The organism is Bradyrhizobium sp. CW1, from assembly GCF_023100665.1.
Classification (GTDB): Bacteria; Pseudomonadota; Alphaproteobacteria; order Rhizobiales; family Xanthobacteraceae; genus Bradyrhizobium; species Bradyrhizobium canariense_D.
Window position 1 is genome coordinate 7,283,182 of sequence record NZ_CP064684.1, and the last position, 57,671, is coordinate 7,340,852.

The following is a 57,671-nucleotide window of genomic DNA, read 5'->3' on the forward strand; positions in this document are numbered from 1 at the left end:
CGGGAGCGGCACGCGTCGCGCTGGGGCCGGATTTACCGCCCTTTTACACCAATGATGAGACGCTTGCCGCTGACGTCGCACGATGCGCGGCGAGGGAGAACGATCCGTTGTGGCGCATGCCACTGTGGCCGCCTTACGATGCGTGGCTGGATTCCAAGACCGCCACTATCACCAACGCACCATCAGGCGGCTTTGCCGGCTCGATCATTTGCGCGCTGTTCCTGCAACGCTTCGTCGAGCATGCCAGGAGCTGGCTGCATGTCGACATCTACGGCTGGACGCCGTCGGCGAAGCCCGCACGCCCCGAGGGCGGCGAGTGCCAGGCCGCGCGCGCGATCTACACATTGCTGAGCGAGCGCTATGCGTGATCCAGAACACGATCTAAGCCACGATCCAAGTCACGATCCAAGATACGATCCAAGGCTGACACCGTCGCGCGGCGACATCGCCGCGAAATACCTCGAAAGCAAGGTGCAGGCGGATCGTTTCGTCACGGGCGAGGAATTCGAGATCATCGCGGCGATCGCGCCCGTGCGCGAGCAGCCGTCGTCGAACGCGATGCTAATGACACAAGCGTTGCGCGGCGAGGGCGTCACGGTTTACGACCGCAACGGCGAAGGCTGGGCATGGGGTCAACTTTCAGGTGACGGCTATGTCGGCTGGCTGCCGGACGCAGCGCTCATGAAGCCCGCGGCCGCGCCGACCCATATGGTCAGTGCTTTACGAACCTTTGCCTTCCCCGGTCCCTCGATCAAGCTGCGGCCAGCAGACACGCTGGTGATGGGATCGAAGATCGCGGTTGCACGCGAGGACGGCAGCTTCGCCGTGACACGCGACGGACACTATCTGCCGAAGGCCCATCTCGCCCCGCTTGGTCATTGCGAGCCGGATTTCGTCGCAGTCGCCGAGCGTTTCGTCGGCACGCCCTATCTCTGGGGTGGCAAGAGCAGCCTTGGCGTCGATTGCTCCGGCCTGGTCCAGATGTCGCTGACATCGGCGGGCATCGGCTGCCCGCGCGACAGCGACATGCAGCAGGCCGGCCTCGGCCGCGCGCTGGAGCCCCATGAGCAAAGCAGCTTGCTGCGCGGCGATCTCATTTTCTGGAAAGGTCATGTCGCCATCGTCCGCGATGGCAGCACCATGGTTCACGCCAATGCGCATCACATGGCAACGGTGATCGAGCCGATCGAGCCGGCAATCGCAAGGATCAAGCAAGCCGGCAGCGAGGTCGCCGCGATCAAGCGGCTCTGACGGAGGCTACGTCGCCGCGGACCCGTTCTCCGCCGTCTCCAGCCGGAACGCCGCCGCAAACAGCGCGCGCGTGTAATCCGTCTTCGGGTTCTTGAAGAGCTCGGCGGCCTGACCTTCCTCGACCACCTTGCCGCCACGCATCACGATCAGATGGCTGGCGAGCGAGGCGACGACGCGCAGATCGTGCGAGATGAACATGTAAGTGAGATCGCGCCGGCGCTGCAATTCACGCAGCAGATCGACCATCTGCGCCTGAATCAGCATGTCGAGCGCACTGGTCGGCTCGTCCAGGACGACGAAATCCGGCTCCAGCACCACCGCCCGCGCGATGCTGATGCGCTGGCGCTGGCCGCCGGAGAATTCATGCGGATAACGGTGGCGAGTATCCGGTTTCAGTCCGACGTCCTCGAGCGCCTTCACGACGCGCTCCTCCCGCTCGCCTCGCGAGAGCTGCGGCTGATGCACGGTGAGGCCTTCGGCGACGATGTCGGCGACCGACATGCGCGGGCTGAGCGAGCCGAACGGATCCTGGAACACGATCTGCATGTCGCGCCGGAACGGCCGCATCTCCTTGAAGCGCAGGCCCTGGATATCTTTTCCCAGGAACACAATGCGTCCGTTCGAGGAGATCAGCCGCAGCAATGCGAGCCCCAGCGTGGTCTTGCCCGAGCCGGACTCGCCGACAACGCCGAGCGTCTCGCCCTTGCGCACGGCGATGCTGACGCCGTCGACCGCCTTGATGTGGCCGACCGTCTTACGCATCAGCCCCCGCTTGATCGGGAACCAGACCTTTAGGTCGTCGGCGGACATCACCACCGGGGCATCCGGCTGCGGCGGCGCCGGATCTGGCTTCGGCTCCGCGGCGAGCAGGTCGCGCGTATAGGGATGCTTCGGGGTCTTGAAGACGTGCTCGACCGGCCCCTGCTCGACGATCTCGCCCCCCTTCATGACGCAGACCTGGTCGGCGATGCGGCGCACGATGCCGAGATCGTGGGTGATGAAGAGCAGGCTCATGCCGAGCCGGCCGCGGATCTCTGCGAGCAGCGTCAGGATCTGCGCCTGCACGGTAACGTCGAGCGCCGTGGTCGGCTCGTCCGCGATCAGGAGGTCCGGCTCGTTGGCGAGCGCCATCGCGATCATCACGCGCTGGCGCTGGCCGCCGGAGAGCTGGTGCGGATAGCTCTTCAGCCGCGTTTCAGGCTCGGGAATGCCGACCTGCGTGAGCAATTCCAGCGTCCGCCTGCGCGCCTCGGCATTGCTGGTCGGATTGTGCAGCTGAATGATCTCGCCGATCTGCGCCTCGATCGTATGCAGCGGGTTGAGCGAGGTCATCGGCTCCTGGAAGATGATCGAGATGTCGCTGCCGCGAATCTCCCGCATCTCCTGCTCCGACCGGTCGATCAGTTCCTGGCCCTTGAAGTGGATGCTCCCCGAGGGATGCGAGGCATTTGGATAGGGCAAGAGCTTGAGAATCGAGAGCGCGCTGACCGACTTGCCGGAGCCGGACTCGCCGACCAGCGCCAGGCACTCGCCGCGCTTGATCTGGAACGAGACCTTGTCGACCGCGAGCGTGGTGGCGCCCCCCTGGTGGAAGGCCACCGAGAGGTCGCGCACGCTGAGCAAAGGCTGGTTGATCGCGTCCATTGGCTTACCTGAACGTCTTGCGCGGATCGAATGCGTCGCGCACGGCCTCGCCGATGAAGATCAAAAGCGACAGCATGATCGCGACCGAGAAGAAGCCGGAAAAACCGAGCCACGGCGCCTGCACGTTGGACTTGCCCTGCGACAGCAACTCGCCGAGCGACGGCGAGCCGGGCGGCAGTCCGAACCCCAGGAAATCGAGCGCCGTCAGCGTCATCACCGAACTCGACACGATGAACGGCAGGAACGTCATGGTCGCGACCATCGCGTTCGGCAACAGATGCCGGAACATGATGACCTTGTTCGACACGCCGAGCGCCCGCGCCGCCTGGATATACTCGAAATTGCGCCCGCGCAGGAATTCCGCGCGCACGAGTCCGACCAGCGACACCCAGGAAAATAACAACAGGATGCCGAGAAGCACGAAGAAGCCGGGCACCAGCACCGACGACAAGATCAGCAGCAGATAGAGCGAAGGGATCGCAGTCCATATCTCGATGAAACGCTGGAACAACAGGTCGATCCAGCCGCCGAAATAGCCCTGCACCGCGCCGGCCGCGATGCCGACGATGGAGGAGACGATGGTCAGGCAGAGGCCGAACAGCACTGAGATGCGGAAGCCGTAGATCAGCCGCGCCACCACGTCGCGGCCCTGATCGTCGGTGCCGAGCCAGTTGTATTCGAGATCGCGGCAGCTCTTGAGGCCTTTCTTCTCGACGACGGGCTTGCACTGCGCTTCCGTCAACATCCAGGTCGGCCGCGACGGCGCCGGCGTCGGCAGATCGAGATTGTGGGTGTCGTAGGAATAGCGGATCAGCGGCCAGACGATGCTGCCGCCCTTGTCCCTGATCAGCTTCTGCAAATAGGGATCGCGATAGTCGGCCGCGGTTTCGAAGTCGCCGCCGAAAGTGGTTTCCGAATAGGTGACGACGGACGGCCAATAAAGGTGGCCGTCATATTTGATCAGGAACGGCCGATCATTGGCGATCAGCTCGGCGAACAGCGACACCACAAATAGGATCAGGAAGATCCAGAACGACCAATAGCCGCGCCGGTTCGCCTTGAAATTCTGCCAGCGGCGCCTGTTGAGCGGCGACGGCACGAACGGTTTGCGAGTGATCGGCACGGCACTGCCGAGCGGCGACTTCGCAGTGGTTTCGATCGGCGTGGTGGGGGCGGCCAGCGTCATCAGACCTCCCGCGCCTCGAAATCGATTCGTGGATCGATCCACATATAGGTCAGGTCAGAGATCAGGTTGATCACGAGGCCGACGAGCGAAAAGATGAAGAGCGTGCCGAACACCACGGGGTAGTCGCGATTGAGAACGCTCTCGAAACTGAGCAGTCCCAGTCCGTCCAGCGAGAAGATGGTCTCGATCAGAAGCGAGCCCGAGAAGAAGGCGTGAATGAAGGTCGAGGGAAAGCCGGCGATGACGATCAGCATCGCGTTGCGGAAAACGTGACCGTAAAGCACCCGATTCTCGCTGCAGCCCTTCGCGCGCGCGGTCATCACGTATTGCTTGCGGATCTCGTCCAGAAACGAGTTCTTGGTCAGGAACGTCATGGTGGTGAACGCACCGAGCCCCATGGCGATCAGCGGCAGCGTCAAATGCCAGAAGTAATCGATGATCTTCCAATACCACGGAAACTGCGACCAGCCGTCTGACGTCAGTCCGCGCAGCGGGAACCAGTTGAAGAACGAACCGCCGGCAAACAGGATGATCAGGAGGATCGCGAATAGAAAGCCCGGAATCGCGTAGCCAAGTACGAGCACGCTCGACGTCCAGGTGTCGAAGCGCGTCCCGTCCCTGACCGCCTTGCGGATGCCGAGCGGAATCGAGATCAGGTAGGTCAGCAGCGTCAGCCAGATGCCGAGCGAGATCGAGACCGGCAACTTCTCCTTGACGAGCTGCAGGACGCTGACGTCGCGAAAATAGCTCTTGCCGAAATCGAAGCGGGCGAAATTCCAGACCATCAGCGCGAAGCGCTCCGGCGCCGGCTTGTCGAAGCCGAACTGCACTTCCAGCTTCTTGATGAAATCGGGATCGAGGCCTTGCGCGCCGCGATACTTCGAGTTGATGGCGTCGCCGCCGGCTCCCAACTGCCCCGGGGCGCGCTGCGCAAAGTCGCCGCCGCCCGAAATGCGCGAGGTCCCGCCGGTGTCCGCGCCCGAGAGCTGCGCGATCACGCGCTCGACCGGGCCGCCCGGCGCGAACTGCACGACGATGAAGGAGACGAAGAGGATCCCGAGCAAGGTCGGGATCATCAGCAGGATGCGGCGGGCGATGTAGGCGCTCATGGCTGCTTCGCCTGCTCGAGCCTGGCGGCCTTGCCGCCATCGTACCACCAGATGTCGGGAGCGCCGACGCCGTTGGCATAACGCGGCGGCTTCTGCGGATGACCGAATTGGTCCCAATAAGCAAGCCGGTGCGTCTTGTTGAACCAGTGCGGCACCCAATAACGGCCGGCGCGGAACAGGCGATCGAAGGCGCGGCAGGCGACGGTCAATTCCTCGCGGCTGTCGGCCGCCATGATCTTCTCGATCATGGCATCGATGGCCGGATTGGCGACGCCCGCAAGATTGTACGAGCCCTTCGTTGCCGCGACCTGCGACGAGAAGAACGAGCGCATGGCGTCGCCCGGCGTTGCCGACATGCTGAAGCGCTGGGTCGTCATATCGAAGTCGAAATCTTCCTGGCGTACCTTGTATTGCACGGCGTCGACGAGGCGCACGCTCGCTTCGATGCCAAGCGTCGCGAGATTCTTGATGTAGGGCCCATGGTGCGGCTGGAACGAAGGCTCGTCCAACAGAAATTCGATCCTGAAGATCTCGCCGTTCGGCAGCATCCTCTTGCCGTCCTTGATCGGCAGGCCGGCCTCGCTCAGCAATCGCTGCGCCCTGCGCAACAGGCTGCGATCCTGCCCGGAGCCGTCGGAGACGGGCGGCGTGAACGGTGCGGCGAACACCTCGTCCGGAACCTGGCCGCGAAACGGCTCCAGCAGCTTCAGCTCTTCCGGCGGCGGAGGCCCATCGCTCGCCATGAGGTCCGAGTTCTGAAATGGCGATACCGTGCGGGCATAAGCACCGTACATGATGGTCTTGTTGGTCCACTCGAAGTCGAAGGCGTCGATCAGTGCCTCACGCACGCGAGGATCCCTGAATTTTTCGCGCCGCGTGTTGATGAACCATCCTTGCGCGCCGGACGGCGTGTCGTCGGGCACGACCTCCATCTTGACGCGACCCTCCTTGACCGCGGGGAAGTCATAGCGGGTCGCCCAGATACGAGCGGTGAACTCTTCGCGGTAGAGATAGTTCTTGCCGGTGAAACCTTCAAAAGCGACATCGCGGTCGCGGTAGAATTCGTAGCGCACGACGTCGAAATTGTAGCTGCCACGACAGGGGGGCAGGTCGGCAGCCCACCAATCCTTGACGCGTTCGTATTCGATGTAGCGGTTGACCTCGAACTTGCCGACCTTGTACGGGCCCGAGCCCAACGGGATATCGAGCGATGTTTCGTCGAAAGCGCGAGAGGCATAATATGCTTTCGAGAAGATCGGCAGACTCGCCACATAGAGCGGCACGTCACGCGCGCGTCCCTTGGCAAAGGTGACGACCAGCGTCGCATCGTCAACGGCTTCCCCGCTGACCATGTCGCGCATCTGCACGATGATCAGCGGATGCCCCTTGGCCTTCAGCGACGTCAGCGAAAACGCCGCGTCGTGAGCGGTAAGCTTGGTGCCGTCATGGAATTTCGCCTCTGGCCGCATGGTGAAGCGATAGACCAGCCTGTCTGCCGATATATTTACAGACTTGGCGGCAAGCCCGTACATCCCGTCCGGTTCGTCATTGGCTCGCACCATCAGCGGCGCAAAAGTCATGTCCATGCCCTGCGCGCCATCGCCTTTGAGGATGAAGGCATTGAGCGAGTTGAAGGTCTGGTAGGACTGGTTGTACGCGCGCACCGACGGGATAAGCGAGAAGGTGCCGCCCTTCGGCGCGTCGACATTGACGTAGTCGAAGTGATGGAAGTCGGCGGGATATTTGAGGTCGCCGAAGGCCGACATGCCGTGGGCCTCTGCAGGCATCTCGGACGCTGTCGCGCCCCGGAGCCAGGCGGCGCTGAACGCGCCACCGGCACCCAAGGCCAGCACATGCCGGCGTGAAAGCTGCGCCATGCGAGAAATGCCCTTCACGGCTTCTTTGCGATCCGCGCCGCCTTGTCCGCGTCGTACCACCAAATGAACGGGAAGCCGGACTGACCGTATTTGGGTAATTCCGCCGGCCGGCCGAACCGATCCCAGCGCGCGGTGCGCACCTTCGTATAAGTCCACTGCGGTACGACGTAGTGATTCCACAGCAGCACGCGGTCGAGTGCCTTGGTTGCCGCGACGAGATCGTCGCGACCCTTGGCGTAGATCACCCGCTCGATCAGCTTGTCGACCGCCGGATTCTTGATGCCGGTGATGTTGCGTGAACCGGCGATGTCAGCCGTCTTCGAGGACCAGAATTCGCGCTGCTCGTTACCCGGCGACTGCGACTCGCCCCAGGAGTTAGTGACGATGTCGAAATCCCACTCGCGCGTCCTGTTCTCGTACTGAGTGGGATCCACCGTCCGCACGCTGACAGCAATGCCGAGCCGTTCCAGCGACGGCTTGTAGAACAGCGTGATCCGCTCGAAGCTTGGATCCGAGTTCAGCAATTCAAGGGAGAACTGGGCGCCCGTCTTGACGTCGATCAGCTTGCGCTCGCGCACCTCGTAGCCAGCTTCCTTGAACAGGCGCAGCGCCTCGCGCAGATTGTCGCGAACGGCTTCCGGACTGCCGCCGACCGGGTTGGTGTAGGCCGTGGTGAAGACTTCGGGCGGGACCTCGGCGCGGACTGTCTCGAGGATCTCGAGCTCCTTGCCCTGCGGCAACCCGGTCGCCATCAGCTCATCGATGCCGTCGAAATAACTGCTGATGCGCTTGTACTGGCCGTAGAAGATCTGCTTGTTCATCTCCTCAAAGTCGAACGCGTAATTGAGCGCGCGTCGCACGCGCGGATCCTTAAACTTGGCGCGGCGCAGGTTCGGCACGAAGGCCTGCATGACGCCCGAGCTGCGATTGGCGAACTCCTCGAGGATCACGCGTTTTTCGGTGACGGCCGGGAAATCGTAGGCTGTCGCCCAGTTCTTCGCGCTGTTCTCGGTGCGCCAATCGACCTGATCGGCCTTGAATGCCTCAATCGCCACGGTGGCGTCGCGGAAATACTCATAGCGCAGCTCGTCGAAATTATTGCGGCCCACATTGGCGGCGAGGTCGCGCCCCCAATAATCCTTGACGCGCTCCAGCGCGATCGACCGCCCGGCAACGAATTCCTTGACCCGATAGGGGCCGGAACCTAGAGGCACTTCAAGCGTGGTGGCGGAGACATCGCGCTTGCGGCCCTGCGCATCCGTGCCCTCCCACCAATGCTTCGGCAGGACCGTGAGCTGCCCGACGATCTGCGGCAGTTCGCGGTTGCCCGGCGCGTCGAACACGAATTTTACCTCGCGCTCGCCGACCTTCTCGGCTTTCGTCACATGGCTGTAATAGGCCGAGTACTGCGGGTGGTGCTTCTTGAAGGAATCGAGCGAGAAGATCACGTCATCCGCGGTTACCGGCTTGCCGTCGTGCCATTTGGCTTGCGGCCGCAAGCGGTAAGTCACGAAGGAGAAATCATCCGGATGGCTGACGGCCTCGGCCAGCGCGCCGTACTCGGTCGAGACTTCGTCAAGCGAGGCCGTCGTGAGGGATTCGTAGATGAACGCCACGGCACCGGCGACTTGCCCCTTCACACCGGAGACGACGATGTTGAAATTGTCGAATGTGCCGACGGCGATCTGGCGCGCGACGCCGCCCTTGGGCGCTTCCGGATTGACGTAGTCGAAGCGCTTGAAATCCGCCGGGTATTTGATCTGTCCGAACAGCGACAGCGCGTGCCGCCAGGTGGGCTCGTTGGCGGATTGCGCGTGTGCCACGCCGACGCCGGAAAGGCCCCCTACGGAACCAAGGGCGGGGAGCGTTGCGGCAGCAGTGCCGGTGAGCAGGAGATCGCGTCGGGTAAGGGCCAAATCAACATTCCTGTCTTGAAGGAGGCTACTCCTTTAAGTTCCCAATATAGGCGAGGTTTCGACGGAATATGTTGCTTTTTCCTCATCTTGGAGGGCCAGCTGGCCGATCGCTGCGGCCAAACGCCCCGATAACAACGCCGCGAGGCCCGGATAAGCAAACGGCCAGGCTTTTCAGCCTGGCCGCGTACTAAGATCGAAGTCGATAGGCCTTACTTCGCCGCGGTCGGCAGCGGCTTCGGGCTGTCGGAGAGACTGTTCAGGTAAGCGATCACGTCGGCACGCTCGCTATCCTTCGGGATGCCAGCAAAGCCCATCGCGGTGCCCGGGACAGCTGCCTTGGGATTGGCGATGAACTTGTTGAGCGCATCGAAGTCCCAGGTGCCGCCCTTGGCCTTCATCGCGGCCGAGAAGTTGAAGCCGCCGCGGCCCTCGCCAACATGGTCGCCGACGACGCCATAGAGGTTCGGACCGACACGGTTCGGGCCGCCCTTCTCGAAGGTGTGGCAAGCGCCGCACTTCTTGGCAGCGGCGGCGCCCTTCTCGACCGAGGCGGTCTGGAGCAGCTTTTCGATCGGCTCGGCAGCCGCGGCGGCAGCGCCGCCTTCCTTGCCGTGGCCGGCGTCTTCCTTCACGGCGATCTCGAAGCCCGGCTTCTCCGGCATCTTGGGCGAGAACAGCGCACTGGCGGTGAAGCTCGTCACCAGCAGAAGGAGACAGGTGCCGAGCACGGCACCGAGAATCTTGTTCAGTTCGAAAGAGTCCATTTCCGGCCAGGCCCCACACCGCAAGAAGGATCGAGCGGCCCAGTGCGGCCGCCAGGACGAGCCTCGGAGAATCAACGTTCCTTACTGTTTCCCCGAGTTTTGCCATTGAGATATCGGTTTGCCCGGGGTCTGGCAACCCGTATAAGCGAGCGGGCTTCACCCCCGTCCCCACCCCATTTCCCGGCGCGGAAAACGCCCCGTTTCCAGGCCTTTGAACCGATGATCGATCCCCGCATCCTGGTGCTGATTCCGGCCCGCATGGCCGCCACCCGCCTGCCCGGCAAGCCGCTAGCCGATATCGCGGGGCAGCCGATGATCGTGCACGTGATGCGCCGTGCCGAAGCGGCCGGGATAGGCCGGGTCGCGGTCGCAACCGACACCGCGGAGATCGCATCCGTCGTGACCGCCCATGGTGGCGAGGCCGTGATGACCCGCCCGGAGCATCCGTCCGGCTCCGACCGCATCCACGAGGCCATGCAGAAGCTCGATCCGGACGGCAAAGCCGAGATCGTGGTCAATCTGCAGGGCGATTTCCCGACCATCACGATCGACAACATCCGCGAGGTGTTGCCGCCGCTGCAAGACCCCGCCGTGGATATCGCAACGCTGGCGTCGCAGATCCACACCGAGGAGGAGGACCTCGCGCCGAGCGTCGTGAAGGCGATCGGAACCTCGCTCGGCGGCAGACGCATGCGCGCACTTTATTTCACCCGCGCAACCGCGCCGACCGGCGACGGACCGCGCTACCACCATATCGGTCTCTATGCCTATCGCCGTGCCGCGCTGGAGCGCTACGTCCGGCTTCCGCCGTCGCCGCTGGAATTGCAGGAGAAGCTCGAGCAGCTCCGGGCGCTCGAGGCCGGAATGCGCATCGACTTCACCATTGTCGATACCGTGCCCCGCGGGGTCGACACGCCGGCGGACCTGGAAACCGCCCGCAGCATCCTTTCCAAATCCTGAGCCGCTGTTACAAGGCCGAGCATGAGCAAGCTGAAAATCGCATTCCAGGGCGAGCCTGGGGCCAATTCGCACATCGCCATCGTCGAGGCCTATCCCGACGCCGAGCCGATGCCCTGCGCCACCTTCGAGGACGCCTTGTCGGCGATCTCGTCGGGCGAAGCCGATCTCGGCATGATTCCGATCGAGAATTCGGTCGCAGGCCGCGTCGCCGACATCCATCATTTGCTGCCGGCCTCCGGCCTCTTCATCATCGGCGAATGGTTTCTGCCGGTCCGGCATCAGCTGATGGCGGTGAAGGGGACCAGGCTCGAGGACATCAAGAGCGTCGAGAGCCACGTGCACGCGCTCGGCCAATGCCGGCGCATCATTCGCAAGCTTGGCATCAAGCCAATCGTGCACGCCGACACCGCCGGCAGCGCCCGCGACATTTCCGAGCGTAACGACAAGTCCGTCGCCGCGATCGCCTCGCGCCTCGCCGCGCAGATCTACGGCCTCGACATCCTCGCGGAGGACATCGAGGACGAGGCCCACAACACCACGCGCTTCGTGGTGCTCGCGCGCGAACCGAAATGGGCCGCACAGGGCTCCGGTCCGTTGGTCACGACTTTTGTGTTCCGGGTGCGCAATTTGCCCGCCGCGCTCTACAAGGCGCTCGGTGGCTTTGCCACCAACGGCGTCAACATGACCAAGCTCGAGAGCTATATGGTCGACGGCAATTTCTTCGCCACGCAGTTTTATGCCGACGTCGACGGCCACCCCGCGGACAAGGGCCTCGCTTTCGCGATCGAGGAGCTGAAATTCTTCTCACGCGAATTCCGCATCGTTGGCGTGTATCCGGGGCACCCGTTCCGCGCGACGATGGAATAGATTCGTGTCCCGGACGCGCGAAGCGCGAGCCGGAGCACCAGAGCCTTATCCGACCGCCTTAAGCCCGAACGCCTCCGCCAGCAGCGAATATGATTTCTTTCGTGCCTCGTGATCGTACACGGCGGTAATCACCATCAACTCGTCCGGCTTGCTCGCATCGATCAACGGCTGCAGCGTCTTCTGCACGGTTGCCCGGCTGCCGACGAACAGACGGGAACGGTTGCGCCGCATCGAGGCGCGCTCCGAGTCGGTATAGGGATAGGCCAGCGCCTCTTCGACGCTCGGCAACGGAAGATACTGGCCGCGGTCCCGGCGCAGGCGGTTGAGGTCGAAAGACGCGGCGAGCTTTTCGGCTTCGTCATCCGTGTCGGCCGCAATGACGGCGACCGCGAGGATCGCGCGCGGGCTCGCACTCCAGGCCGAGGGCTGAAAACGATTGCGATAATGCACCATCGCATCGATCGCATCGTGGGACGCAAAATGATGGGCGAATGCGAACCCCATGCCGATTTGCGCGGCGAGCTCCGACGAATAATCGCTGGAGCCGAGCAGCCAGATCGGCGGCAACGGCGTATCGTCGGGCATCGCAACGACGTTGTGATAGGGATGGCCCGAGGGGAATTCCCGGGTCTGCCACAGGATCAATTCGTGCAGCCGCTCGAGGAAATCGTCGCCTTCGCGACGGTCGAGCCGGCTGCGCAGCGCATAGGCCGTGGCGCCGTCGGTGCCAGGGGCGCGGCCGAGGCCGAGATCGATGCGGCCCGGAAACAGCGCCTCCAGCATCTTGAAGCGCTCGGCCACGACCAGCGGCGCGTGATTGGGCAGCATCACGCCACCGGAGCCGACGCGGATGTGCTTGGTCACCGCCGCGATCTGCCCGATCATCACGTCGGGCGCCGGGCTCGCGACGGAGGCGAGGTTGTGATGCTCGGCGAGCCAATAGCGGACATAGCCGAGCCCATCGACATGGCGCGCCAGGTCGATGCTGTTGCGCAGCGCCGCGGCGGGCTTTGTGCCGGTGGTGACGACGGAGAGGTCGAGGACTGAGAGCGGGATCATGGCGCGCTAACGTAGTGGAGGGCAGCGCGGCGGCAATGGGAGGGCGCGCAGATCTGACGTGCAGGCCAGGGCCCGCGCGCTCCGGACCCGCGCCGCGGCGTTGGGACAATGATCAATCTGGCAACATGACTTTCATATTGCCCACTCAATATATTGCGCCAGTTAATCCGCAAGTTCTCCCTACTTGGCTGGTATATTTATCTTTTTATACCAAACCGAGCTTCCCACTTCGATTCTAGATCACCGAATATTTTATGCCAACACCGCCAAAGTGGGCCACTTCCCATTACCGATGGGCTGTCGGATGCGGCCGCTTTGGCTTATCTTGGCCTTTCGCAATCTAGACCTGACCGCCGGCCGCCAACGACCCGGCGCGCCCTTGGAGAGTGAGTGGTGCCCATGACTGACGCGACAATGCCTGCCCACACCGGCGGGCAAGACGGGTACCTGAAGCGGCCTGCGATTTCCTTCGAGTTCTTTCCGCCCAAGACCGAAGATATGGAGCGCAATCTCTGGGACACCATCAACCGGCTGGCCCCGCTCGACCCGAAATTCGTCTCGGTGACCTATGGCGCCGGCGGCTCGACCCGTGAGCGGACCCACGCGACCATCTCGCGCATCCTGAAAGAAACCGCGCTGCTGCCGGCCGCGCATCTGACCTGCGTCGGCGCCTCCCGCGGGGAGATCGACGAGATCGTCGACCGCTATCACGAGGTCGGCGTCCGCCACATCGTCGGCCTGCGCGGCGATCCCCCGGGCGGCATTGGCACGGCCTATTCTAGCCATCCCGATGGCTACCAGAGCTCCGCCGACCTCGTCGCCGGCATCAAGAAGCGGCACGGCGATATCGAGGTGTCGGTCTCGGCGTACCCTGAGAAGCATCCCGAGGCGCGCGACTTCGACGATGACATCGACACGCTGCAGGCCAAGGTCGATGCAGGTGCGACCCGCGCGATCACGCAGGTGTTCTTCGATAACGACCTCTATTTCCGCTATCTCGACCGCGTGCGCGCGCGCGGGATCAACATCCCGATCGTGCCGGGCATCATGCCCATGCATAATTTCAAGCAGGCTCGCAATTTCGTCACCCGCGCCGGCACCTCCGTGCCGGACTGGTTCGCCGCGAAATTCGAGGGGCTCGACGAAGACGCCGAGACCCGCAAGCTGGTGGCGGCGACCGTCGCGGCCGGCCAGGTGCAGAAGCTGGCCAAGCACGGCGTCGACACCTTCCATTTCTACACCATGAACCGCGCCGATCTCGTGTTCGCGATCAGCCATTTGCTCGGCATCCGCGCCAAGAGCGCGCAGAAGGCGGCTTAAGACACCATGACCGTATCCACCTCTCCCAAGCGAACCGCCCTGCTCAACGCCGCGCGCGAGCGCATTCTCGTGCTCGACGGCGCCATGGGCACGATGATCCAGAATCTCCAGTTCGACGAGGCCGCCTTCCGCGGCGAGCGATTCAAGAACTTCCATCGCGATTTGCGCGGCAACAACGACCTCTTGATCCTGACCCAACCGCAGGCGATCGAGGACATCCACGCCGCTTACTTGCGCGCCGGCGCCGACATCGTCGCGACCAACACCTTCTCCACGACCTCGATTGCCCAAGCCGATTACGATCTCGCCGACATCGTCTACGAGATGGCGCGAGAAGGCGCCCGCCTCGCCGGCAACGCCGCACGCCGCGTCGAGGCCGAGGACGGCAAGCCGCGCTTCGTCGCCGGCGCCATCGGACCGACCAACCGCACCGCCTCGATCTCGCCCGACGTGTCCAATCCCGGCTACCGCGCCGTCACGTTCGACGACCTGCGCAAATCCTATGGCGAGCAGATCAACGGCATGCTCGACGGCGGCGTCGATCTGCTGCTGGTCGAGACCATCTTCGACACGCTGAACGCCAAGGCGGCGCTGTACGCGATCGCCGAGATCACGGAAGAACGTGGCATCGACATGCCCGTGATGGTGTCGGGCACCATCACCGACAAGTCCGGCCGCCTGCTGTCCGGCCAGTTGCCGGAAGCGTTCTGGCATTCGGTCCAGCACGCCAAGCCCGTCACCATCGGCTTCAACTGCGCGCTCGGCGCGGAAGATCTGCGCGCGCATATCGCCGATATCGGCCGCGTCGCCGACACGCTTGTTTGCGCCTATCCCAATGCCGGCCTGCCCAACGAGTTCGGCCAGTATGACGAGACCCCGGAATACATGGCCCGCCTGGTCGGCGAGTTCGCGCGCGATGGCCTCGTCAACATCGTCGGCGGTTGCTGCGGCACCACGCCGGACCATATCGCGGCGATTGCGGCTGCGGTCGCGCCGCACAAGCCGCGCATCGTGCCGGAGATCGAACCTCGCTTGCGGCTCTCCGGCCTCGAGCCGTTCATCCTGACCGACGCCATTCCCTTCGTGAACGTCGGCGAGCGCACCAACGTCACCGGCTCCGCCCGCTTCCGCAAGCTGGTCACCGCCGGCGACTACACCGCCGCGCTGCAGGTCGCGCGCGACCAGGTCGAGAACGGCGCGCAGATCATCGACGTCAACATGGACGAGGGTCTTCTGGACTCGGAAGCCGCGATGGTGACCTTCCTCAACCTTGTCGCCGCCGAGCCCGACATTGCCCGCGTCCCCGTAATGGTCGACAGCTCGAAATTCTCCGTGATCGAGGCCGGCCTGAAATGCGTGCAGGGCAAGCCGGTCGTCAACTCGATCTCGATGAAGGAAGGCGAGGACAAATTCATTCACGAGGCCAAGATCGCCCGCCGTCACGGCGCGGCCGTCGTGGTGATGGCGTTCGACGAGGTCGGCCAGGCCGACACGTTCGCCCGCAAGACCGAGATCTGCAAGCGCGCCTACGACATCCTGGTGAACCGCGTCGGCTTCCCGCCGGAAGACATCATCTTCGATCCCAATATTTTCGCGATCGCAACCGGCATCGAGGAGCACAACAATTACGGCGTCGACTTCATCGAGGCGACGCGCTGGATCCGCAAGAATCTGCCGGGCGCGCACATTTCTGGTGGTGTGTCCAATTTGTCGTTCTCGTTCCGCGGCAACGAGCCGGTGCGCGAGGCCATGCACTCGGTGTTCCTGTATCACGCCATCAAGGCCGGCATGGACATGGGCATCGTCAATGCCGGGCAGATGATCGTCTATGACGATATCGATCCCGAATTGCGCCAGGTGTGCGAGGACGTCATCCTCAACCGCGACCCCGGTGCGTCCGAGCGTCTGCTGGCGCTTGCGGAAAGATTCCGCGGCAACAAGACTCAGACCAAGGAAGCCGATCTCGCCTGGCGCGAATGGCCGGTGGCGAAGCGGCTGTCACATTCGCTGGTGCACGGCATCACCGAATTCATCGAGCAGGATACCGAAGAGGCCCGCAAGGCCTCGACGCGGCCACTCGACGTGATCGAGGGACCGCTGATGGCCGGCATGAACGTGGTCGGCGATCTCTTCGGCGACGGCAAGATGTTCCTGCCGCAGGTGGTGAAGTCGGCCCGCGTGATGAAGCAGGCTGTCGCCTGGCTGATGCCGTTCATGGAGGAGGAGAAGGCGCGCAATCTCGCCAACGGCATCGGCACGGAAGGCTCCTCGTCCGCCGGCAAGATCGTGCTCGCGACCGTCAAGGGCGACGTCCACGACATCGGCAAGAACATCGTTGGCATCGTGCTCCAGTGCAACAATTACGAGGTCATCGACCTCGGCGTGATGGTGCCCGCGGCCAAGATCGTCGATACGGTGAAGGCGGAGAAGGCCGACATCGTCGGGCTGTCCGGCCTGATCACACCCTCGCTCGACGAGATGGCGTTCTTCGCCGCAGAATTGCAGCGCGAAGGCCTCAAGCTGCCGCTCTTGATCGGCGGCGCCACCACGAGCCGCGTGCATACGGCGGTGAAGATCGACCCAAGCTATCGCGCAGGCCCCGTGGTGCATGTCAACGACGCCAGCCGCGCCGTCGGTGTTGCGTCGGCGCTGCTGTCGCCCGAGAGGCGCGAGGCCTATGCCGCGGAGGTGCGCGCCGAATACGCAAAGATCTCGGACGCCCATATGCGCGCCCAGGCCGACAAGAAGCGGCTGAAGCTGGCGACCGCCCGCGCCAACCGCGTGCCGGTCGACTTCACCGCGAACAAGCCGGTGAAGCCGACCTTCCTCGGCACCCGAAGCTTTGACGACTACGATCTCGCCGAGCTGGTGCCCTATATCGACTGGACCCCGTTCTTCCAGACCTGGGAGCTCGCCGGACGCTTCCCCGCCATCCTCGACGACGCCAAGGTCGGCGAAGTTGCGCGCTCGCTCTACGGCGACGCGCGCAAGATGCTCGACCTGATCGTCAAGGAGAAATGGTTCCGCGCGCGCGCCACCGTCGGCTTCTGGCCGGCCAATGCGCAGGGCGACGACATCGTGCTCTATGCCGACGAGAGCCGGACCAGGACGATCGCGACGCTGCACACGCTGCGCCAGCAGCTCGAGAAGCGCGAGGGCCGTTTCAACGCCGCGCTGTCCGACTTCGTCGCGCCCGCCACAACCGGCGTGCCCGACTATGTCGGCGGCTTCGTCGTCACCGCCGGCATCGGCGAGGATGTGGTCGCTGACCGTTTCAAGATGGCCAATGACGACTATTCCTCGATCCTGTGCAAGGCGCTGGCCGACCGCCTGGCCGAAGCGTTCGCCGAGCGCATGCATGCCCGCGTCCGCCGCGAATTCTGGGCCTATGCGCCGGACGAGACGCTCTCCCCCGACGAGTTGATCCTCGAAAAGTATCAGGGCATCCGTCCCGCCCCCGGCTATCCCGCGCAACCCGATCACACCGAGAAGGCCACGCTGTTCGAGCTGCTCGATGCCGAGAACACCGCCGGCGTGAAGCTGACCGAGAGCTATGCGATGTGGCCGGGCTCCTCCGTGTCGGGGCTCTATCTCGCCAATCCAGAGAGCTATTATTTCGGAGTCGGCAAGATCGAGCGCGATCAGGTCGAGGATTATGCTGCGCGCAAGGGCATGAGCGTCGCCGAGACCGAGCGCTGGCTCGCGCCGATTCTGAACTACATCCCGACGCGAGAGGGTGGGAGCGACAAGGCGGCGTTCACGGCAACGCCGGCGAACGACGAGACGTCGAAGGAGCTTGCGTCGCATCCGCCGGGCTGCACCTGCGCGGTGCACCTGGTCTGGCAGAAGAAGCGCGCGGGCGCGGGTTAGGCGCCCTCCAAACAGAAAACGAGAAATCAACCCCATGCACAGTAGGCATGGGGTTGAAAAAGCTCGATAATTTTTGCGGTGTCACCGAATAATTTTTCGATATTACCGAAATTGCTTGCGGCGTCGGGCAAAACACCTGTAACATTCCATCATCGCCGACCGTGCCCGTTTGATACTCCCTCGCCAGTCGCCATCACGGCGCGTGCCACACGTTCGCTGTCGTCCTGGCGAAAGCCATCCATACCGGGTGATCCATTGGTGGCCATCGCAGGCAATACCGAACGACCAATCTTCGCCAAATGACCCGCTGGGGCAATGGGTCGTGGCTTTCGCCAGGACGACATTGGTGAAGCAATGCCTGGCATGTGCTGGGGCAACGCACAGCATCGAACGCAAAGCGCGTTTGCCGCGACCAATGGCGGTCGTCGCCGAAGCGCAGGGGAATCGGATGCTGAACGCCCAACAATTGATGTGGACACAGATTGCCGCCGGCATCGCCGTGCTGCTGTTTGGATTGACGCTGTTCAATCTGATCCGCATGCGGGGCCGGATGGTGGCGGCGCGGAGCTGGGACAAGGTGGAGGGCATCATCACGGTCTCCCGGGTCGACCAGCCGACGGCGCATTCCTCGGACGATCGGAACGACGCCAAGCCCATCATCCGCTATCGATATCAGGCCGGCGGCCAGGAGCTGGAAGGCGACAAGATCTTTGTCGGCGGCACCGTCATCACGACGAGGGTCCTGGCCGCAAAACTGACCGGACGCTATCCGGTCGGCGCCCATGTCGAGGTCCATGTCGATCCGAAGCAACCGACAGAGGCGCTGCTGGAGCCTGCCGCCGCGCAGAACGTCGCGGCCCTGGTGGCGTTCACAATGGTGTTCGGCGTCATCGCCGCCACCCTGACCGCGCATTCGTTCGCGGGCCACGTGCTCTACGCCGACAAGGGCGTCCCGCTGTTCGCGTTCGCGGTGCCGATCATCGTGCTCGTGGGCGGGGTGTTCCTCGCCGCCGATTATGTCCGGACGCGCCGGCTGGCGAGCGCCAGCCTGCGCTGGCCGACCGCGTCGGGCAGGGTCACCCATTGCGACGTGATCGAGGAAATCATCGAAGAGAAGACCGAGCACGACAATCGACCGACGACTTCAAAGCTCGTCCACCGCTATCAGATCGACCTGCGCTACGCCTACAGGGTCGGCAAGCGCGACTTCATCGGCACCGAAGTCGATTGGAACGGCACCATGATCTCCGGCCTGCGCGAGGTCGCCGAAGAGGCCGCGGCGAAATATCGGCCTGGGAAGAGCGTCCAGGTCTATTACGATCCGGACCAGCCCGGACAAGCCGTGCTGGAGCCTGCAAGCCGGGGAGGCGCGCTGGGGCCGCTGATCGGTGCCGCGGTCTGCGCGGTTGTCGGCGGCCTCTTCCTGACGATCCTGATCAAGGTCGGGTTCGCATAGCGGCGATCACCCCTTCGGCGGTGCCAGGGGCTGCACAATCTCCTTGAACGGCGCCAGCGCCTCGCACGCGTCGGCATGCGCCGACAGCGCCGGATAGCGCGATGGCTCGAACAACTGCGGATGGGCCTCGCGGGTGAAGCGGACGACGCAGGCGACCACAATATCGGCGTGGCCGATGCGCTCGCCCAGCCAGTACGGCGTGGTCACCTTGGCGCGCTCGGCCTCCAGCGCTTTCAGCACGTCCGCGATCTGCGCCTGGCAGCGCTCGACCCATAGCGTAAGCTGCTCCTTCCGCAGCACGCGTTCGTAGAGCAGGCTCACGGCCTTGTCGCCGAGGCCGGACGCGAGCGCGCAGATGCGCAAGTGATGCCGGCGCTCGGCGCCGGAGCGCGGCAGCATCGCCTTCTCCGGCCCGGCGAGCTCGTCGAGATAATCGAGGATGAACGTGCTCTCGATCAGCGCCTCGCCGTTGTCGAGCACCAGCGTCGGCACGCGGCGCAGCGGATTATAGGGCGCGATCTTGTCGGCGTCGCCGAAGGTCGACCACGGCCTGTGCTCGAAGGCGAGGCCGTAAAGCCGCAGCGCAATCGCGACGCGGCGGACGAAGGGGGAATCATATTGGCCGATCAGGAACATGGTTTTGCGCTCTTCTCTGGCTTTTGGACGAGGCAGGGCCGATCAGTTTCCACGGCAAGGCCGCAGTGGCGCAAGCAAAATCATGGAAGTGGAGCATTGCGCTGCATGCAACGGCGCCGCGACAGCGGCTGCCGGATGCGTTATCAAGGACGGCATCATGACAGCAACAATGGACATCAATCGGGAGCGGATCGCGGCGACCGAGGCCGTCATCCGTCCGCACATACGGCGCACGCCGCTCGTTGAGGCCGATCTCGCCGATTTTGGCCTGCCGGCTTCTCCCGTCACGTTCAAGCTCGAGATGCTGCAGCATTCCGGATCGTTCAAGGCGCGGGGTGCCTTCGCCAATCTGCTGTTGCGCCGGCTGCCGGAAGCCGGTGTCGTCGCCGCATCGGGCGGCAATCACGGCGCGGCGGTGGCGTATGCGGCGCAGCGGCTCGGCATCCCGGCCACGATTTTCGTGCCCGACATCACCTCGCCGGCCAAAGCCGAGCGTATCAGAGGCTATGGCGCGAAACTCGTGATTGCGGGCAGCCGCTATGCCGACGCGCTCGCCGCAAGCGAAACCCATGTCGCGCAGACCGGCGCCATGGCGGTGCATGCCTACGACCAGGTCGAGACCTTGCTCGGTCAGGGCAGTGTCGGAATGGAGCTGGAGCAGGATGCACCGGGCATTGACACGGTGCTGGTTGCAGTCGGCGGCGGCGGCCTGATCGGTGGCATGGCAGCCTGGAGCGCCGGCAGGACGCGCATCGTGGCGGTCGAGCCCGAGCAATCGCCGACGCTTCACGCCGCCTTCGCGGCAGGCGCGCCGATCGATGCGCCGGCGGGCGGCATCGCCGCCGATAGTCTCGCCCCGCGACGTGTCGGACAATTGATGTTTCCGATTGCGCGGGCCCATGTCGAGCGGGTCGTCCTGGTCGCCGACGACGCGATCAAGCAGGCGCAGTCGGCCTTGTGGTCGAGCCTGCGCCTGGTGGCCGAGCCCGGCGGCGCCGCCGCATTTGCCGCCTTGCTCTCCGGTCGCTATCGCCCCTCACCCGGCGAGCGGGGCGCGGTGCTGCTTTGCGGTGCAAACACCACGGCGGTGAATTTCAACAGCTAGCGAGCTTCGCATGATCGGGTATCGCGGACTCATCGCCGCACGGAGCAGAGCGATTTGACTGCTGACCAGCCTCCCTCACTCACTCTCCTAGGCGCCTACTCCTTCAGCGCTGATAATGCTGCCTATGCCCGTTTCATCCGGGAATTGATCGACTCACACGATCCCCCCAATTTCAGCGAAGAGGTGAACGCTCTGCTGCGGAAAGCCGGCAGGGGCGATGAAATAGTGCCTCTGACTGGTGAGGACCGGCGGAAATTGGAAGACAATCTACGAGGTTACATGGATGACGCTGTAATTCTCGAGGTGCTCGTGGCGAATCCGGACGCGCGGTTCAATCCTCATGATTTTACCCAAATCGATCCGTCCAACCCGGAAGGCCACGCAGAGATGGCGTGGAACGAAACGTTCCTGACCGCGGATGGCGAGACGGTGATCGAGACCGACTACAAGCAAAGACTGCCCGCGGCGAAACAGTATCGCGTGGTGTTCGTCATCCATCGTTGGGAGCCTAGCCTCCCACTGCTCTCCAGCTACGGAGAGCTGTATGCTCCGCCCGTGCAGCCATTGACCGAGCGATTACGGCGTCTCGCTCCCTATGATCTTCCGGAACCGAGTGTTGGCGTGATCCGGTGATCCCGCCACGCGTAGCCCCAATGAAACGCGACGACAGCGCCACACTCCGTCATTGCGAGCGCAGCGAAGCAACCAGTATCTCCCACGGAACCAGACTGGATTGCTTCGTCGCAAGGGCTCCTCGCAATGACGGCGGAGAGGCAGCTGCTACCTATTCGATGATCGGCACATGCTTTGCCGCGGACCGCGGCGCCGTGCCATCGAGCCGCGGGTCGTCGGCGATCTCGATCTGGCGGCGGAACGGACGGAAGCCCGAGCGCTGGTAGAATGCGACGGCGGACGGATGGTCGAACGTGCAGGTGTGCACCCAGACGCGGGACAGGTCGCGTGACCATGCGAGCTCAAGCGCGCGGTTCATCATAAAGCGGGCGGCACCGCTGCCGATCAGTTTTGCGGTGACACCGAAATACACCAGCTCGCATTGGCCGGCCTCGCGAAAGTCCAGCTCCAGCAGGCCCTCATCGTGGCCGTCCACGACAAGCGCATATACCTCGACGCCCGGTGCATGGATGATTGCGGCGAGCTCGCCGTCGTTCATGCGCGCCCGCGAAAACCACAGCCACTCCTCGCCGACGCGGCGATGGAGGTCGCGATACCAATGAAGCGCGGGAGTATCGACCTTGCGCAGGGTCCATGCGCCAAGAGGATTGTCACGCAGCGGCGGACGCGCTGTCATCTCGAGATGCGTGACGACGGCAGCGATCTTGCTGGCGGGAATGTCGGAATAGCCGTCGGGGAGGATCATGGGATGCGTCCCTTAGAAGCTGAACGCCGGCAACACATTCCGGGTCGTCCTGGCGAAAGCCTGGACGACGGCGGGATTTCTGGATACGCCTCATTCACCGCGGCGTCAGCGTGATCGCCTCCGCCGTTGCAGCCTCGACCGCGGCGCGGCTGTAGAGCAGCGGCACATACTGGCCGGTCGCCCAGAGCGGCGCGAGGTCGCGATAATGGCCGCTGAAGGGATCGCCCGACTGGCCCGGTGTGTTGATGGTGCGGCTCGCATCCCAATTGCCGACGTCGAGCACCATGCGGAACGATGCGCCAGCGAACAGCTGATAATCGGTGCGGCGATAGGTGGCCGCGCGCGGCACGTTGGCGGCGCCGCCGTAGGCCAGCGGACCGACCGAGAGCTGAGCGGCCGTCGCCTTGTCGGCCAGCGGCATCAGAGCATGGTCGAATTTTGCGACGTGCAGGCGGCCCCAGCGCCAGGTTGAGGAATCGGCCCCGAGCTTGGCTGTGACATCGGCCACCGCGCGCCGAGGCTGTCGCGCAGGATCTGGTCGCGCGCGGTGGCGGGATCGGAGCCAAACGACGCGTCCGGAGATTCCAGAAAGGCGACAAGCGCCGAAATGCTGGACGCCTCCGGCGCGATCAGGTCGGCAGCCTTGGGCGCCGTGGTCTTCAGCAGTACCGGTCCAAGATGATTGGAGATCCAGACCTCGAACACCGCAGCAGCGGCATTGTCGGCGGCATCACGGGCGTCCCAAGGCTTGAGCAGTTCGAGGCCCTTCTTCACGTTGGCATCGTCCGAAGTGAGCGGCTGCAACAGCTTGACCAGCCGCCGGCCCAGCATCGTGGTGTCGTCGTTCTGCAGATCCATGGCATCGGCCAGCGTCACCTTGCTGTTGGCCTTCAGGACCTCGGTGATGCGCTGCCAGCGCGCACTGTCCGCCCATTCGAAGCCGACCTTGCGCTCGCTGACGGGATAATCCGCCGGCAGGTTCATCTGGTTGGCGGTGGCGAGAAAGCCCTGCTTGGGCTGATAGGTCTTGGGCAGTTCGTCGAGCGAGAGAAAACCCTGCCATTCGTAGCGGCCGTCGCCGGGCACCGGCATCAGGCCATCATAGTTGGCGCGCCGCGGCGTCTTGCCGGCGGCGACCCAGCCGATATTGCCCTTGGTGTCCGCATAGACCTGATTCTCCGACGGCGCGCCCCAGCGCCGCATGGCGCCGAGGAATCCGTTCCAGTCCTTCGCGGTCATGTAGTCGGAGGAGCCGAAATAGGCCGAGGTGCCGGGCTCGAACCAGATCGAGCGGACGGCGAAGGCCCGCTTGTTGGCGTCGTCGACGTAGATCACCGGACCATGCCGGGTGAATTTCAGCTCGAGATCGCGATCGCTCTCGCCTTTCACCTGCTCTTTCTCGTGGACGATGCGCATGTCCTCCCAGCCAGCGCCATAGCGGTACTGGTTGGGATTCTGCGGATTGAGCTCGTAGATGTAGAGGTCTTCCTGGTCGACGTTGAAGATGGTGAGACCGAAGGCGATGGTGCCGTTGTGGCCGATGGAGATGCCGGGCAGCGCGGGCTCGCCCGCGCCGATCACGGAGAGGCCGGGCGCATTGAGGCCGACGATGTAGCGCAGCGAGGGCACGCTGTGCTCGCGATGCGGATCGTTGGCGAGGATCGGACGCCCAGTCGCGGTCCGTGACGCCGCGATCACCCAATTGTTGGAGCCGATGGTGTCGCGTTGCAGGTCGGCCTCGGTGAGGTACTTGTCGGGATCGTGCGCGAGTGCGGCCTGGCGATCTTTCGGCGCGGCAAAGGCGACCGGGCGCGTCGCCAGATCGTAGGGCGCCAGCACCGCCTTCGGCACGCTGCAGGGATCGAGACCATCTGGAATTTTCGTCGTCCACGCCGGCTCGAGCTTGACGCGAAACCGATCGGCATCGAGGCCTGCCGCGCAGGCGACCAAGGAGCGCTTGACCTCGGAGGCGACATTGCGCGTCAGGCCGTGGCTGCGGATGCGGACGATGTCATCCGCCGTCCACGCATCCGGCATCGTGCCGGCGATCCTGAACTCGATCGGCAGCGGGCGCTTGCCCGCGCGCACATCGGCGACGTAGGCGTTGACCCCGGCGACGAATGCCTCCGCATAGGTCTTCCCCTTGGGGCCGTAAGCCGCCCATTCCGCATTCATATCGCCGCGATAAAGAAAGAGACGCAGCGCCTTGTCCTGTTCGGCATAGGCCGGGCCGAAATCCTTGGCCAGCAGACCAAGCCCTCGCTTGCGCCAAAGATCGATCTGCCAGAGCCGGTCGCGCGCGGCGTTAAAGCCTTGCAGGAAGAACAGGTCGTGCTCATTGCCGGCATAGATGTGGGGGATACCCCAGACATCGACCAGAATCTGCGCGGGAGCATCGAGACCGGCGACGTCGGTCTTGACCTGCCGCGCGCTGCCGAGCGGGTCCGGCTTCTCACGCGCGAGGGAGGTCGAGGTGAGCAGCGCGGCGCAGATCGCGGCGCCGCAGAGCTTTTGGACGACCCGGTTGAAATCCGTGTTCATTGTCGTTTCTCCCGTTTGTTGTTGTTGGGCGCGTCGTGCGCGCCCGTTATTCGCCCTCGTCGCTCGCGAGCACGCCCTTCACCGCCCTCGTCCATCCCGCAAGCTTCCGCTCGCGCGTCGCCTGGCTCATGTTGGGCTTGAAGCGGTGCTCCAGCCGCCAGTTATCGGCGAATTTGGTCGGCTCGGGATAGACGCCGGCCTCGAGGCCGGCAAGATAGGCGGCGCCAAGTGCCGTCGTCTCCTGGATCACGGGGCGATCGACCGGCGCATCGAGCAGGTCGGCGAGGCGCTGCATGGTCCAGTCGGATGCGGTCATGCCGCCATCGACGCGGAGCACGACGCTTGCCACCTCCGAGCTCGGCCAGTCGGCGCGCATTGCGGCCCAGAGATCAAAGGTCTGGTAGCAGACGCTTTCCAGGGCGGCGTGGGCAAGCTCGGCCGGGCCGGTGTTGCGGGTGAGGCCGAACAGGGCGCCGCGCACGCGCGGATTCCAGTACGGCGCGCCCATGCCGACGAAGGCCGGGACGAGATAGACGCTCTGCATGGAGTCCGACTGATCGGCGAGAGGTCCGGTCTCGGCGGCATGCTTGATGATGCCGAGGCCGTCGCGCAGCCACTGCACTGCCGAACCTGCGACGAAGATCGAGCCTTCGAGCGCATAGGTGCGCTTGCCCCCGAGCTGGTAGGCGATGGTGGTGAGCAGCTTGTTCTTCGAGGCCACGGGCGTGGTGCCGGTGTTGAGCAGGGCGAAGCAGCCGGTGCCGTAAGTCGATTTCATCATCCCCGGACGGAAGCAGGCCTGGCCGATGGTCGCGGCCTGCTGGTCGCCGGCGATGCCGCAGATCGCAATGGCGCCGCCGAACAAATCCGGCGTGCTCTCGCCGAAACGGGCGGAGGAATCCTTCACCTCGGGCAGCATCGAGCGCGGCACGCCGATGATCTCCAAGAGCTCGTCGTCCCACTGGCCGGTGTGGATGTTGAACAGCAGCGTGCGCGAGGCGTTGGTGGCGTCGGTGGCGTGGACCTTGCCGCCGGTGAGACGCCAAAGCAGATAGCAATCGACGGTGCCGAACATCAATTCGCCGCGCGCGGCGCGCGCCCGTGCGCCGGGGACGTGGTCGAGAATCCAGGCGACCTTGGTGCCGGAGAAATAGGGGTCGATGATCAGGCCGGTCTTCTGCGAGATCACGGGCTCGCGGCCGTCGGCTTTCAGCTTGGCGCAGATGTCGGCGGTGCGGCGGTCCTGCCAGACGATGGCGCGGTGCACGGCCTGCCCGGTGGCGCGGTCCCACACCACGGTGGTCTCGCGCTGGTTGGTGATGCCGATCGCGGCGATGTCCTTTGCGCCGATGCCGGCCTGCGCGATCGCGTCGCGGCAGACCGTCACGGTCGAGGTCCAGATGTCCTCGGGCTCGTGCTCGACCCAACCCGAGGCAGGGAAATGCTGCGGAAACTCGGCCTGCGCCTTCGCCGCAATGGAAATGTCGCCGCGAAACACGATCGCGCGCGAGGAGGTGGTGCCCTGGTCGATGGCGAGGACGAAAGACATGGAAGCAAACCTTGGGGTTTCTTTGGCGTTTTCCCGGCGTTGTCCGGTGAGGGGCTATTGTGTTTCGCCAAAGGGAGCGGATTAGGGCGGGAAGGTCAAGACGGCTGTCCTCCCACCCTCCCCTGGAGGGCAGGGTGGGCTCGCATGCAGCGAAGCGGAACGCGAACCGGGGCGGGGTGACAGACTATCCGCGAACTTGATGAGCAGCAGCCGTCTCGTCGACGCAAGCGATACCGCCTTTGCGGCTTCACCCCACCCCGCCTCGCGTTGCGCTCTGGGCAACACGAAGCGACCCTCCCCCTCTAGCGGAGGAAAAGTGAAGCGCGCCCGGCGTACAATTGCAAGTAGAGCAGAAGTTACGGCGCCGCCGTGGTCACGCCGCCGTCGATGACGATCGTTTGTCCCGTCATGAAGCTCGACGCGTCGGAGGCGAGGTAGGCCACTGCGCCTGCGATTTCGTCGGGTTCGCCGATACGGCGGAGCGGCGTGGTGGCCGTGCGGCGTTTCAGATTCGCTTCGTCTTCCCACAGCGCGCGGGCGAAGTCGGTCTTGACGAGGCCGGGCGCGATGCAGTTGACGCGGACGCCTTTCGGGCCCCATTCGCCGGCGAGCGAACGACACAGCGCGAAGTCGGCGGCTTTCGAGATGCCGTAGGCGCCGATCACGGTCGAACCGCGCAAGCCCCCGATCGAGGAGATGATGACGACTGAGCCGTTGCCGCGGTCGGCCATCTGCGGGATCGCAAGCGCGGAGAGCCAGATGTTGCTCTTGACGTTGCTGCCCATGATCTTGTCGAAGGCCTCGTCGGTGATGTCGAGCAGCGGGCCGTAATACGGGTTGACCGCGGCGTTGCAGACGAGGATGTCGATCTTGCCGTAATGCTTGATCGTGCCCGCGATCAGCGCCTCGACCTCCTGCTTGCGCGCGATGTTGCAGGGGATGACGGTGGCCTCGCCGCCGGCCGCCTTGATGCCGTCGGCGACTGCCTTGCAGGCATCGGCCTTGCGCGAGGAGACCACCACTTTGGCGCCGAGCTTTGCGAGCAGCTCGGCGGAGGAGCGGCCGATGCCGCGGCTGGAGCCGGTGACCACGGCGACCTTGCCGGTGAGATCGAACGAGGGTGTTCTTCATTGTTGTTGGGCTCCGTTGAGGCCACTTGTTCAGACGTCATCGCCCGGCTTACCCGGGCGATCCAGTATTCCAGAGACGGCGCGGCTAGAACCGAGAAGCCGCAGCGTACTGGATCCCCCGCCTGCGCGGGGGATGACAGCGACCTTGTAGCTAGATCAACCCGCCACCGTCCGCCACGCGGCGCTGGTGGTAGTCGGTGTCGCCGAACGAGTTCTCGATCATGGTCAGGCGCTTGAAGTAATGGCCGATCTTCGCCTCCATGGTCATGCCGATGCCGCCGTGGAGCTGGATCGCCTGCTGTCCCACGAACTTCAGCGACTTGCCGATCTGCACCTTGGCCGCGGCAATAGCGTTGCTGCGCTCCTTGGCGTCCTGGAAATCGCCCGCCATGGTCGCGAACATCGACATCGATCGCGCCTGCTCGGTGGCGACGAACATGTCAGAGGCGCGGTGCTGCAGCGACTGGAACGAGCCGATCGGCACCCCGAACTGCTTGCGCGTCTTGATGTACTCGACCGTGGTCTTGAGCGATTCGTCCATCAGGCCGACCGCTTCGGCGCAGAGCGCGATGCGAGCTTCGTCGACCACACGCTCGATCAGCGTGAGCGAATCGTCGGGATTGCCGAGCACGGCATCGGCACCGATTTCGACGCCGGTGAAGGTGATGTCGGCGGCGTGCAGGCCGTCCTGGGTCGGGTACGACTTCTTGGCGACGCCCTTGGCGTCGGCCGGCACCAGGAACACGCCGATGCCGCTCTTGTCGCGGCGCTCGCCCCTAGTGCGCGCGGTCACGATGAGGGTATCTGCATTCTCGCCGTTGAGCACGACGAACTTCTCGCCGTCGATGACCCAACCGTCGCCCTTCTTCTTCGCCGTCGTGGTGACGTCGAAGAGATCGTAGCGCGAGTTCTTCTCGAGCTGGGCAAAGGCGAGCGTCTTGCTGCCGTCTACGATGCCGGGTACATGCGCGGCCTTCTGCGCATCGCTGCCCGCATGGCGCAGGAAGCCGCCGCCGATCACGACGGTTGCGAGGTAAGGCTCGAGCACCAGTGCCTTGCCGAGCGCCTCCATCACGATCATGGTCTCGACGCCGCCGCCGCCGAAGCCGCCATCGGCCTCCGCGAAGGGCAGACCGAGCAGGCCCTGCTCGGCGAGCTTGCCCCAGACCGCTTTGCTCCAGCCGCCCTTCTCCTTCATGTACTTCTTGCGGCTCTCGAAATCGTAGGAATCGGTCAAGAGGCCGTCGATGCTTTCCTTGAGAAGCCGCTGCTCCTCGTTCAGATCAAAATCCATGTTCTTTGCTCTCCGGTATCGATTTCGTCATGCCCGGCCTTATGCCGGGCATCCACGTTCTTTCGTGGCGCTAGGCGTGGATGGCCGGGTCAGGCCCGGCCGTGACGGTGAGTGCGTGTTGATGGTGTACGATCAAAGCCCCAGCACCGCCTTGGCGATGATGTTGCGCTGGATCTCGTTGGAGCCGCCGTAGATCGAGACCTTGCGGTTGTTGAAATAGCTCGGCGCGATCTGGGCGGTCCAGTCCATGGCTTCGTTCGAGCCGTCGTCGCCGTGCACGTCATAGGGTGCCGCGAACGGGCCGATCACCTCCATCAGCAGCTCGGTGGTGGTCTGCTGGATCTCGGAGCCCTTGATCTTCAGCACCGAGGAAGCCGGATTGGGCTTGCCTTTGCCGTGCTTGCCTTCGTCGGCGACGACGCGGAGCTGGGTGAGTTCGAGCGCCTTGAGCTCGATCTCGCAGGCCGCGAGCTTGTCGCGGAAGGCCGCGTCCTGAATGATCGGCTTGCCGCCGGATTCGACCTTGGAGGCGAGATCGCGGATGCGGCGGAGCCGCTCCTTGGAGACGCCGACCCGCGCGATGCCGGTGCGCTCATTGCCGAGCAGGAATTTCGCGTAATCCCAGCCCTTGTTCTCCTCGCCGATCAGGTTCTCGATGGGCACTTCGACGTCGTCGAAGAACACCTCGTTGACCTCGGCGCCGCCGTCGATGGTCTGGATCGGGCGCACCGTGACGCCCTTCGACTTCATCGAGAACACGATGAAGGAGATGCCCATCTGCTTCTTGGCGGACGGGTCGGTGCGGCAGAGGCAGAAGATCATGTCGGCGTGCTGGGCGAGCGTGGTCCAGGTCTTCTGGCCGTTGATGATCCACTTGTCGCCCTTGCGCTCGGCCTTCGTCTTCAGCGAGGCGAGGTCGGAGCCGGAGCCGGGCTCGGAGAAGCCCTGGCACCACCAGTCGTCGACATTGGCGATGCGCGGCAGATACTGCTTCTTCTGCTCTTCATTGCCGAAGGTGTAGATGACGGGACCCACCATGCTGACGCCGAAGGCGAGCGGCTGCGGCGCCGGATAGGACTGCAGCTCCTCGTTGAAGATATAGTGCTGCACGGAGGTCCAGCCGGTGCCGCCATATTGCTTGGGCCAGTGGCTGACGCCCCAGCCCTTCTTGTTGAGGATGCGCCACCACGTCACCATCTCGTCCTTCGAGAGGTGGCGGCCCTCGACCAGCTTGCGCCGCGTATCCGGCGGCACGTTGTCGCGGAAGAATGACCGCACTTCCTCGCGAAACGCCTGCTCTTCTTTCGTGAATGCGAGATCCATCGGATCCTCCTGTGAATGTGTCGTCCCGGCGAAGGCCGGGACCCATAACCACCGGCCTTCGTTGGTTTGCGAAGGCCATTGTTGTTCGCGTGCCACACTCCTGCTGCGGAGTATGGGTCCCGGCTTTCGCCGGGACGACGGTTACTGGACGACGGCTACTGCAACACCTCGAAAAGCCCCGCCGCGCCCATGCCGCCGCCGACGCACATGGTGACGACCGCGTACTTCGCCTTGCGGCGGCGGCCTTCAATCAGAGCGTGGCCGGTGAGGCGCGCGCCCGACATGCCGTAGGGATGGCCCACCGCGATCGCGCCGCCGTCGACATTGATCTTGTCGGGGTCGATGCCGAGCTTGTCGCGGCAATACAGCACCTGCACCGCGAAAGCTTCGTTCAGCTCCCACAGGCCGATGTCGTCGACGGTCAGGCCATGACGCTTGAGCAGGCGCGGCACGGCGAATACCGGGCCGATGCCCATCTCGTCCGGCTCGCAGCCGGCGGAGACGAAGCCGCGGAAGATGCCGAGCGGGTTCAGCCCGCGCTTTGCCGCTTCCTTGTCGCTCATGATCACGCTCGCGCTGGCGCCGTCCGAAAGCTGGCTGGCATTGCCGGCGGTGACCGAAAATCCCTCGCCACGGACGGCCTTGAGGCCGGCGAGGCCTTCTGCGGTGGTCTCGGGGCGCGGGCCCTCGTCCTGCGACAGCGTGACGTCCTTGAACGAGACTGCACCGGTGGCCTTGTCGGTCACCGCCATCCTGGTGGTGATCGGCGCGAGCTCATCCTTGAACTTTCCGCCCTGCTGCGCCGCGGCGGTGCGGCGCTGGCTCTCCAGCGAATATTCGTCCTGCTTTTCGCGCGAGATGCCGTAGCGCTTGGCGACGATCTCGGCGGTGTCGATCATGGGCATGTAGACCTCGCCCTTGATCTCGAGCAGCGCCGGGTCCTGCGCGTGGAAGCCGTTCATCTTGTCGTTCTGCACCAGCGAGATGGACTCGCCGCCACCGCCGACCGCGATCTCGACACCGTCGAAGATCACCGAACGCGCGGCGAGCGCGATCGCCTGCAGGCCCGAGGCGCATTGCCGGTCGATAGTGGTGCCGGCGACGGTGACGGGGAGACCGGCACGGAGCAGCGCCTTGCGCGCGATGTTGCCGCCGGTCGCGCCCTGCTGGAGTGCTGCGCCCATCACGACGTCCTCGACCTCCTTGGGGTCGATCTTGGCGCGCGCGACGGCCTCGCCGATGGCGTGGCCGAGCAGCGTTGCGCCCTCGGTGGCGTTGAGCGCGCCGCGATAGGCCTTCCCGATCGGGGTGCGGGCGGTGGAAACGATGACGGCGTCGGTCAAGCGCGATCTCCTGATGCAAGTCGGGTGGCAAGTTGGGCGGATTGTGACGGTTTCTGCCGCTGGCGCAATTCGTGGCGCGACAGCTTTCCGACCGGCGTGCGCGGCAGATCGTGGACGAATTCGACCTCCGCCGGCAATTCGTGCTTGCCGAGCTTGCCGGCGAGCTGAGCGCGCAGCTCGTCGAGCGAGAACGGCTTTGCATCCGTCTTCAGCTTGATGAAGGCTTTGGCGGCCTCGCCGCGGTACTGGTCGGGAATACCGAGCACGATCACCTCGTGCACGCCTGGTATGGTATAGATCGCCTGCTCGATCATCTGCGGATAGACGTTGAAGCCGCCAGAGATGATCATGTCCTTCTTGCGGTCGACCAGGAAGAAATAGCCGTCGGTATCGACATAGCCGATGTCGCCGGTGAGGAAGCGGCCGTCGACGAAGGCCTCCGCGGATCCTTCGGGCTTATTCCAGTAGCCTTTGGTGACGTTCGGGCCCTTGATGCGAATCTCGCCGACTTCGCCCGGCGGCAGCACCTTCGAGGGATCGTCCAGGGAAACGACGTCGAGCTCGATGCCGGGCAGCATCAGGCCGATCGAGCCGGGCTTATCGGGACCTGTAGGCGGATGGCCGGTGCCGGGCGAGCAGGTCTCGGTCATGCCCCAGCCGCTGCGGAGCTTCTTGCCGACTTTGCGCTCGAAGAAACTCGCGATCTCCACCGGCAGCGGCGCGCCCCCGGAGCCGATCGTCGCCAGCGAGGAGAAATCGCGCTTGTCGAGATCGGGAAGGGCTGCGATCGCGATCCACATCGTCGGCACGCCGGGAAAGTAGGTTGCGCGCTTGATTTCGATGTCGCGCATCACCGCTTCGACGTCAAAACGCTGATGCAGCGAGATCAGATTGCCGCGCCTGAGCGAGGACAGCAGCACGACGGTGAGCGCATAGATGTGGAACAGCGGCAGCACGCAGATCACGCGCTCGACGACGTCGCCACGCGTCGCGCGCGACGGCTTGCCCCAGACGTCGTAGATCGACACGGCCGAGGTGAGATTGCCGTGGGTCAGCATCGCGCCTTTGGGCAAGCCGGTGGTGCCACCGGTATATTGCAGCAGCGCGACATCGTCGGCGCTCACTTGCGGCCACTCTGCCGGCGCGGTGGCGCCCTCGACAAAGGCCTTGAAGGTGACGATGCGGGGATCGCTGGGGATCGCAGCCTGCGGCGTGCCGACCTTACCCCAATTATCGTCCTCGCAGACCACCAGGCGGTCGATCAGGCCCTTCTCCAGGAATTTCAGCGCGGTCGGCAGCAACGCCGCCAGGTTAGAGGTGACGAGCAGGCGCGAACCGGAATCGGAGACCTTGTGCGTCAGCGCGATCTCGCCGTCGAGCGGTGAGAGATGCGCGACGCGGGCGCCGGCCTTCAGCGCGCCGAAGAAATTGACGGGATGGTCCGGCGTATTGCCGAGGAACAGCGCGACCGAACTGTTCTTGCCGTAGCCGGCGCGCAGGAAGGCGGCGGCTGCGCGCTCAGCCATCGCGGCGAGTTCGCTGTAGGTAATCGGATGGTCGCGGAATTCCAGCGCGGTGCGCGGGCCGTACTCGGCGGCGGCTTTTGCCAGCAGATCAGGCAGCGTGCCCTGGACGATGGTGTCGTCCCAGCGCACGCCCTCGGGATAAAACTGTTCGCCGGGATGGGTCATTAGGGGTCGTTACTCTGCAAGGCGGCCGCGACGATACCGTGTGAGGTGGGCACAAGCGGACCGGCTCCCTTCCCCCTTGTGGGGAAAGGTTGGGGAAGGAGGTGGCCACAAACGCCGGCGCCCGGGCCTGCCCCCGTCCCTGACCCTCCCCCACAACGGGGGAGGGAACGGAGAGAGCGTTGCCCGGGACGAGACATCACAGCCACCGCCAATCCAATCACGCCGCTTTCGAGCCCGCCGCGAGCGAGGCGAAGGTCTTGCCTTCGGCCGCGAGCTTCTTCAGCAGCGGCGCGGGCTCGAGGCTCGGATCGTTGGTCTCCTTGGCGTAGAAGGAGAGCCGATCGGCGATGTGCTTGAGGCCGACGGTGTCGGCCCAGAACATCGGGCCGCCGCGGTAGATCGGCCAGCCATAGCCATAGAGCCAGACCACGTCGATATCGGACGGGCGCGCGGCAATGCCCTCTTCCAGGATCTTCGCGCCCTCGTTGATCATCGGGTACATCATGCGCTCGAGGATCTCATCGTCGCTGACGACGCGCTTCTTGCGGCCCAAACGAAGCAGCGTCTCGTCGATCAGCTTCTCGACTTCGGGATCGGGCAGCGCCGAACGGGAGCCGGCTTCGTATTTGTAATAGCCCTTGCCGGTCTTCTGGCCGAAGCGTCCGGCTTCGCAGAGCGCATCCGCGATCTCCGACTTGATGCCGCGGTCCTTGCGCGAGCGCCAGCCGATGTCGAGGCCGGCGAGGTCACCCATCGCGAACGGCCCCATCGGCATGCCGAACTTCGTCACGACGGCGTCGACCTGCTGCGGAAGCGCGCCTTCGAACAGCAGTTTCTCGGACTGCTTGCCGCGCTGGGCCAGCATGCGGTTGCCGACAAAGCCGTCGCAGACGCCGACCACGGCCGGCACTTTTGCGATTTTGCGCGCGATCGAGACCGCCGTCACAAGGGCATCCGGCGCGGTCTTGTCGGCGCGCACGATCTCGCACAATTTCATGACGTTGGCGGGAGAGAAGAAGTGCATGCCGAGCACGTCCTGCGGACGCTTGGTCGACTTCGCGATCTCGTCGATGTTCAGGTAGGAGGTGTTGGAGGCGAGCACGGCGCCCGGCTTGACGTACTGGTCGAGCTTGCCGAACACTTCCTTTTTCACTGCCATGGTCTCGAACACGGCTTCGATGACGAGGTCGGCGTCGCCGACGTTCTCGATGCCCACGACGCCGTTGATCAGCGCCATGCGCTTCGCGGGCGCATCCGCCGGGATGCCGCCCCGTGCCGCGGTCGCTTCCCAGTTCTTCTGCATGATGCCCATGCCGCGCTTGAGCTGCTCCTCGCCTGTCTCGATCAGGGTGACGGGAATGCCGGCATTGGCAAAGGACATCGCGATGCCACCGCCCATCGTGCCGGCGCCGAGGATGGCGACGCGGTTCACGGGCCGCGGCTTGGTCCCTTCAGGAACGCCGGCGATCTTGCTGGCCTCGCGCTCCGCGAAGAAGGCATAACGCTGCGCCTTGGACTGATCGCTGGCGACGAGCTTCAGGAAGCCCTCGCGCTCCTTCTTCAGACCTTCGTCGAACGGCAGGTCGATGGCGTAGCCGACGGCGTCGGCCGCCGCGAACGGCGCTTCCAGGCCGCGCGACTTCTTGGTCATGGCGGCGACCGCATTGGTGAAGATCGAGCGGTCGGCCTTGGCCGCCGCGATCTTGGAGTCGTCGTCACGCAGGCGGCGCAGCGGACGCTTTTCAGCCAGCAGCTTTCGTACGAAGGCTTCGCCACCGGCGGCCGGACCCTCGACGATCTCCTCGATCAGACCGTTCTTCAGCGCTTCCGCCGCTCCGATCGGATCACCGCCGACGATCATCTTGACCGCGAGCTCCGGTCCAACCGCGCGCGGCAGGCGCTGGGTGCCGCCGGCGCCCGGCAGCAGGCCGAGCTTCACCTCGGGGAGGCCGAGCTTGGCTTCCTTCACCGCGACGCGGAAATGACAGGCGAGCGCGACCTCGAGGCCACCGCCGAGCGCGGTGCCGTGGATCGCGGCCACGACCGGCTTCGGTGAATTCTCGATCTCGGAAAGCACGTCGTTAAGGGCGGGCGGCTTCGGCGGCTTGCCGAATTCGGTGATGTCGGCGCCCGCGATGAAGGTGCGGCCGGCACAGGTCAGCACGATGCCCTTGATGGCGGGATCGGCGACCGCGGCCTTGATGCACTCCAGAATTCCGCCACGAACCGCGGCGCTCAGCGCGTTGACCGGAGGGCTGTCGACCGTGACGATCCCGACTTCGTCATGACGCTCAAGCTTGACCACTTCGCTCACGGTGTCCCTCCTTGGTGGGGTAACTTTGTTCAATTTCGCACTGCAGAATTTAATTCCGCATCTTGACGGCAGGGTTATTTTGAAGCACGTGGCTTGTCAACGACTCCGCGCAAGAAGCAGATCAGGGATGAAGCGTACAGGAAAGAAGACAGCGACCGATCGGAATTTCGTCGTCGCGCTTTCCCGCGGACTTGACGTATTGCGCGCATTCCAGCCCAGCGACGGACTTCTTGGCAATCAGGAAATCGCGGCCCGCACCAATTTGCCCAAGCCGACCGTTTCGCGGCTGACCTATACCTTGACCAAGCTCGGCTATCTGACGCCGGTTCCCCGCTTCGAGAAATATCAGCTTGCGCCGGCCGCGATGGCGCTCGGCTACGCCGCGTTGTCCAATCTCGGCGTTCGGCATTTGTCCGAGCCGTTTCGCGAGGAAATGATGCGTGCGACCGGCGGCGCCGTCGCCATCGGCGGCCGCGACCGGCACAGCATGATCTATTTCGGACAGAGCCGTGGCAGCGAGACGGTTGGCGTTCAACTGGACGTCGGCTCCCGCGTGCCGATTGCAACCAGCGCGATGGGCCGCGCCTATTTCTGGGCACTCGACGAAGACAATCGCGCTGAACTGTCTCGTGTCTTGCGCGAACATTACGGCAGCCGCTGGCCCAAGATGCGCGACGGGTTGGAACGCTCCGGCGAGACGGTCGCGAAATATGGATTTGCGATTTCGGTCGGCGACTGGCACGACGACATCGGCGCCGCCGGCGTCGCGCTCAGACTCAACGACGGAACCGGTCCTTACGCATTCAATTGCGGCGCGCCCGCATTCCGCTTCACGGAAGAGCGTTTGATCAACGACATTGGACCGCGTCTGCTTGCGATGGTAAGGAACATCGAAGCGGCACTCGGGGGTCTGATGCCGCATTCCAAAAAAGACGTCAGCAAAAAGCTGAAATCAGGAGGGAAAGTTGCGCGTGTGGCCGAGGGGATCAGATAGCCTTTGTCATCATCGGGAGCGGTTCACATCGCCCCTTCGCTCACTGAACACAGTGGGCGAGACGAGATGACGCAGGCACAGCTCGCGCAGGGGACATCGCCCCTGCTCGCGGTTCGCGACGTCAGCGTCGTGTTCGGCGGCATCGTCGCGCTCAATGGTGTGTCCTTTGACATGCACAAGGGCCAGATCCTCGGCTTGATCGGCCCTAACGGCGCCGGCAAGACCACGCTCTTCAACTGCCTCTCGCGGCTCTACCAGCCGTCGTCCGGCGACATCCTGATGGAGGGCGCGAGCATCCTGACGCGCCCGCCGCACCGGATCGCGGAGATCGGCATCGGCCGCACCTTCCAGAACGTGGCGCTGTTTCCGAATTTGTCGGTGATGGACAATGTCCGCGTCGGCACCCATGCCCGCACCTCCAGCGACATCATCAGCGACTCGCTGCGGCTGGCCTGGGTTCGCCGCAGCGAGAGCGACGTCAACAAGAAGGTGCACGAGATCCTCGCCTATCTCGACCTCGAGGACGTCGCCCACACCGTCGTGTCGGGCCTGCCGTTCGGCACGCAGAAGCGCGTCGAGCTGGCGCGCGCGCTCGCTGCCGATCCGAAGATCCTGCTGCTCGACGAGCCCGCCGGCGGCCTCAACCACGAGGAAGTCTACGTGCTCGGCGACCTCATCCGCCGCATCCGCGACGAACGCCACATGACCGTGCTGCTGGTCGAGCATCACATGGGCCTCGTGATGTCGATCGCCGACCACGTCGTCGCGCTGAATTTCGGCAAGAAGCTCGCGGAAGGCACGCCCGCCCAGGTGCAGGCGGATCCCGACGTCATCAAGGCCTATCTCGGGAGCAAGGACCAATGACGACGCTGCTCAACGTCAAGGACCTGCGCGCTTATTACGGCCAGGTCCAGGCCCTCCACGGTCTGTCCTTCTCGCTCAGCGAGGGATCGCTGACCACGTTGCTGGGGGCCAACGGCGCCGGCAAGACCACCACGCTGCGCGCGATCTGCAACATGGTGCGCTCAACCGGCGGCATCGAGTTCGACGGCAAGCCGCTGAACAACCGCTCCACCGAGAGCATCGTGCGGTTCGGCATCGCCCATGTGCCGCAGGGCCGCGGCACCTTCACCACCATGACGGTGGAGGAAAACCTCCAGCTCGGCGCGATCACCCGCAAGGACAGCGCCGGCATCGTCTCCGACATCGAGCGCATGTATGCGCATTTCCCGGTGCTGAAGCAGCGGCATACCCAACAGGCCGGCACGCTCTCGGGCGGCGAGCAGCAGATGCTGGCGGTCGCCCGCGCCCTGATGCTGCGGCCGCGGCTGATGCTGCTGGACGAGCCTTCGTTCGGCCTGGCGCCGCTGGTGGTGCGCGACCTGTTCGGCATCCTCGGCAAGATCAACCGCGAGGACAAGGTGTCGATCCTGGTGGTCGAGCAGAACGCCCAGCTCGCGCTGGAGCTCGCCGACCAGGCCTATGTGATCGAGACCGGGCGCATCGTGATGTCGGGCAACGCCAAGGACATCGCGAACAACGAAGAAATCCGCAAATCCTACCTGGGTTACTGAGGAGCCGGCACGATGGAGCTGTTCACCAACCAAGTGCTGGCCGGCATCGCCACGGGCGCGATCTACGCCTGCATGGCGCTCGCCGTGGTCATGATCTATCAGGCGATCGACCATCTCAACTTCGCCCAGGGTGAGATGGCGATGTTCTCGACCTTCATCTCCTGGCAGCTGATGCAATGGGGCATCCCATATTGGGCTGCCTTCGTGATCACGCTGGCATTGTCCTTTGTCGGCGGCATCGCGATCGAGCGCATCCTGTTCAAGCCGCTCGCCAAGGCGCCGGTGCTGACCAACGTCGCCGGCTTTATCGCGCTGTTCGCGATCATCAACTCCTCGGCCGGCCTGATCTGGGACTTCACCATTAAGCAGTATCCGACCCCGTTCGGCTCCTCGCCCTTCCTCGGCAGCCAGCTGATCTCGACCCACCAGGCCGGCATGATCGGCGTCACCGTGCTGCTGCTGCTCGGCCTCTACTTCTTCTTCCAGTACACCAAGATCGGCCTCGCCATGCGCGCGGCCGCCTCCGTGCCTGAATCGGCCCGACTGGTCGGCATCAACACGAGCTGGATGATCGCGCTCGGCTGGGGCATGGCGTCCGCGATCGGTGCGATCGCCGGCATGCTGATCGCACCGGTCGTGTTCCTCGAGCCCAATATGATGGGCGGCGTGCTGATCTACGGCTTCGCCGCGGCGGTGCTCGGCGGACTGACCAGCCCGTTCGGCGCCGTGGTCGGCGGCTTCCTGGTCGGCGTCTTCGAGAACCTCGCCGGCACCTACATTCCCGGCGTCGGCAACGAGCTGAAGCTTCCGATCGCGCTCGCGCTGATCATTTCCGTCCTGGTCGTCAAACCCGCTGGCCTGTTCGGCCGGCAAATCGTCAAGCGAGTTTGATCATGAGCGCTGCAGAAGACGTCGTCACGGAAGCCCCGGCCGTCGAGGCGGTTCCGAAGCGGGCGATGACGCTGGGCACGGGCACCTCTCTGTTGGTGCTGGCGGTGCTGTTGATCGTGCCGGTGTTCGTCAAGAACTTCATCATCTTCCAGATGACGATGCTCCTGATCTACGGGCTCGCGGTGCTGGCCTTGAACATCCTGACGGGCGGCTCCGGCCAGTTCTCGCTCGGCCAGAGCGCCTTCTACGCCGTGGGCGCTTATACGTCGGCGGTGCTGATGGAGTACTTCAACGTCAACTATGCGCTGACAATTCCGATTTCCGCCGCGGTCTGCTTCGCATTCGGCTACCTGTTCGGCAAGCCGGCGCTGCGGCTGTCGGGCGTCTATCTCGCGCTCGCGACCTTTGCGCTTGCCACCGCGATGCCGCAGCTGCTGAAGCTGAACTTCCTCGAGCACTGGACCGGCGGCGTGCAGGGCCTCGTCGTCACCAAGCCCGACGCGCCGTTCGGGCTGCCTATGTCGCAGGACACCTGGCTCTACTACTTCTCGCTCGCCGTCGTGCTCGCGATCTACATCTTCTCGGTCAACCTGCTGCGCTCCCGGTCGGGCCGCGCCTTCATGGCGATCCGCGACAACGAGATCGCGGCCTCCTCGATGGGCGTCAACGTCGCACTGTACAAGACGCTGGCCTTCGGCGTGTCCGCCGGCATCACCGGCGTTGCCGGCTCGCTTGGCGCCATCGCCGTGCAGTTCGTCGCGCCCGACAGCTACACGATCACGCTGGCGATCTCGCTGTTCCTCGGCATGGTCGTCGGTGGCGTCGGCTGGCTGCCCGGCTCGTTCGTCGGCGCCGCCTTCATCATTTTCGTGCCGAACATGGCGGAGGGCATCTCCAAGGGCCTCTCCGGCGCGGTGTTCGGCGTACTCCTGTTCGCCGTCATCTACCTCGTGCCGCACGGCGCGAGGCAGATTGCGATCATGGGCCAGCAACTCGTCGGCCGGCTCAGAAAGAACTGACAACCCGTTGATTAAGCTAAGGAGACCCGAATTGTTTTTTGAAAGAACACTGCGAACCGCTGCGCTGGTGACGGCAACGGCGGTCATCACTCTCACCTCCGGCGCCGCATTCGCCCAGAAAAAATATGACACCGGCGCGTCCGATACCGAGATCAAGATCGGCAACATCATGCCGTATAGCGGTCCGGCCTCGGCCTATGGCATCATCGGCAAGACCGAAGAAGCCTACTTCAAGATGATCAACGACAAGGGCGGCATCAACGGCCGCAAGATCAACTTCGTCACCTATGACGACGGCTATTCGCCGCCGAAGGCCGTCGAGCAGGTCCGCAAGCTGGTCGAGAGCGACGAGGTGATCGTCGTGTTCAACCCGCTCGGCACGCCCTCGAACAGCGCGATCCAGAAATACCTCAACGCCAAGAAGATCCCGCAGCTGTTCGTCGCCACCGGCGCCACCAAGTGGAATGACCCGAAGAACTTCCCCTGGACCATGGGCTGGCAGCCGTCCTACCAGAGCGAAGCGCAGATCTACGCGAAATGGCTGTTGAAGGAAAAGCCGGACGCCAAGATCGCGATCCTCTATCAGAACGACGATTTCGGCAAAGACTACCTCAAGGGCACCAAGGACGGCCTGGGCGCCAAGGGCGCGTCCATGATCATCATGGAAGAAAGCTACGAGGTGTCCGAACCCTCGATCGACGGTCACATCGTCAAGATCAAGGCGGCCAATCCCGACGTCCTGCTGATCTACGCGACGCCGAAGTTCGCGGCCCAGACCATCAAGAAGACCGCCGAGCTGAGCTGGAAGCCGCTGCAGATCCTCACCAACGTGTCGATCTCGGTCGGCAGCGTGATGAAGCCGGCCGGCTTCGAGGCCTCGCAGGGCGTGCTGTCGGCGGCCTATGCCAAGGACTCCACGGACCCGCAGTGGGCCAACGACCCCGGCATGAAGAAGTGGAACGAGTTCGTCGACAAGTACATGCCGGGTGCCGACAAGTCCGACACCAGCATGGTCTACGGCTACGGCGCGGCGTCGACGCTGGCCAAGGTCCTGGAGATGTGCGGCGACGATCTGACCCGGGCCAACATCATGAAGCAGGCGGCCTCGTTGAAGGATTTCGCACCGGATACCCTGCTGCCCGGCGTCAAGATCAACACCAGCCCAACCGACTTCGCCCCGATCGCCCAGCTCCAGATGCAGCGTTTCAAGGGCGAGAAGTGGGAACTCTTCGGCGAGATCATCAGCGGCGACATCGCCACGGAGTGACGCTCTGACGCTATAGTCCGACACATCGAGAAGCCCCCGCGAACGAATCGCGGGGGCTTTTTGTTGACGTCCCGCATCAATCTTGTTCAATGCGGCGGCGATCCGTTCCGGGTGGAGAAAGATGACTGCCGTTCGATTTCAGGTTGCGGGCGTTCTGGCCGCATTCGCGTTGTGCACTGCGATGAGCGGCCCGGTCCTGGCGCAGAAGAAATACGACAGCGGCGCTTCCGATACCGAGATCAAAATCGGCAACATCATGCCCTATAGCGGCCCGGCCTCCGCCTATGCGGCGATCGGCAAGGCCGAGGAAGCCTATTTCAACAAGATCAATGCCGAGGGCGGCATCGGCGGCCGCAAGATCAAGTTCATCTCCTACGACGACGGCTATTCGCCGCCGAAGACGGTGGAGCAGGCCCGCAAGCTGGTCGAGAGCGACGGGGTGCTGCTGATCTTCGGCTCGCTCGGCACCTCCACCAACGGCGCCATCCGCAAATACATGAACGAGAAGAAGGTGCCGCAATTGTTCGTGGCGAGCGGCGCTTCGAAGTGGAACGATCCGAAGCAATATCCCTGGACCATGGGCTGGCAGCCGAGCTACGCCAGCGAGGCGCGCATCTACGCCAAATACATCATGAAGGAGAAGCCGGACGGCAAGATCGGCGTGCTCTATCAGAACGACGATTTCGGCAAGGACTACCTGAAAGGGCTGAAGGATGGCCTTGGACCCAAGGCCTCGATGATCGTGCTGGAAGACGGTTACGACACGTCGGAGCCGGCAATCGACGAGCACGTTGTGAAATTGAAGGCCTCCGGCGCCGACATTTTCGTCAGCATCACCACCCCGAAATTTGCAGCGCAGGCGATCAAGAAGGCGGCCGAGATCGGCTGGCATCCGGTCCACATCATCTCCAACGTCTCGGCCTCGGTCGGCGGCGTACTCGAGCCGGCGGGGCTCGAGATCTCGCAAGGGATCCTGTCGGCGAGCTACACCAAGGACGCCTCCGACCCGCAATGGAATGCCGATGACGGCATGAAGAAATTCTACAACTTCCTCGCCAAATACGATCCCAAGGCCAACAAGCTCGATGCCGGCGTGGTGTTCGGCTATGCCGCCGCGCAGACCATGGTGAAGGTGCTGCAAATGTGCGGTGACGACCTCACCCGCGACAACGTCATGAAGCAGGCCGCCTCCTTGAAGGATTTCCAGCCCGACACGCTGTTGCCAGGCATCAAGATCAACACCGCAGCCGACGATTTCGCCCCGATCGAGCAGCTCCAGATGATGCGCTTCAAGGGCAAGAAGTGGGAGCTGTTCGGGGACGTGATCTCGAGCGAGCTCGACCACTGAAGCCGCGCAACTCAAACTCGCTCCTGATCGGTTCATCAACTCAAGCGGATGCCTCTTCTCGCAGTCGCACACGAGCGCGCGGCCGCCCCTGACTACTAAAGAAGCAGCCCCCGCGACCCCGCCGCAGGGGCTTTCTGTTGTAGGCATCAGGTAAATCGTATTGAATTGCGGCTGCGTCACCAAAAACAGGCAACACAAGAAAAGGGACGCACACACACCAAGAAAATAGGGAGATAGGAATGCCCGCTGTCACCGGCAAACTTGCGGCCGCGTCACTGGCGCTCGCGCTCATTGCGGCCTCGGCCTCCACTGCATCGGCCCAGAAGAAATACGACACCGGCGCGACCGATACCGAGATCAAGGTCGGCAACATCATGCCTTACAGCGGACCGGCCTCCGCCTACGGCATCATCGGACGGACCGAAGCCGCCTATTTCAAGAAGATCAACGACGAAGGCGGCATCAACGGTCGCAAGATCAACTTCATCAGCTACGACGACGCCTACTCGCCGCCGAAAACGGTGGAGCAGGCGCGCAAGCTGGTCGAGAGCGACGAGGTGCTGTTCATCTTCAACTCGCTCGGCACGCCGCCGAACTCGGCGATCCACAAATACATGAACTCGAAGAAGGTGCCGCAGCTCTTCGTCGCCACCGGCGCCACCAAGTGGAACGATCCGCAGAACTTCCCCTGGACCATGGGGTGGCAGCCCAACTACCAGAGCGAGACGCAGATCTACGCGAAGTGGCTGCTGAAGAACAAGCCCGACGCCAAGATCGCCGTGCTGTTCCAGAACGATGATTACGGCAAGGATTATCTCAAGGGCCTGAAGGACGGCCTCGGCGCCAAAGCCGCGTCGATGATCGTCGTGGAGGAGAGCTACGAGACCTCCGAACCGACCATCGACAACCACATCGTCAAGCTGAAGTCGACCGGCGCCGACGTCTTCATGAACATCACGACGCCGAAATTCGCAGCCCAGGCGATCAAGAAGAACGCCGAGATCGGCTGGAAGCCGCTGCACTTCCTCAACAACGTCTCTGCCTCCGTCGGCAGCGTGATGAAGCCTGCCGGCTTCGAGAACGGCCAGGACATCATCTCGGCCGATTATCTGAAGGACGTATCGGATCCGCAGTGGGCCAATGATGCCGGCATGAAGGACTTTCTCGCCTTCATGACCAAATACTTCCCCGAGGGCGACAAGCTCGATAAGGGCACGATCGTCGGCTATGCCGTGGCCCAGACCCTGGTTCAGGTCTTGAAGCAGTGCGGTGACGATCTCACGCGCGAGAACGTCATGAAGCAAGCGGCGAATCTGAAGGACTTCCGCACCGAGGCCCTGCTGCCGGGCGTGAAGATCAACACCTCGCCGACCGATTTCGCGCCGATCAGCCAGCTTCAACTCGAGAAGTTCAAAGGCGAGAAGTTTGAGCTGTTCGGAGACGTGATCAGCGCCGACGTCGGCGGTTAGCCCCATCAAGGACGCGACGACGGAAACCCCCTGCGAACCATCGCAGGGGGTTTTTGCTTGCGCGGCGATTATGATCACGCGATTGCACAATCGAATGATGGCAAAGCCGGCTTACGCTTTGGCGCATGATGCGGTAGGCAGGTGAGCGGCGCGTTCGCCGCCAGTCTTTCCTGTCCGCTCAAGGCCCTTCGTCATGACCGACCGACGCCCCCTGCTCCGCGCGCTCTACGACGCCGCCGTTGCCGCCGCTCATCCGAGCACAATTCTGGCGCCGCACCTGCGGCCCGCGCCAAAGGGACGCGTGATCTGTCTCGCCGCCGGCAAGGGCGCGGCCGCGATGGCCGCCGCCGCCGAGCGGCATTATCTCGACACGCTCGGGCTCGCACCGGAACGCCTCGTCGGCATCGCCACCACGCGTCACGGCTACGGCGTGCCGACGCGCCGCATCCGCGTGGTCGAGGCCGGTCATCCCGTGCCCGACGAAGCCGGCCTGAAGGGCGCGGCCGACACGCTGGCGCTCGCGGCCGAGGCCGGGCCGGACGATCTGCTCTTGGTGCTGCTCACCGGCGGCGGCTCGGCGAACTGGATCGCGCCCGTCAACGGCATCAGCTTCGGGCAGAAGCAGGCGGTCAACAAGGCGCTGCTCCGCTCCGGCGCGCCGATCGGCGAGATGAATGTCGTGCGCAAGCATCTGTCGCGGATCAAGGGCGGGCGGCTGGCGCGCGCCGGCAAAAATGCCGCCGAGATCGTGACGCTTGCGATTTCCGACGTGCCGCATGACGATCCCTCCGCAATCGCCTCCGGTCCGACCGTGCCCGATCCGACCACGCTCAATGATGCGCGCGCCATCGTCGCCAGGTACAAGCTCGACATCGACGATGCCGTCCGCCGCGCGCTGGACGACCCCGCCAACGAGAGCTGCAAGCCCGGTGATGCCGCCTTCGCGCGCGCGCATTTCGAATTGATCGCACGTCCGAAGCAATCGCTCGACGCTGCGGTCAAACTCGCGCATGAGGCCGGTTACGAGACGATCGATCTCGGCGCCGACCTCGAAGGGGAGGCCCGCGACGTTGCCGCCGATCACGCCAGGCTGGCGCTTCAGGCCCGCGCGCAGGGCAAGCGTGTCGCGATCCTCTCCGGCGGCGAGCTCACGGTCACCGTGCGCGGCAATGGCCGCGGCGGCCCGAACCAGGAATACGCGCTGGCGCTCGCCGGCCTCTTGAAGGACACGCCTGACATCTCCGCGCTCGCCGGCGACACCGACGGCGCCGATGGCGGTGCCGGCAATCCCACTGATCCCGCCGGCGCGCTGATCGACGCGGCGACGTTCGCGAAGATGGCGGCGCAGCGGCTGCAGCCGCAGGCCTATCTCGACAACAACGACGCGACCACGTTCTTCGAGGCGACGGGCGACCTGTTGCTGCCGGGGCCCACGCTGACCAATGTGAACGACATCAGGGTAATCCTGGTCGACTGACACGGTGGCATCGCCATCCCGCCGGCGCCCCGCGCGGTTCGGCGGACGACATGGTTAACGATCTCTGAATTCTCGTCGGTGTCCTCTTTTCCAGGGGGCGGGCATCGCCGCCCTTAACCTCGCGTTCGCCGCAGTTTCAGGAACATGTCGCGAAATTGGGCGAATTGTCGGGCTGATCTACCGCGAGATGTACGCGCTCTCGCCCGACCAGGTGCACCCGGGCACGCCGATCAAGGACCTGATCGAGCATCGGCTCAAACTGGGCCTGAGCATCGGCGGAGAAGCCGGCGCCTATGTCCGTGCCCGCACCGAGGGTTCGGTCGTCAGTGAGCAGACGGTCCAGCAATTCGCCGACGGACGAATCATCGCCTACACCATTCATCCCCTGCCCGACGGCGGCGGCATGGCGACGCACGAGGACATTACAGAGCGCGAAGAGCTCAGTCGGCGGTTGCAGGAGCGCAATTTTCAGTTCGACATCGCGATCAACAACATGTCGCACGGACTCTGCTTCTTCAGCGCCGACCATCGGCTGGTGGTCTGCAACACGCACTTTATCGAGATGTACGGCCTGCCGCCCGACCGCGTTCGTCCGGGCACGCCGCTCCAGGAGATCCTCGACCTACGCTACGAGGTCGGCAGCGTGCCGGCGATGACGCGGGAGGAATACGCCAAATGGCGGACCGATGTCGCCATGTCAGCCGAGGCCATGGACAGCATCGTCGAGATGCAGAACGGGCGAACCTTCAGATCAGGCACCGACCGATGCCCGATCTCAGGTGGGTCGCGACCCACGAAGACATCACCGAGCAGCGCAAGGCGGAATTGCAGATCGCGCATATGGCGCACTACGACGCGCTGACGGACCTCGCCAATCGCGCCCTGCTCGGTCAGCGCCTCAAGCAGGCGCTCGAACAGGGCGGGATGTTCGCGATCCACCACGTCGATCTCGACAAGTTCAAGGCCGTCAACGACACCCTGGGCCACCAGGCCGGCGACATCCTGCTGCAGGATGTCAGCCGCCGCCTCAAGCAGCTCGCGCGCGACAGCGATACGGTCGCGCGCATGGGTGGCGATGAATTCGTGATCCTCCAGACGCCGATTTCCGATTCGAGCGAGGCGGACCTGCTGGCGCGCGACGTTGTCAGGACGCTGAGTGCTCCGTTCGGGCTCGACGGACACCAGACCATTGCGGGCGCGAGCATCGGGATCGCGATTGCGCCTGGCGACGGCTCGACGCCCGAGCAACTCCTGCACAATGCCGATCTGGCCCTGTATCGCGCGAAAAGCGACGGCCGCGGCATGCACTGCTTCTTCGAACCGGCCATGGGCGAAGAAGCGCAAAGCCGTCGCGGGCTGGAGCAGGACCTGCGCAACGGCCTTGCCGCCGGCCAGTTCGAACTGCACTACCAGCCGGTCGTGAAGACCGACGGCGGCGAGATCAGCGGCTTCGAAGCCTTGATCCGCTGGCGACATCCCCGGCGCGGACTGGTCGCGCCCAACAGCTTTATCCCGCTTGCGGAAGAGATCGGCCTGATCGTGCCGATCGGCGAATGGGTGATCCGGCAGGCCTGTGGCACTGCAAGCCGATGGCCGGACCATCTGCACGTCGCCGTCAACATCTCGGCGGTGCAATTCCGCCAGCCGGGCCTGACGGAGGTGATCGTCGGCGCGCTGGCGGCCTCCGGCCTCGATCCGCGGCGGCTGGAGATCGAGATCACGGAAAGCGTGTTTCTGCAGGACAGGAACGGAACGCTGACGACGCTGCACCAGCTCCGGGCGCTGGGCATCAAGGTCGCCATGGACGATTTCGGCACCGGCTATTCGTCACTGACCTATCTGCAATGCTTCCCCTTCGACAAGATCAAGATCGACCGGTCTTTCGTCAGCGGCGTGGAAAACAATGCGGCATCCCTCAGCATCGTGCGGGCGGTGGCGGCACTGGCGCGCGGGATGGGCATGACGACGACGGCGGAGGGGGTGGAGAGCGAGGAGCAACGGGACCGGATCGCAGCGGAGGGCTGCACGGAAATGCAGGGCTATTTGTTCAGCCCTCCGTTGCCCGCCGAGGAAATCGAGCGCCATTTCCTGTCCGCGAAAACACCTGCCATGCCCGACCGGTTCGCTCTGCGGCATAACCGCCGCCAGCCCGCCCGCGCTTCCGGGTTTGATGCCCGGTCGCCGGGCAATCAACCGTCAAAACTCGTTGGCGATCTTCGAGAGCATCCCGAGCAGGGCTTCGCGGTTGGACGGCCCGAGCAGCTCGTTCAGCCGGGCCTCGTGCTTGGTGGCGACGAGCTTCTTGGCGCGGGCCAGCACGGCCTTGCCCTTGTCGGTCAGCACCAAGATGTGCGAGCGGCGGTCGTTGGTGGAGCGGATCCGCGCGCAAAGGTCGCGGCTCTCGAGATTGTCGAGCATCGCCACGAAATTCGGGCGCAGGATGCCGAGGGTGGAGGCGATCTCGGTCTGGTTACGGCCGGGGTTTTTCTCGACCAGCAGCAGCACGGAGAACTGCGCCGGCGTGAGCTGGAGCGAGGCCATGCAGCGCAGGAAGTTCTCGAACACCTTGAGCTGTGCCCGCTTCAGGACATAGCCGAGCTGCTCCGAGAGCTCGCCGAGCTGGAGGGCTTCACCAGGCCCGTCGGCCGCGTCCTTGCGGCCCTTGGCGGTCTCGGCGGGTTTTTCAGAGGACTTTTCAGCGGTTTTGGAAACGGTCATCGCCTCATGCTCGCAATCCCGTTAAGTTCGGGAGGATCGTTCGCCACCCTTGATGTTATATTTGATAATTGTTATGGACCATATCAAATATCGTCAGCGCTGTTCAATGGCTGTGAGCGGACCGTCCACCACAATCAGGGGACCGGTCCTGAATCTTTGAGGGGGAGCGTCCGGTCTTGAATACCACCATCATGCTGTTCCTGCTGCAGGACGGCATCACCAATGGCGCGATCTATGCGCTGCTCGGCCTGGCGCTGGTGCTGGTGTTCGCCGTCACCCGCGTCATCCTCATTCCCCAAGGCGAATTCGTCACCTATGGCGCGCTGACCTATGCCTCGCTGGCCGCGGGCCAGATGCCGGGTACGGCGAAACTCGCGCTCGCCCTGGGCATTGGCGCCTTCGCGTTCGACCTGTTCGCCGCGCGCAAGGCGCTGCACGGACGCCTGATCCTGCGCAGCGTCATCACCAATATCGTGCTGCCGGCCATCGTGCTGGCGCTGACCGTCTACTACGCCGCTCAGAAGCCGCCGGTTGCGGTCTGCATCGCACTGTCGCTGGTGATCGTGGCGATGATCGGCCTGTTTCTCTACCGCATCGCATTCCAGCCGCTGGCGCACACCTCCGTGCTGGTGCTGTTGATCGCCTCGGTGGGCGTTCACCTCGCGCTTCAGGGTTTGGGCCTTTTGTTCTTCGGCGCCGAAGGCCAGCGCGGACCTGCCGTGCTGTCCGGCTCCTTCACCAGCGGTGCGCTGCGCTTCACCGGCCAGAGCATCACGGTCTATGGCATTACCATCGCCTTCATCGTCGGGCTGTGGCTGTTCTTTGGGTTGACACTTTACGGCAAGGCGCTGCGCGCGACCGCTGTGAACCGGCTCGGTGCCCGGCTCGTCGGCATCCGCACCACGCTATCCGGTCAGATCGCCTTCCTGCTGGCGTCCGTCATCGGCGCACTGTCGGGCATCATGATCGTGCCTATCACGACGCTGTATTACGACTCGGGCTTCCTGATCGGCCTGAAGGGCTTTGTCGCCGCGATCATCGGCGGGCTTGTCAGCTACCCCCTCACCGCCGTCGCGGCGCTAGTCGTCGGCATCGTCGAGGCGTTCTCGTCCTTCTATGCCTCCAACTACAAGGAGGTGATCGTTTTCATGCTCTTGATTCCCGTGCTGCTGCTGCGCTCGCTCGCGGCGCCTGCGGTCGAGGAAGAGAAGGACTGACGCCAAGATGCAGAGCCGGCTCCCCATCCTCATCTTCGCGCTGATCATGGCGGCGATCCCGTTTGTTCCGGGCATGCCCCCATTCTGGATCGTGCTGCTCGACAATATCGGCCTCGCGGCCCTGGTCGCGATGGGCCTCGTGCTGCTGACCGGCGTCGGCGGCCTGACCTCGTTTGGACAAGCGGCCTTCGTCGGCTTCGGCGCCTACACCACCGCGGTGCTGTCGACAACCTACGGCATGTCGCCCTGGCTGACGCTACCACTGTCGCTGCTGGTCAGCGGATTGCTGGCGGTGCTGCTCGGCCTCGTCACCGTCCGTCTCTCCGGCCATTATCTGCCGCTCGGCACGCTCGCCTGGGGACTCGGCTTGTTCTATCTCTTCAGCAAGCTGGAATTTTTGGGAAGAAACGACGGCATCTCGGCGATCCCGCCGCTGTCGATCGGCTCGTTCAAAATGCTCTCGCCCGGCTCGATCTACTACGCGATCTGGGTTGCCGTGATCCTCTCGGCGTTGCTCACGATGAACCTGCTGGACTCCCGCACCGGCCGCGCCATCCGCGCGCTCCGGCGCGGCCATGTCGCGGCCGAGGCGTTCGGCGTGCACACCCCGCGGGCGAAAATGCTGGTGTTCATCCATGCCGCCGTGCTCGCCGGCCTCTCCGGCTGGCTCTACGCCCATCTTCAGCGCGCGGTGAACCCGACGCCGTTCGGCGCGCAGGCGGGCATCGAGTATCTCTTCATCGCCGTGGTCGGCGGCGCCGGCTATGTCTGGGGCGGCGTCCTGGGCGCGGCGCTGGTCGTGGTCCTGAAGGAAGTGCTGCAGAGCTACCTGCCGTTGATCCTGCCCGGCTCGGGCCAGGTCGAGACCATCGTGTTCGGCATCATGCTGGTGGCGTTGCTCCAGCTCGCACCCGGCGGCGTCTGGCCCTGGCTGATGTCGTTCCTGCCCCAGCGTACCAGTGGCAAGAAGCCAGACACTTCGCTGAAACTGGAGCAGCGCACCCGCTCGCCCGGCCAATCCAGCGTCCTGCTCCAGGTCGAGAAGGCGCGGAAACAATTTGGCGGCGTGGTCGCGGTGAACAACGTCTCCTTCGACGTCCAGGCTCGCGAGATCGTCGCGCTGATCGGCCCCAACGGCGCCGGCAAGAGCACCACCTTCAACCTGATCACCGGCGTGCTGTCGGCCAGCTCGGGCTCGATCTCCGTGCTCGGCAACAAGGTCGACAGGGCGCCGCCGCAGGAGATCGTCAAGCTCGGCATCTCCCGCACCTTCCAGCACGTCAAGCTGGTGCCTGATATGACCGTGCTGGAAAACGTCGCGATCGGTGCCCATCTGCGCGGCCATTCGGGGCCGATCTCCTCGATGCTGCGGCTCGACCGCACTGATGAGGCAAAGCTGCTCGCCGAAGCCACCCGCCAGATCGAGCGGGTCGGACTTGGCGAGCAGATGCATCAGCTCGCAGGCTCGCTCTCACTGGGACAGCAACGGATCGTCGAGATCGCCCGTGCGTTGTGCGTCGATCCGATGCTGCTGCTGCTCGACGAGCCGGCCGCCGGCCTGCGCCACATGGAGAAGGAGCGGCTCGCGACGCTGCTGCGCGAGCTGCGCGACGGCGGCATGAGCGTCCTGCTGGTCGAGCACGACATGGGCTTCGTCATGAACCTCGCCGACCGCATCGTGGTGCTCGATTTCGGCACCAAGATCGCGGAAGGAACGCCGGCCACGATCAAGACCAATCCCGAAGTGATCAAGGCCTATCTCGGAGTGGCGGCATGAGCGCGCTGTTGTCCGTCGCCAACGCCCATGTCGCCTATGGCAAGGTCGAGGCCGTGCGCTCGGTCTCGCTCGAAGTCGGCCAGAACCAGATCGTCACCATCGTCGGCGCCAACGGTGCCGGCAAGACCACGCTGCTCTCCGCCATCATCGGCATTTTGCCGCTGAAAGGGCGCGTTTCATTCGCAGGTCAGGACCTGTCGCGGCTCGACATCGAGGACCGCGTCGCCATGGGGCTTGGCCTCGTTCCCGAGCACCGCGAATTGTTCGTGACCATGAATGTCGAGGACAATCTCGAGTTAGGGGCCTTCCGCATCGAGAGAAGCAAGGCGAAAGCCTCGATGGAGCGGGTCTACACGCTGTTTCCGCGGCTCAAGGAGCGGCGCAAGCAGCTCGCCGGCACGCTCTCCGGCGGCGAGCAGCAGATGCTCGCAATGGGCCGCGCACTGATGGGCGAGCCCAAGCTCCTGATGCTGGACGAGCCGAGCCTCGGCCTCGCCCCGATCATCGTCGCCGACATTTTCCGCATCGTCACCGAACTGCGCGCCGCCGGCGTCTCCGTGCTGCTGGTCGAGCAGAACGCGCAGGCGGCATTGAAGATCGCGGATCAGGCCTATGTCATGGAGCTCGGCGAGTTCGTGCTCAGCGGCAAGGCCAGCGACATCGCGGCGAATGAGCGCGTGGCGGCGAGCTATCTCGGCTTCCAGCACGAAGGGGCGAGTGTGTTGTAACTTCGAGACGCGCTTCCTCAAACTAATCTGTCATCGTCCGCCTAGTGCGCAATTGCGCACAGGGGCGGACGATCCAGTATTCCAGAGACCTGTGCTTGAACCGAGGCGCCGCGGCGTACTGGATGCCCCGCCTTCGCGGGGCATGACATCGGAGGATTCAGGGAGAGACGAAGATCGTGGCCTAGCTTGCCCCCTTGTCACCCTTCAGCGCCGCGAGCTCTGCTTCCAGCTCCGCGATCTTCGCATCCCTTGCCGCCAGCGCCGCCGCCACATCTCCAGCGTCGAACTTCTGCGGGATGTGCTGCGGGCAGTTCGTGTCCCACGCTTCGATCTTGAACAGGATCACCTGCTCGGGCCGGGCGCGATAGCCTTTCGGCATCAGCGATGTCGTCAGCGCCTCGTCGTCCTCGACCACCCGCGCTTCGCCCCAGATCTTCACCCGGCGGCGATGGGCGTAGTCCATCACGAAGATGTAGGCCTTGGGATTTTCAGACAGGTTTCCCTGCGTGATGTATTGCCGATTGCCGGCGTAGTCCGTGAAAGCCAGCGTCTGCTTGTCCAGCACCTTCAAGAAGCCCTTCGGGCCGCCACGATGCTGGATGTAGGGCTGGCCGTCGGCCGATGCCGTGGCGAGATAAAAGCTGTTGGCGTCGGCCAGGAACGCCGCGAGGTTCTCATCGACCTCGGTGCGCCAGCCGCGCTGCTCGGCATGGGCATAGCCTTCGCGTGATCCCTTTCGGGTCTGGATCGACTTCACCGCCGGCGTGAACGCCACGTCGCTGGCGTAGGTGTGAGTTGCCGTCATCGGAACATCTCCTGAAATCCCGGCGCATCCCTGCGTCTTCGCCATCCAAAATGGACCTCCCGCCGGCTAAAACAATCATCCCGCTTGACACTTCATCGTTGCGTTATATGCAATAATGCCATGGATCGCCTCGAAGCCATGCATGTTTTCGTCACCGTCGCCGACCTGCGCGGCTTCGCGCCGGCGGCACGAAAACTGCGGCTGTCCCCCTCCGCGGTGACGCGGCTGATCGCGGCGCTGGAGGAGCATCTTGGCGCGCGGCTGTTGCAGCGGACCACCCGTCAAGTGACCCTGACCGACGTCGGCACGCGCTATCTCGAGCGCGCGCGTCGCATCCTCGCCGATGTCGAGGAGGCCGACGGCTCGGCACGGGAGGAGCGCAACCGACCGAGCGGGCGGCTGGTGGTGTCGGCGCCGGTCGGCTTTGGCCGGCTCCATGTCGGGCCTGTCATGATCGCCTACCTCAAGCGCTATCCCGAGGTCGCCTGCGAATTGCGGCTGTCGGACAACCTGGTCAATCTCGTGGAAGATGCCGTCGACGTCGCGGTGCGGATCGGCCATCTCGCCGACTCCTCCCTCGTCGCGCGCCAGGTCGGCGAGATGCGGCGGATCGTGGTGGCGACACCTGGCTATCTCAAGCGCCATGGCGAGCCGAAGACGCCGGAGGCATTGCTCGGGCACCAGACCATCGCCTTCGGTCCATCCGCGAACTGGCGCTTCGTGCAGGACGGCCGCGACATCGAGGTGGCGCCGAATCCACGCTTCGCCAGCAACAGCGCCGACGCCGCCCTGCAATATGCCGAGGCGGGCGGCGGCGTGACCCGGGTGCTGGCCTATCAGGCTGCCGAGGGCCTGCGGCGCGGGCGGCTCAGAATCGTGTTGGCGAAATACGAGCAGCCGGCGTTGCCGATCCACATCGTCTACCCGACCTCGCGCCTGCTCTCCGCCAAGGTGCGTGCCTTCGTCGATCTCGTGGTGGAGACCGCGGAGTGGAAATTCGGGTGACGCCCTCACCCCTTCTTCGGCACTACGCGAAAGGTGCCGCTGGCGCGGGCGATCACGGCGCCGTCGGCCTTCGCGAGGCACTGCGCGAAACAGATCGTGCTGCCGGTCTTGATCGCCTCACCCTCGACCGCGAGCCATTGGCCGATCTCGCCGGCGCCGACATAGTCGACCGACAGCGAGATCGTGACCAACGAGGTCGTCCAGCCCGTCGCCTGCGCGCAGCTGTAGCCCATGGCGGCATCGGCCAGCGCCGCGATCAGGCCGCCATGGATCAGCCCGCGCGCGTTGGTGTGCGGTTTCGCCAGCCGCAATCCCACGGTGACGCCGTTGTCGGTCTTCCTGGAGTAAAGCGGCTCCCAAGGATCGGTGAGCGGGGCTTTGCGAAAGTGCGGCTCGAAGCCGGCGGGAATGTCGGTGCTGGTCATGTCCGTCTCGCGTTGGTGGCTCCCGCCATTGAACGCGGCAGACGGGACAGATGCACCACCTACAAAGTTTTAAACGGAATTTGCGCGGGTGTTTGAAAGGAGTGGCGCCGTCGCCCCGCTATCCCTGTCATCACCCGCGAAAGCGGGTGATCCAGTATTCCAGAGACGGTGACGTGATACGGAGAGGCCGCGGCGTACTGGATGCCCCGCTTTCGCGAGGCATGACGGCGCGCCCTAAAACGGCAGCCCCACGTAATTCTCCGACAGCGAGGTCATCGCGGCCTGCGACTGCGTGACATAGTCGAGCTCGGCGAGCTGGATGCGCGCGCCGATGGTGCCGGTGTCGGGGAATTTGTGCAGCATCGAGGTCATCCACCAGGAGAAGCGCACGGCCTTCCAGACCCGCGCCAGCGCCTTCGCCGAATAGGCATCAATGCCGGCGCTGGATTTTTCGTCGTAGAACTCGCGAAACGCACTCGACAGATAATGCGCGTCGCTCGCGGCCAGGTTCAGCCCCTTGGCGCCGGTCGGCGGCACGATATGGGCGGCGTCACCGCACAGGAACATCCTGCCGAAGCGCATCGGCTCGGCGACGAAGCTGCGCAGCGGCGCAATGCTCTTCTCAATCGAGGGGCCCGTGACCAAGCTGTCGGCGGCGTCCTGGTCGAGCCGGCGCTTGAGCTCGTCCCAGAAACGGTCGTCCGGCCATTGGTCGACGTGGTCGTCGAGCGCGCACTGCACATAGTAACGGCTGCGCCTGGTCGAACGCATGGTGCAGAGCGCAAAGCCACGGGCGTGGTTGGAATAGATCAGCTCGTGGCTGACCGGCGGCGTCTCGGAGAGGATGCCCAGCCAGCCGAACGGATAGATGCGCTCGAACTCCTCGATGGCCGAAGCCGGAACGCTGGCGCGGCTGACGCCGTGAAACCCGTCGCAACCGGCGATGAAATCGCAATCGATGGTGTGGGTGACGCCATCTTTCACGTAGGTTACGCGCGGGTGACCGCCGTCGAAATCCTGCGGCTGCACGTCCTTGGCCTCGTAGACCGAGGTGAGGCCGGCGGCCGTGCGCGCATTCATCAGATCGAGCGTGACCTCGGTCTGGCCGTAGATCATGACCGTCTTGCCGGTCGCAGCCTTCATGTCGATGCGGTGGCGGCGCCCCGAGAAGGTGAGTTCGATCCCTTCATGCACCAGCCCTTCGGCATGCGCCCGTGCGCCGGCGCCGATCTGGTCGAGCAGCGCAACTGTTCCCTCCTCCAGCAGTCCGGCACGGATGCGGCCGAGCACATAGTCCGGGCTCTGCCGCTCCAGAATGACATTGTCGATGCCATAATGATGCAGCAGTTGCCCAAGCAACAATCCTGCCGGCCCCGCCCCGATGATTGCGACTTTTGTCCGCAATACTTGCTCCTCCCGATCCTGTAGGCTTTCGGCGTGGCTCGCTTGTCGCTGCCGTCCGCGCACGATAATTATATCATATAACGGTTGGGCAAAAGGGAGTGCGCGGCGGCACGTCGCGCCAGTTCCGGCTTGAACGCGCCGGCCAACTAGATAACATGTTAATTAACGAGACCGGGCCATCGAAGCCCGCCGTCAAAAGAGGGAGAGACGCGTGATGAGGAAAGCCTGTCTGGCGTTGCTGCTGGCAGCAAGCGTGAGCCCTGCGTTCGCGCAGGACAAGACCTTCGATTTGAAGATCTCGCACTGGGTGCCGGCCTCGCATCCACTACAGAAATCGCTGGAGGACTGGGCTGCTGCGGTCGAGAAGGATTCCGGCGGCACCATCAAGGGCAAGGTGTTTCCGGCCCAGCAGATGGGCAAGGCGTTCGACCATTACGACATGGCGCGCGACGGCATCGCCGACGTCACCTATGTCAATCCCGGCTACCAGCCCGGCCGTTTCCCGATCATCGGCGCTGGCGAATTGCCATTCCTGATCTCGGATGCCAAGGGCGGCTCGATGGGGCTCGACGCCTGGTACCGCAAATACGCCGAGAAGGAGATGAAGGACGTCAAATACTGCCTCGCCTTCGTCCACTCGCCCTCCTCCTTCCATTCCCGCACCAAGAAGATCGTGATGCCGGAGGACGTGAAGGGCCTGAAGATCCGCCCCGCCCACGCCACCATGGCGAACTTCGTCACCTCGCTCGGCGGCACCAATGTGCAATCCTCCGCGCCCGAAGTGCGCGACATCATCGAGCGCGGCGTCGCCGATGGCGTCACCTTCCCCTGGGGCTCGCTGGTGCTGTTCGGCATCGACAAGGTGACCAAATACGACATGGAGGCGCCGCTCTACACCACGACCTTCGTGTTCGTCATGAACAAGGACAAGTACAATGCGATGTCCGACAAGCAGAAGGCCGCGATCGACAAGAATTGCACGGTCGAAATGGCAGGCGTGGTCGGCGAGCACTGGGGCAAGTTCGAGGATGCCGGCATCGACAAGGTCAAGGCGGAGTCCGGTCACGAGGTCTACAAGCTGACGCCCGAGCAGACCGCGGCCTGGAAGAAGGCCGCCGAGCCGCTGGTGAAGACCTGGAGTGACGGCGCGAAGAAGACCGGCGTGGATCCGGACGCGGCGCTTAGCGAGCTGAAGGCCTCGCTGAAGAAGTACAACGCGCTGGCGGAGTAGTTCTTCGTCGAAACACATGCGGCGGCGGGATGCATCTCGCCGCCGTTGTTCTGCACGCGGGTCGAGACGCGAGGAGCGCATCGCGCGTCCTCTCCCTCTCCCGCCCGAGGATGGCATCTCTTAGGAAGCTCCCATGAAGCGCAGCTGGATGGATCGTATTATCGATTCGATCGAATGGATTGCAGCGGCTTTCGTCGGCATCGTCGCGCTCGACATCTTCCTGTCGGTGTTGCTTCGCAACACGCTGAACTATTCGATCCCCGATAGTTTCGACATCGGCCGCATGCTGCTCGGCATCCTGATCTTCTGGGGCATCGCCGCGACCTCCTATCGCGGCACCCACATCACCGTCGACCTCGTCTGGGGCAATGTCGGGCCGCGCTACCAGCGCTGGATCGACGTGTTCGCGACCCTGGTGCTGCTGTTCGTCGTGACGGTGCAGACCTGGACGCTGTTCGACAAGGTGCGCGGCACCTACAACGACAACGTCCAGACCTTCGACATGCACATGCCGACCTGGCCGTTCTTCGCGATCGCCTGGATCGGCGACGTCTCGGCCGTGCTGCTGATCGCGATCCGCACCTACCGGTTGATCTTCCATCCCGAAGAGATGCACGACCCCAAGCTGAAGGCGACGGAGTAATCATGAGCACCGATGCCGTCGCCGTAATCGGCTTCGTTTCCCTGTTCGCCCTGATGCTGCTGCGCGTGCCGGTCGGCATGGCCATGGGCCTCGTCG

General features: G+C 64.1%; 45 protein-coding genes and 3 pseudogenes (2 of these 48 only partly in view). 27 read left to right on the forward strand and 21 right to left on the reverse strand.

Annotation, left to right across the window (positions count from 1 at the left end; translation table 11 throughout):
- Nucleotides 1–368, forward strand: the 3' end of a protein-coding gene (locus tag IVB54_RS34920) for a leucyl aminopeptidase family protein (protein WP_085361623.1). Its footprint begins 1,006 nt before the window's first position; 368 of the gene's 1,374 nt are visible here — the last part of the coding sequence; its start codon lies off the left edge, out of view; it ends in the stop codon at nucleotides 366–368.
- On the forward strand, nucleotides 361–1,251 hold the full coding sequence (locus IVB54_RS34925; RefSeq protein ID WP_018454692.1) for an NlpC/P60 family protein: 891 nt from the start codon (nucleotides 361–363) through the stop codon (nucleotides 1,249–1,251). Before IVB54_RS34920 ends, IVB54_RS34925 begins: the two co-directional genes overlap by 8 nt.
- 6 nt (nucleotides 1,252–1,257) lie before the next feature.
- Here the strand turns inward: IVB54_RS34925 and IVB54_RS34930 are convergent, their stop codons facing one another.
- The 6 genes from IVB54_RS34930 to IVB54_RS34955 form a co-directional block, all read right to left on the reverse strand.
- Nucleotides 1,258–2,895 (reverse strand): ABC transporter ATP-binding protein, encoded by a 1,638-nt coding sequence (locus tag IVB54_RS34930; RefSeq protein WP_018454693.1) that lies wholly within the window; start codon nucleotides 2,893–2,895, stop codon nucleotides 1,258–1,260.
- Between the two features lie 4 nt (nucleotides 2,896–2,899).
- Nucleotides 2,900–4,081: an ABC transporter permease gene (locus IVB54_RS34935; RefSeq protein ID WP_018454694.1), complete on the reverse strand. Its 1,182-nt coding sequence runs from the start codon at nucleotides 4,079–4,081 to the stop codon at nucleotides 2,900–2,902.
- Complete coding sequence (locus IVB54_RS34940) at nucleotides 4,081–5,190, reverse strand: microcin C ABC transporter permease YejB (protein ID WP_018454695.1); 1,110 nt, start codon at nucleotides 5,188–5,190, stop codon at nucleotides 4,081–4,083. Before IVB54_RS34940 ends, IVB54_RS34935 begins: the two co-directional genes overlap by 1 nt.
- The gene (locus IVB54_RS34945) at nucleotides 5,187–7,067 is read right to left on the reverse strand and encodes an extracellular solute-binding protein (protein WP_247776948.1); all 1,881 of its coding nucleotides are present in this window, start codon (nucleotides 7,065–7,067) and stop codon (nucleotides 5,187–5,189) included. The genes IVB54_RS34940 and IVB54_RS34945 overlap by 4 nt, the downstream gene beginning before the upstream one ends.
- A gap of 14 nt (nucleotides 7,068–7,081) precedes the next feature.
- Complete coding sequence (locus tag IVB54_RS34950) at nucleotides 7,082–8,983, reverse strand: extracellular solute-binding protein (RefSeq protein ID WP_247364126.1); 1,902 nt, start codon at nucleotides 8,981–8,983, stop codon at nucleotides 7,082–7,084.
- 209 nt (nucleotides 8,984–9,192) lie between these two features.
- Nucleotides 9,193–9,747, reverse strand: a complete 555-nt coding sequence (locus tag IVB54_RS34955; RefSeq protein WP_018454698.1) for a cytochrome c family protein — start codon at nucleotides 9,745–9,747, stop codon at nucleotides 9,193–9,195.
- Nucleotides 9,748–9,966: 219 nt separating this feature from the next.
- Here IVB54_RS34955 and IVB54_RS34960 point away from each other — a divergent pair, with 219 nt between their 5' ends.
- Complete coding sequence (locus IVB54_RS34960) at nucleotides 9,967–10,707, forward strand: 3-deoxy-manno-octulosonate cytidylyltransferase (protein ID WP_018454699.1); 741 nt, start codon at nucleotides 9,967–9,969, stop codon at nucleotides 10,705–10,707.
- A gap of 21 nt (nucleotides 10,708–10,728) precedes the next feature.
- Nucleotides 10,729–11,574 carry a prephenate dehydratase gene (locus IVB54_RS34965; RefSeq protein WP_018454700.1) on the forward strand — a complete coding sequence of 282 codons (846 nt, stop codon included), beginning with the start codon at nucleotides 10,729–10,731 and terminating at the stop codon, nucleotides 11,572–11,574.
- Nucleotides 11,575–11,619: 45 nt separating this feature from the next.
- On the opposite strand, the gene IVB54_RS34970 is transcribed toward IVB54_RS34965, so the two are convergent.
- The gene (locus tag IVB54_RS34970) at nucleotides 11,620–12,633 is read right to left on the reverse strand and encodes an LLM class flavin-dependent oxidoreductase (RefSeq protein WP_018454701.1); all 1,014 of its coding nucleotides are present in this window, start codon (nucleotides 12,631–12,633) and stop codon (nucleotides 11,620–11,622) included.
- Between the two features lie 399 nt (nucleotides 12,634–13,032).
- On the opposite strand from IVB54_RS34970, the gene metF reads away from it, so the two are divergent.
- From metF to IVB54_RS34985, 3 genes are all read left to right on the forward strand, one after another.
- Nucleotides 13,033–13,953 (forward strand): methylenetetrahydrofolate reductase [NAD(P)H], encoded by a 921-nt coding sequence (gene metF, locus IVB54_RS34975; RefSeq protein WP_204513271.1) that lies wholly within the window; start codon nucleotides 13,033–13,035, stop codon nucleotides 13,951–13,953.
- Nucleotides 13,954–13,959: 6 nt separating this feature from the next.
- A complete protein-coding gene (gene metH, locus IVB54_RS34980) occupies nucleotides 13,960–17,823 on the forward strand; it encodes a methionine synthase (protein ID WP_204513270.1) in 3,864 nt (1,287 codons plus the stop codon).
- Between the two features lie 448 nt (nucleotides 17,824–18,271).
- Nucleotides 18,272–19,279: a DUF3592 domain-containing protein gene (locus tag IVB54_RS34985; RefSeq protein ID WP_088930619.1), complete on the forward strand. Its 1,008-nt coding sequence runs from the start codon at nucleotides 18,272–18,274 to the stop codon at nucleotides 19,277–19,279.
- 6 nt (nucleotides 19,280–19,285) lie between these two features.
- Here the strand turns inward: IVB54_RS34985 and IVB54_RS34990 are convergent, their stop codons facing one another.
- Entirely contained in the window at nucleotides 19,286–19,915 is a 630-nt protein-coding gene (locus IVB54_RS34990; protein WP_018454705.1) for a glutathione S-transferase family protein, read from the reverse strand.
- A 157-nt stretch (nucleotides 19,916–20,072) separates the two neighbouring features.
- Between IVB54_RS34990 and IVB54_RS34995 the strand changes: the two genes are divergently transcribed.
- Both IVB54_RS34995 and IVB54_RS35000 read left to right on the forward strand, forming a co-directional pair.
- Nucleotides 20,073–21,020, forward strand: coding sequence for a threonine/serine dehydratase (locus IVB54_RS34995; RefSeq protein ID WP_247776949.1), 948 nt, complete (start codon nucleotides 20,073–20,075; stop codon nucleotides 21,018–21,020).
- Nucleotides 21,021–21,074: 54 nt separating this feature from the next.
- Nucleotides 21,075–21,653: a hypothetical protein gene (locus tag IVB54_RS35000; protein WP_018454706.1), complete on the forward strand. Its 579-nt coding sequence runs from the start codon at nucleotides 21,075–21,077 to the stop codon at nucleotides 21,651–21,653.
- Nucleotides 21,654–21,804: 151 nt separating this feature from the next.
- On the opposite strand, the gene IVB54_RS35005 is transcribed toward IVB54_RS35000, so the two are convergent.
- The 9 genes and pseudogenes from IVB54_RS35005 to IVB54_RS35045 form a co-directional block, all read right to left on the reverse strand.
- Nucleotides 21,805–22,398 carry a GNAT family N-acetyltransferase gene (locus tag IVB54_RS35005; RefSeq protein ID WP_018454707.1) on the reverse strand — a complete coding sequence of 198 codons (594 nt, stop codon included), beginning with the start codon at nucleotides 22,396–22,398 and terminating at the stop codon, nucleotides 21,805–21,807.
- A 94-nt stretch (nucleotides 22,399–22,492) separates the two neighbouring features.
- Nucleotides 22,493–24,939 (reverse strand): annotated as a pseudogene (locus tag IVB54_RS35010) (penicillin acylase family protein).
- Nucleotides 24,940–24,985: 46 nt separating this feature from the next.
- Nucleotides 24,986–26,488: a glycerol kinase GlpK gene (gene glpK / locus IVB54_RS35015; RefSeq protein ID WP_018454709.1), complete on the reverse strand. Its 1,503-nt coding sequence runs from the start codon at nucleotides 26,486–26,488 to the stop codon at nucleotides 24,986–24,988.
- Between the two features lie 356 nt (nucleotides 26,489–26,844).
- Nucleotides 26,845–27,612: pseudogene (locus IVB54_RS35020) on the reverse strand (glucose 1-dehydrogenase); the annotation flags it as partial.
- A gap of 157 nt (nucleotides 27,613–27,769) precedes the next feature.
- Complete coding sequence (pimD, locus tag IVB54_RS35025) at nucleotides 27,770–28,912, reverse strand: pimeloyl-CoA dehydrogenase small subunit (RefSeq protein ID WP_018454711.1); 1,143 nt, start codon at nucleotides 28,910–28,912, stop codon at nucleotides 27,770–27,772.
- 132 nt (nucleotides 28,913–29,044) lie between these two features.
- The gene (gene pimC, locus IVB54_RS35030) at nucleotides 29,045–30,235 is read right to left on the reverse strand and encodes a pimeloyl-CoA dehydrogenase large subunit (protein WP_018454712.1); all 1,191 of its coding nucleotides are present in this window, start codon (nucleotides 30,233–30,235) and stop codon (nucleotides 29,045–29,047) included.
- A 155-nt stretch (nucleotides 30,236–30,390) separates the two neighbouring features.
- Nucleotides 30,391–31,578, reverse strand: a complete 1,188-nt coding sequence (locus IVB54_RS35035; protein ID WP_247294166.1) for an acetyl-CoA C-acyltransferase — start codon at nucleotides 31,576–31,578, stop codon at nucleotides 30,391–30,393.
- A complete protein-coding gene (pimA, locus tag IVB54_RS35040) occupies nucleotides 31,575–33,269 on the reverse strand; it encodes a dicarboxylate--CoA ligase PimA (protein ID WP_018454714.1) in 1,695 nt (564 codons plus the stop codon). The genes IVB54_RS35035 and pimA overlap by 4 nt, the downstream gene beginning before the upstream one ends.
- A gap of 217 nt (nucleotides 33,270–33,486) precedes the next feature.
- Nucleotides 33,487–35,583, reverse strand: a complete 2,097-nt coding sequence (locus IVB54_RS35045) for a 3-hydroxyacyl-CoA dehydrogenase NAD-binding domain-containing protein (protein WP_247294167.1) — start codon at nucleotides 35,581–35,583, stop codon at nucleotides 33,487–33,489.
- Nucleotides 35,584–35,710: 127 nt separating this feature from the next.
- On the opposite strand from IVB54_RS35045, the gene IVB54_RS35050 reads away from it, so the two are divergent.
- From IVB54_RS35050 to IVB54_RS35100, 11 genes and pseudogenes are all read left to right on the forward strand, one after another.
- On the forward strand, nucleotides 35,711–36,577 hold the full coding sequence (locus IVB54_RS35050; RefSeq protein ID WP_018458483.1) for an IclR family transcriptional regulator: 867 nt from the start codon (nucleotides 35,711–35,713) through the stop codon (nucleotides 36,575–36,577).
- 66 nt (nucleotides 36,578–36,643) lie between these two features.
- On the forward strand, nucleotides 36,644–37,441 hold the full coding sequence (locus IVB54_RS35055; RefSeq protein ID WP_007599710.1) for an ABC transporter ATP-binding protein: 798 nt from the start codon (nucleotides 36,644–36,646) through the stop codon (nucleotides 37,439–37,441).
- Nucleotides 37,438–38,151: an ABC transporter ATP-binding protein gene (locus IVB54_RS35060; RefSeq protein WP_007599709.1), complete on the forward strand. Its 714-nt coding sequence runs from the start codon at nucleotides 37,438–37,440 to the stop codon at nucleotides 38,149–38,151. Before IVB54_RS35055 ends, IVB54_RS35060 begins: the two co-directional genes overlap by 4 nt.
- Before the next feature lie 12 nt (nucleotides 38,152–38,163).
- Entirely contained in the window at nucleotides 38,164–39,042 is an 879-nt protein-coding gene (locus IVB54_RS35065; RefSeq protein WP_007599708.1) for a branched-chain amino acid ABC transporter permease, read from the forward strand.
- 2 nt (nucleotides 39,043–39,044) lie between these two features.
- On the forward strand, nucleotides 39,045–40,061 hold the full coding sequence (locus IVB54_RS35070; protein ID WP_026233593.1) for a branched-chain amino acid ABC transporter permease: 1,017 nt from the start codon (nucleotides 39,045–39,047) through the stop codon (nucleotides 40,059–40,061).
- Between the two features lie 31 nt (nucleotides 40,062–40,092).
- Nucleotides 40,093–41,328, forward strand: a complete 1,236-nt coding sequence (locus tag IVB54_RS35075; RefSeq protein WP_026233592.1) for an ABC transporter substrate-binding protein — start codon at nucleotides 40,093–40,095, stop codon at nucleotides 41,326–41,328.
- A 121-nt stretch (nucleotides 41,329–41,449) separates the two neighbouring features.
- The gene (locus IVB54_RS35080) at nucleotides 41,450–42,676 is read left to right on the forward strand and encodes an ABC transporter substrate-binding protein (protein WP_018458480.1); all 1,227 of its coding nucleotides are present in this window, start codon (nucleotides 41,450–41,452) and stop codon (nucleotides 42,674–42,676) included.
- 239 nt (nucleotides 42,677–42,915) lie between these two features.
- Complete coding sequence (locus tag IVB54_RS35085; RefSeq protein WP_018458479.1) at nucleotides 42,916–44,145, forward strand: ABC transporter substrate-binding protein; 1,230 nt, start codon at nucleotides 42,916–42,918, stop codon at nucleotides 44,143–44,145.
- Nucleotides 44,146–44,338: 193 nt separating this feature from the next.
- Nucleotides 44,339–45,622: a glycerate kinase gene (locus IVB54_RS35090; protein ID WP_018458478.1), complete on the forward strand. Its 1,284-nt coding sequence runs from the start codon at nucleotides 44,339–44,341 to the stop codon at nucleotides 45,620–45,622.
- 187 nt (nucleotides 45,623–45,809) lie between these two features.
- Complete coding sequence (locus IVB54_RS35095) at nucleotides 45,810–46,484, forward strand: PAS-domain containing protein (RefSeq protein ID WP_026233591.1); 675 nt, start codon at nucleotides 45,810–45,812, stop codon at nucleotides 46,482–46,484.
- Nucleotides 46,463–47,620: pseudogene (locus IVB54_RS35100) on the forward strand (EAL domain-containing protein); the annotation flags it as partial. The gene IVB54_RS35095 and the pseudogene IVB54_RS35100, both read left to right, overlap by 22 nt.
- A gap of 198 nt (nucleotides 47,621–47,818) precedes the next feature.
- On the opposite strand, the gene IVB54_RS35105 reads toward IVB54_RS35100, so the two are convergent.
- Nucleotides 47,819–48,340, reverse strand: coding sequence for a MarR family transcriptional regulator (locus IVB54_RS35105; protein ID WP_007605305.1), 522 nt, complete (start codon nucleotides 48,338–48,340; stop codon nucleotides 47,819–47,821).
- A 176-nt stretch (nucleotides 48,341–48,516) separates the two neighbouring features.
- Here IVB54_RS35105 and IVB54_RS35110 point away from each other — a divergent pair, with 176 nt between their 5' ends.
- From IVB54_RS35110 to IVB54_RS35120, 3 genes are read left to right on the forward strand one after another with little or no spacing between them, the layout of a single operon-like run.
- Nucleotides 48,517–49,557, forward strand: a complete 1,041-nt coding sequence (locus IVB54_RS35110) for a branched-chain amino acid ABC transporter permease (protein ID WP_026233590.1) — start codon at nucleotides 48,517–48,519, stop codon at nucleotides 49,555–49,557.
- Nucleotides 49,558–49,564: 7 nt separating this feature from the next.
- Nucleotides 49,565–51,334 (forward strand): branched-chain amino acid ABC transporter ATP-binding protein/permease, encoded by a 1,770-nt coding sequence (locus tag IVB54_RS35115; protein ID WP_018458476.1) that lies wholly within the window; start codon nucleotides 49,565–49,567, stop codon nucleotides 51,332–51,334.
- Nucleotides 51,331–52,062, forward strand: a complete 732-nt coding sequence (locus IVB54_RS35120) for an ABC transporter ATP-binding protein (RefSeq protein ID WP_018458475.1) — start codon at nucleotides 51,331–51,333, stop codon at nucleotides 52,060–52,062. Before IVB54_RS35115 ends, IVB54_RS35120 begins: the two co-directional genes overlap by 4 nt.
- Before the next feature lie 181 nt (nucleotides 52,063–52,243).
- Here IVB54_RS35120 and IVB54_RS35125 read toward each other — a convergent pair whose 3' ends face one another.
- Entirely contained in the window at nucleotides 52,244–52,867 is a 624-nt protein-coding gene (locus IVB54_RS35125) for a pyridoxamine 5'-phosphate oxidase family protein (protein WP_018458474.1), read from the reverse strand.
- 120 nt (nucleotides 52,868–52,987) lie between these two features.
- Between IVB54_RS35125 and IVB54_RS35130 the strand changes: the two genes are divergently transcribed.
- Nucleotides 52,988–53,872 (forward strand): LysR family transcriptional regulator, encoded by an 885-nt coding sequence (locus IVB54_RS35130; protein WP_018458473.1) that lies wholly within the window; start codon nucleotides 52,988–52,990, stop codon nucleotides 53,870–53,872.
- A 5-nt stretch (nucleotides 53,873–53,877) separates the two neighbouring features.
- Here the strand turns inward: IVB54_RS35130 and IVB54_RS35135 are convergent, their stop codons facing one another.
- Complete coding sequence (locus tag IVB54_RS35135) at nucleotides 53,878–54,297, reverse strand: PaaI family thioesterase (protein ID WP_018458472.1); 420 nt, start codon at nucleotides 54,295–54,297, stop codon at nucleotides 53,878–53,880.
- Between the two features lie 234 nt (nucleotides 54,298–54,531).
- Nucleotides 54,532–55,701: a 4-hydroxybenzoate 3-monooxygenase gene (gene pobA, locus IVB54_RS35140; protein ID WP_026233588.1), complete on the reverse strand. Its 1,170-nt coding sequence runs from the start codon at nucleotides 55,699–55,701 to the stop codon at nucleotides 54,532–54,534.
- Nucleotides 55,702–55,915: 214 nt separating this feature from the next.
- Between pobA and IVB54_RS35145 the strand changes: the two genes are divergently transcribed.
- The 3 genes from IVB54_RS35145 to IVB54_RS35155 all read left to right on the forward strand — a co-directional run.
- A complete protein-coding gene (locus IVB54_RS35145) occupies nucleotides 55,916–56,932 on the forward strand; it encodes a TRAP transporter substrate-binding protein (protein ID WP_018458470.1) in 1,017 nt (338 codons plus the stop codon).
- 133 nt (nucleotides 56,933–57,065) lie between these two features.
- On the forward strand, nucleotides 57,066–57,575 hold the full coding sequence (locus tag IVB54_RS35150; RefSeq protein WP_018458469.1) for a TRAP transporter small permease: 510 nt from the start codon (nucleotides 57,066–57,068) through the stop codon (nucleotides 57,573–57,575).
- 2 nt (nucleotides 57,576–57,577) lie between these two features.
- Nucleotides 57,578–57,671, forward strand: partial view of a TRAP transporter permease gene (locus tag IVB54_RS35155; protein WP_018458468.1) — the 5' end (the start) only. It continues 1,226 nt past the right edge of the window; the window shows 94 of its 1,320 coding nt (coding positions 1–94); it begins with the start codon at nucleotides 57,578–57,580; its stop codon lies beyond the right edge, outside the window.

Coding starts and splice junctions, on each gene's coding strand:
- IVB54_RS34925 (WP_018454692.1), top strand. CDS start 361: ATGCGTGATCCAGAACACGATCTAAGCCACGATCCAAGTCACGATCCA.
- IVB54_RS34930 (WP_018454693.1), bottom strand. CDS start 2,895: ATGGACGCGATCAACCAGCCTTTGCTCAGCGTGCGCGACCTCTCGGTG.
- IVB54_RS34935 (WP_018454694.1), bottom strand. CDS start 4,081: ATGACGCTGGCCGCCCCCACCACGCCGATCGAAACCACTGCGAAGTCG.
- IVB54_RS34940 (WP_018454695.1), bottom strand. CDS start 5,190: ATGAGCGCCTACATCGCCCGCCGCATCCTGCTGATGATCCCGACCTTG.
- IVB54_RS34945 (WP_247776948.1), bottom strand. CDS start 7,067: ATGGCGCAGCTTTCACGCCGGCATGTGCTGGCCTTGGGTGCCGGTGGC.
- IVB54_RS34955 (WP_018454698.1), bottom strand. CDS start 9,747: ATGGACTCTTTCGAACTGAACAAGATTCTCGGTGCCGTGCTCGGCACC.
- IVB54_RS34960 (WP_018454699.1), top strand. CDS start 9,967: ATGATCGATCCCCGCATCCTGGTGCTGATTCCGGCCCGCATGGCCGCC.
- IVB54_RS34965 (WP_018454700.1), top strand. CDS start 10,729: ATGAGCAAGCTGAAAATCGCATTCCAGGGCGAGCCTGGGGCCAATTCG.
- IVB54_RS34970 (WP_018454701.1), bottom strand. CDS start 12,633: ATGATCCCGCTCTCAGTCCTCGACCTCTCCGTCGTCACCACCGGCACA.
- metF (WP_204513271.1), top strand. CDS start 13,033: ATGACTGACGCGACAATGCCTGCCCACACCGGCGGGCAAGACGGGTAC.
- metH (WP_204513270.1), top strand. CDS start 13,960: ATGACCGTATCCACCTCTCCCAAGCGAACCGCCCTGCTCAACGCCGCG.
- IVB54_RS34985 (WP_088930619.1), top strand. CDS start 18,272: ATGCTGAACGCCCAACAATTGATGTGGACACAGATTGCCGCCGGCATC.
- IVB54_RS34990 (WP_018454705.1), bottom strand. CDS start 19,915: ATGTTCCTGATCGGCCAATATGATTCCCCCTTCGTCCGCCGCGTCGCG.
- IVB54_RS34995 (WP_247776949.1), top strand. CDS start 20,073: ATGACAGCAACAATGGACATCAATCGGGAGCGGATCGCGGCGACCGAG.
- IVB54_RS35005 (WP_018454707.1), bottom strand. CDS start 22,398: ATGATCCTCCCCGACGGCTATTCCGACATTCCCGCCAGCAAGATCGCT.
- glpK (WP_018454709.1), bottom strand. CDS start 26,488: ATGTCTTTCGTCCTCGCCATCGACCAGGGCACCACCTCCTCGCGCGCG.
- pimD (WP_018454711.1), bottom strand. CDS start 28,912: ATGGATTTTGATCTGAACGAGGAGCAGCGGCTTCTCAAGGAAAGCATC.
- pimC (WP_018454712.1), bottom strand. CDS start 30,235: ATGGATCTCGCATTCACGAAAGAAGAGCAGGCGTTTCGCGAGGAAGTG.
- pimA (WP_018454714.1), bottom strand. CDS start 33,269: ATGACCCATCCCGGCGAACAGTTTTATCCCGAGGGCGTGCGCTGGGAC.
- IVB54_RS35050 (WP_018458483.1), top strand. CDS start 35,711: ATGAAGCGTACAGGAAAGAAGACAGCGACCGATCGGAATTTCGTCGTC.
- IVB54_RS35055 (WP_007599710.1), top strand. CDS start 36,644: ATGACGCAGGCACAGCTCGCGCAGGGGACATCGCCCCTGCTCGCGGTT.
- IVB54_RS35060 (WP_007599709.1), top strand. CDS start 37,438: ATGACGACGCTGCTCAACGTCAAGGACCTGCGCGCTTATTACGGCCAG.
- IVB54_RS35065 (WP_007599708.1), top strand. CDS start 38,164: ATGGAGCTGTTCACCAACCAAGTGCTGGCCGGCATCGCCACGGGCGCG.
- IVB54_RS35070 (WP_026233593.1), top strand. CDS start 39,045: ATGAGCGCTGCAGAAGACGTCGTCACGGAAGCCCCGGCCGTCGAGGCG.
- IVB54_RS35080 (WP_018458480.1), top strand. CDS start 41,450: ATGACTGCCGTTCGATTTCAGGTTGCGGGCGTTCTGGCCGCATTCGCG.
- IVB54_RS35085 (WP_018458479.1), top strand. CDS start 42,916: ATGCCCGCTGTCACCGGCAAACTTGCGGCCGCGTCACTGGCGCTCGCG.
- IVB54_RS35090 (WP_018458478.1), top strand. CDS start 44,339: ATGACCGACCGACGCCCCCTGCTCCGCGCGCTCTACGACGCCGCCGTT.
- IVB54_RS35095 (WP_026233591.1), top strand. CDS start 45,810: ATGTACGCGCTCTCGCCCGACCAGGTGCACCCGGGCACGCCGATCAAG.
- IVB54_RS35105 (WP_007605305.1), bottom strand. CDS start 48,340: ATGACCGTTTCCAAAACCGCTGAAAAGTCCTCTGAAAAACCCGCCGAG.
- IVB54_RS35115 (WP_018458476.1), top strand. CDS start 49,565: ATGCAGAGCCGGCTCCCCATCCTCATCTTCGCGCTGATCATGGCGGCG.
- IVB54_RS35120 (WP_018458475.1), top strand. CDS start 51,331: ATGAGCGCGCTGTTGTCCGTCGCCAACGCCCATGTCGCCTATGGCAAG.
- IVB54_RS35125 (WP_018458474.1), bottom strand. CDS start 52,867: ATGACGGCAACTCACACCTACGCCAGCGACGTGGCGTTCACGCCGGCG.
- IVB54_RS35130 (WP_018458473.1), top strand. CDS start 52,988: ATGGATCGCCTCGAAGCCATGCATGTTTTCGTCACCGTCGCCGACCTG.
- IVB54_RS35135 (WP_018458472.1), bottom strand. CDS start 54,297: ATGACCAGCACCGACATTCCCGCCGGCTTCGAGCCGCACTTTCGCAAA.
- IVB54_RS35145 (WP_018458470.1), top strand. CDS start 55,916: ATGAGGAAAGCCTGTCTGGCGTTGCTGCTGGCAGCAAGCGTGAGCCCT.
- IVB54_RS35150 (WP_018458469.1), top strand. CDS start 57,066: ATGAAGCGCAGCTGGATGGATCGTATTATCGATTCGATCGAATGGATT.